This window comes from Enterococcus sp. AAFC-DPL-6103 (genome assembly GCF_058216595.1).
The window spans coordinates 405,001-462,671 of record NZ_CM177102.1; the positions used below are offsets into that span (position 1 = coordinate 405,001).

59 protein-coding genes, 1 pseudogene, 1 riboswitch and 2 other annotated features (2 of these 63 only partly in view) are annotated in these 57,671 nt (G+C 36.4%); of the genes and pseudogenes, 46 read left to right on the forward strand and 14 right to left on the reverse strand.

Annotated elements, in window-relative coordinates; translation table 11 throughout:
* From AC4BC3_RS01950 to AC4BC3_RS01965, 4 genes are all read right to left on the reverse strand, one after another.
* On the reverse strand, window positions 1-177 hold the beginning of the coding sequence (locus tag AC4BC3_RS01950) for a glutathione peroxidase (protein ID WP_490466822.1). It extends 300 nt beyond the left edge of the window; the window shows 177 of its 477 coding nt (coding positions 1-177); its start codon is at window positions 175-177; the stop codon falls past the left edge of the window.
* Between the two features lie 93 nt (window positions 178-270).
* Window positions 271-729, reverse strand: a complete 459-nt coding sequence (locus AC4BC3_RS01955; protein ID WP_490466823.1) for an S-ribosylhomocysteine lyase — start codon at window positions 727-729, stop codon at window positions 271-273.
* A 116-nt stretch (window positions 730-845) separates the two neighbouring features.
* Window positions 846-1,997, reverse strand: a complete 1,152-nt coding sequence (locus tag AC4BC3_RS01960; RefSeq protein ID WP_490466824.1) for a cystathionine gamma-synthase — start codon at window positions 1,995-1,997, stop codon at window positions 846-848.
* An 11-nt stretch (window positions 1,998-2,008) separates the two neighbouring features.
* A complete protein-coding gene (locus AC4BC3_RS01965; RefSeq protein WP_490466825.1) occupies window positions 2,009-2,926 on the reverse strand; it encodes a PLP-dependent cysteine synthase family protein in 918 nt (305 codons plus the stop codon).
* Window positions 2,927-3,354: 428 nt separating this feature from the next.
* On the opposite strand from AC4BC3_RS01965, the gene efp reads away from it, so the two are divergent.
* Window positions 3,355-3,918, forward strand: a complete 564-nt coding sequence (gene efp, locus AC4BC3_RS01970; protein ID WP_206898609.1) for an elongation factor P — start codon at window positions 3,355-3,357, stop codon at window positions 3,916-3,918.
* 81 nt (window positions 3,919-3,999) lie between these two features.
* On the opposite strand, the gene AC4BC3_RS01975 is transcribed toward efp, so the two are convergent.
* The gene (locus AC4BC3_RS01975) at window positions 4,000-4,272 is read right to left on the reverse strand and encodes a hypothetical protein (RefSeq protein WP_206910487.1); all 273 of its coding nucleotides are present in this window, start codon (window positions 4,270-4,272) and stop codon (window positions 4,000-4,002) included.
* 155 nt (window positions 4,273-4,427) lie between these two features.
* Here AC4BC3_RS01975 and AC4BC3_RS01980 point away from each other — a divergent pair, with 155 nt between their 5' ends.
* From AC4BC3_RS01980 to AC4BC3_RS01990, 3 genes are all read left to right on the forward strand, one after another.
* Window positions 4,428-5,096 carry an NAD(P)H-dependent oxidoreductase gene (locus AC4BC3_RS01980; RefSeq protein WP_490466826.1) on the forward strand — a complete coding sequence of 223 codons (669 nt, stop codon included), beginning with the start codon at window positions 4,428-4,430 and terminating at the stop codon, window positions 5,094-5,096.
* A complete protein-coding gene (locus AC4BC3_RS01985) occupies window positions 5,093-5,266 on the forward strand; it encodes a hypothetical protein (RefSeq protein WP_206910491.1) in 174 nt (57 codons plus the stop codon). Before AC4BC3_RS01980 ends, AC4BC3_RS01985 begins: the two co-directional genes overlap by 4 nt.
* A gap of 108 nt (window positions 5,267-5,374) precedes the next feature.
* The gene (locus AC4BC3_RS01990) at window positions 5,375-6,280 is read left to right on the forward strand and encodes a LysM peptidoglycan-binding domain-containing protein (RefSeq protein ID WP_490466827.1); all 906 of its coding nucleotides are present in this window, start codon (window positions 5,375-5,377) and stop codon (window positions 6,278-6,280) included.
* A gap of 76 nt (window positions 6,281-6,356) precedes the next feature.
* On the opposite strand, the gene AC4BC3_RS01995 is transcribed toward AC4BC3_RS01990, so the two are convergent.
* Window positions 6,357-7,730: an amino acid permease gene (locus AC4BC3_RS01995; RefSeq protein ID WP_490466828.1), complete on the reverse strand. Its 1,374-nt coding sequence runs from the start codon at window positions 7,728-7,730 to the stop codon at window positions 6,357-6,359.
* 250 nt (window positions 7,731-7,980) lie between these two features.
* Here AC4BC3_RS01995 and AC4BC3_RS02000 point away from each other — a divergent pair, with 250 nt between their 5' ends.
* From AC4BC3_RS02000 to AC4BC3_RS02030, 7 genes are all read left to right on the forward strand, one after another.
* Window positions 7,981-8,718 carry a metal ABC transporter ATP-binding protein gene (locus tag AC4BC3_RS02000; protein ID WP_490466829.1) on the forward strand — a complete coding sequence of 246 codons (738 nt, stop codon included), beginning with the start codon at window positions 7,981-7,983 and terminating at the stop codon, window positions 8,716-8,718.
* A 2-nt stretch (window positions 8,719-8,720) separates the two neighbouring features.
* The gene (locus AC4BC3_RS02005) at window positions 8,721-9,575 is read left to right on the forward strand and encodes a metal ABC transporter permease (protein WP_206910497.1); all 855 of its coding nucleotides are present in this window, start codon (window positions 8,721-8,723) and stop codon (window positions 9,573-9,575) included.
* The gene (gene efaA, locus AC4BC3_RS02010; RefSeq protein WP_490466830.1) at window positions 9,562-10,494 is read left to right on the forward strand and encodes an Mn/Fe ABC transporter substrate-binding lipoprotein EfaA; all 933 of its coding nucleotides are present in this window, start codon (window positions 9,562-9,564) and stop codon (window positions 10,492-10,494) included. The genes AC4BC3_RS02005 and efaA overlap by 14 nt, the downstream gene beginning before the upstream one ends.
* A gap of 250 nt (window positions 10,495-10,744) precedes the next feature.
* The gene (locus AC4BC3_RS02015; RefSeq protein ID WP_490466831.1) at window positions 10,745-11,494 is read left to right on the forward strand and encodes a hypothetical protein; all 750 of its coding nucleotides are present in this window, start codon (window positions 10,745-10,747) and stop codon (window positions 11,492-11,494) included.
* A 64-nt stretch (window positions 11,495-11,558) separates the two neighbouring features.
* A complete protein-coding gene (queG, locus tag AC4BC3_RS02020; RefSeq protein ID WP_490466832.1) occupies window positions 11,559-12,722 on the forward strand; it encodes a tRNA epoxyqueuosine(34) reductase QueG in 1,164 nt (387 codons plus the stop codon).
* 403 nt (window positions 12,723-13,125) lie between these two features.
* Window positions 13,126-13,731 carry an aggregation-promoting factor gene (apf, locus tag AC4BC3_RS02025; RefSeq protein WP_206910504.1) on the forward strand — a complete coding sequence of 202 codons (606 nt, stop codon included), beginning with the start codon at window positions 13,126-13,128 and terminating at the stop codon, window positions 13,729-13,731.
* A 207-nt stretch (window positions 13,732-13,938) separates the two neighbouring features.
* Window positions 13,939-15,585 (forward strand): phosphoenolpyruvate carboxykinase (ATP), encoded by a 1,647-nt coding sequence (locus AC4BC3_RS02030; RefSeq protein WP_490466833.1) that lies wholly within the window; start codon window positions 13,939-13,941, stop codon window positions 15,583-15,585.
* Window positions 15,586-15,754: 169 nt separating this feature from the next.
* Here the strand turns inward: AC4BC3_RS02030 and AC4BC3_RS02035 are convergent, their stop codons facing one another.
* Window positions 15,755-16,867: an NAD(P)/FAD-dependent oxidoreductase gene (locus AC4BC3_RS02035; RefSeq protein WP_490466834.1), complete on the reverse strand. Its 1,113-nt coding sequence runs from the start codon at window positions 16,865-16,867 to the stop codon at window positions 15,755-15,757.
* Window positions 16,868-16,939: 72 nt separating this feature from the next.
* Complete coding sequence (locus tag AC4BC3_RS02040) at window positions 16,940-18,313, reverse strand: MFS transporter (protein WP_490466835.1); 1,374 nt, start codon at window positions 18,311-18,313, stop codon at window positions 16,940-16,942.
* A gap of 254 nt (window positions 18,314-18,567) precedes the next feature.
* Between AC4BC3_RS02040 and AC4BC3_RS02045 the strand changes: the two genes are divergently transcribed.
* The 8 genes from AC4BC3_RS02045 to AC4BC3_RS02080 all read left to right on the forward strand — a co-directional run bounded on the left by AC4BC3_RS02045 (window position 18,568) and on the right by AC4BC3_RS02080 (window position 24,892).
* Complete coding sequence (locus tag AC4BC3_RS02045; RefSeq protein WP_206910509.1) at window positions 18,568-19,191, forward strand: GyrI-like domain-containing protein; 624 nt, start codon at window positions 18,568-18,570, stop codon at window positions 19,189-19,191.
* A gap of 81 nt (window positions 19,192-19,272) precedes the next feature.
* Window positions 19,273-19,728 carry an arginine repressor gene (locus AC4BC3_RS02050; protein ID WP_206898625.1) on the forward strand — a complete coding sequence of 152 codons (456 nt, stop codon included), beginning with the start codon at window positions 19,273-19,275 and terminating at the stop codon, window positions 19,726-19,728.
* A gap of 195 nt (window positions 19,729-19,923) precedes the next feature.
* Entirely contained in the window at window positions 19,924-20,130 is a 207-nt protein-coding gene (locus AC4BC3_RS02055; RefSeq protein WP_206898626.1) for a hypothetical protein, read from the forward strand.
* A 74-nt stretch (window positions 20,131-20,204) separates the two neighbouring features.
* A complete protein-coding gene (locus AC4BC3_RS02060; RefSeq protein ID WP_206910511.1) occupies window positions 20,205-20,606 on the forward strand; it encodes an organic hydroperoxide resistance protein in 402 nt (133 codons plus the stop codon).
* Window positions 20,607-20,783: 177 nt separating this feature from the next.
* Complete coding sequence (gene sapR, locus AC4BC3_RS02065; RefSeq protein ID WP_490466836.1) at window positions 20,784-21,458, forward strand: two-component system response regulator SapR; 675 nt, start codon at window positions 20,784-20,786, stop codon at window positions 21,456-21,458.
* A gap of 19 nt (window positions 21,459-21,477) precedes the next feature.
* Window positions 21,478-22,503 carry a two-component system sensor histidine kinase SapS gene (gene sapS / locus AC4BC3_RS02070; RefSeq protein ID WP_490466837.1) on the forward strand — a complete coding sequence of 342 codons (1,026 nt, stop codon included), beginning with the start codon at window positions 21,478-21,480 and terminating at the stop codon, window positions 22,501-22,503.
* 88 nt (window positions 22,504-22,591) lie between these two features.
* Complete coding sequence (locus tag AC4BC3_RS02075) at window positions 22,592-23,458, forward strand: GRP family sugar transporter (RefSeq protein WP_206898628.1); 867 nt, start codon at window positions 22,592-22,594, stop codon at window positions 23,456-23,458.
* A 36-nt stretch (window positions 23,459-23,494) separates the two neighbouring features.
* Window positions 23,495-24,892 (forward strand): amino acid permease, encoded by a 1,398-nt coding sequence (locus AC4BC3_RS02080; protein WP_490466838.1) that lies wholly within the window; start codon window positions 23,495-23,497, stop codon window positions 24,890-24,892.
* Between the two features lie 55 nt (window positions 24,893-24,947).
* Here AC4BC3_RS02080 and AC4BC3_RS02085 read toward each other — a convergent pair whose 3' ends face one another.
* Together AC4BC3_RS02085 and AC4BC3_RS02090 are read right to left on the reverse strand one after the other, a co-directional pair.
* Window positions 24,948-26,147, reverse strand: coding sequence for a toxic anion resistance protein (locus tag AC4BC3_RS02085; protein WP_490466839.1), 1,200 nt, complete (start codon window positions 26,145-26,147; stop codon window positions 24,948-24,950).
* A 150-nt stretch (window positions 26,148-26,297) separates the two neighbouring features.
* Window positions 26,298-26,909: a 5-bromo-4-chloroindolyl phosphate hydrolysis family protein gene (locus AC4BC3_RS02090; protein ID WP_490467277.1), complete on the reverse strand. Its 612-nt coding sequence runs from the start codon at window positions 26,907-26,909 to the stop codon at window positions 26,298-26,300.
* A 293-nt stretch (window positions 26,910-27,202) separates the two neighbouring features.
* On the opposite strand from AC4BC3_RS02090, the gene AC4BC3_RS02095 reads away from it, so the two are divergent.
* The 4 genes from AC4BC3_RS02095 to AC4BC3_RS02110 are packed head-to-tail and all read left to right on the forward strand — an operon-like array spanning window position 27,203 to window position 29,332.
* Complete coding sequence (locus AC4BC3_RS02095; RefSeq protein ID WP_490466840.1) at window positions 27,203-27,766, forward strand: NUDIX hydrolase; 564 nt, start codon at window positions 27,203-27,205, stop codon at window positions 27,764-27,766.
* Between the two features lie 12 nt (window positions 27,767-27,778).
* A complete protein-coding gene (macP, locus tag AC4BC3_RS02100) occupies window positions 27,779-28,066 on the forward strand; it encodes a cell wall synthase accessory phosphoprotein MacP (RefSeq protein WP_490466841.1) in 288 nt (95 codons plus the stop codon).
* Between the two features lie 16 nt (window positions 28,067-28,082).
* The gene (locus AC4BC3_RS02105) at window positions 28,083-28,775 is read left to right on the forward strand and encodes a 5'-methylthioadenosine/adenosylhomocysteine nucleosidase (protein ID WP_206910531.1); all 693 of its coding nucleotides are present in this window, start codon (window positions 28,083-28,085) and stop codon (window positions 28,773-28,775) included.
* An 11-nt stretch (window positions 28,776-28,786) separates the two neighbouring features.
* The gene (locus tag AC4BC3_RS02110; RefSeq protein ID WP_490466842.1) at window positions 28,787-29,332 is read left to right on the forward strand and encodes a cysteine hydrolase family protein; all 546 of its coding nucleotides are present in this window, start codon (window positions 28,787-28,789) and stop codon (window positions 29,330-29,332) included.
* 139 nt (window positions 29,333-29,471) lie between these two features.
* On the opposite strand, the gene AC4BC3_RS02115 is transcribed toward AC4BC3_RS02110, so the two are convergent.
* Window positions 29,472-31,379, reverse strand: a complete 1,908-nt coding sequence (locus AC4BC3_RS02115; RefSeq protein ID WP_490466843.1) for a M13 family metallopeptidase — start codon at window positions 31,377-31,379, stop codon at window positions 29,472-29,474.
* A 226-nt stretch (window positions 31,380-31,605) separates the two neighbouring features.
* On the opposite strand from AC4BC3_RS02115, the pseudogene AC4BC3_RS02120 reads away from it, so the two are divergent.
* From AC4BC3_RS02120 to AC4BC3_RS02180, 13 genes and pseudogenes are all read left to right on the forward strand, one after another.
* Window positions 31,606-32,130: pseudogene (locus AC4BC3_RS02120) on the forward strand (dihydrolipoamide dehydrogenase); the annotation flags it as partial.
* A gap of 77 nt (window positions 32,131-32,207) precedes the next feature.
* Window positions 32,208-33,182, forward strand: coding sequence for a ribose-phosphate diphosphokinase (locus AC4BC3_RS02125; protein ID WP_206910538.1), 975 nt, complete (start codon window positions 32,208-32,210; stop codon window positions 33,180-33,182).
* A 187-nt stretch (window positions 33,183-33,369) separates the two neighbouring features.
* A complete protein-coding gene (locus AC4BC3_RS02130; protein WP_490466844.1) occupies window positions 33,370-34,506 on the forward strand; it encodes a cysteine desulfurase family protein in 1,137 nt (378 codons plus the stop codon).
* A 140-nt stretch (window positions 34,507-34,646) separates the two neighbouring features.
* The gene (locus AC4BC3_RS02135) at window positions 34,647-34,994 is read left to right on the forward strand and encodes a DUF1831 domain-containing protein (protein ID WP_206910544.1); all 348 of its coding nucleotides are present in this window, start codon (window positions 34,647-34,649) and stop codon (window positions 34,992-34,994) included.
* A 665-nt stretch (window positions 34,995-35,659) separates the two neighbouring features.
* A complete protein-coding gene (locus AC4BC3_RS02140) occupies window positions 35,660-35,812 on the forward strand; it encodes a CAT RNA binding domain-containing protein (protein WP_490466845.1) in 153 nt (50 codons plus the stop codon).
* Between the two features lie 85 nt (window positions 35,813-35,897).
* Complete coding sequence (locus AC4BC3_RS02145) at window positions 35,898-36,359, forward strand: PTS sugar transporter subunit IIA (protein ID WP_490466846.1); 462 nt, start codon at window positions 35,898-35,900, stop codon at window positions 36,357-36,359.
* 18 nt (window positions 36,360-36,377) lie between these two features.
* Window positions 36,378-37,256, forward strand: a complete 879-nt coding sequence (locus AC4BC3_RS02150) for a ketose-bisphosphate aldolase (RefSeq protein WP_490466847.1) — start codon at window positions 36,378-36,380, stop codon at window positions 37,254-37,256.
* 16 nt (window positions 37,257-37,272) lie between these two features.
* Window positions 37,273-37,581, forward strand: a complete 309-nt coding sequence (locus AC4BC3_RS02155) for a PTS fructose transporter subunit IIB (protein ID WP_490466848.1) — start codon at window positions 37,273-37,275, stop codon at window positions 37,579-37,581.
* A 16-nt stretch (window positions 37,582-37,597) separates the two neighbouring features.
* Window positions 37,598-38,695 carry a PTS fructose transporter subunit IIC gene (locus tag AC4BC3_RS02160; RefSeq protein ID WP_490466849.1) on the forward strand — a complete coding sequence of 366 codons (1,098 nt, stop codon included), beginning with the start codon at window positions 37,598-37,600 and terminating at the stop codon, window positions 38,693-38,695.
* 11 nt (window positions 38,696-38,706) lie between these two features.
* Window positions 38,707-39,213 carry a D-lyxose/D-mannose family sugar isomerase gene (locus AC4BC3_RS02165; protein ID WP_490466850.1) on the forward strand — a complete coding sequence of 169 codons (507 nt, stop codon included), beginning with the start codon at window positions 38,707-38,709 and terminating at the stop codon, window positions 39,211-39,213.
* Between the two features lie 461 nt (window positions 39,214-39,674).
* A complete protein-coding gene (locus tag AC4BC3_RS02170; protein WP_490466851.1) occupies window positions 39,675-40,250 on the forward strand; it encodes an LOG family protein in 576 nt (191 codons plus the stop codon).
* Entirely contained in the window at window positions 40,250-40,690 is a 441-nt protein-coding gene (locus tag AC4BC3_RS02175) for a nucleoside 2-deoxyribosyltransferase (RefSeq protein WP_490466852.1), read from the forward strand. The genes AC4BC3_RS02170 and AC4BC3_RS02175 overlap by 1 nt, the downstream gene beginning before the upstream one ends.
* Before the next feature lie 15 nt (window positions 40,691-40,705).
* Complete coding sequence (locus AC4BC3_RS02180) at window positions 40,706-41,407, forward strand: deoxynucleoside kinase (protein ID WP_206910553.1); 702 nt, start codon at window positions 40,706-40,708, stop codon at window positions 41,405-41,407.
* A 43-nt stretch (window positions 41,408-41,450) separates the two neighbouring features.
* Here AC4BC3_RS02180 and AC4BC3_RS02185 read toward each other — a convergent pair whose 3' ends face one another.
* Together AC4BC3_RS02185 and AC4BC3_RS02190 are read right to left on the reverse strand one after the other, a co-directional pair.
* Window positions 41,451-41,630, reverse strand: a complete 180-nt coding sequence (locus AC4BC3_RS02185; protein WP_206910712.1) for a hypothetical protein — start codon at window positions 41,628-41,630, stop codon at window positions 41,451-41,453.
* Between the two features lie 173 nt (window positions 41,631-41,803).
* Window positions 41,804-42,226: a hypothetical protein gene (locus AC4BC3_RS02190; RefSeq protein WP_206910556.1), complete on the reverse strand. Its 423-nt coding sequence runs from the start codon at window positions 42,224-42,226 to the stop codon at window positions 41,804-41,806.
* Between the two features lie 200 nt (window positions 42,227-42,426).
* Between AC4BC3_RS02190 and AC4BC3_RS02195 the strand changes: the two genes are divergently transcribed.
* From AC4BC3_RS02195 to AC4BC3_RS02220, 6 genes are all read left to right on the forward strand, one after another.
* Window positions 42,427-43,428 carry a LacI family DNA-binding transcriptional regulator gene (locus AC4BC3_RS02195; protein WP_490466853.1) on the forward strand — a complete coding sequence of 334 codons (1,002 nt, stop codon included), beginning with the start codon at window positions 42,427-42,429 and terminating at the stop codon, window positions 43,426-43,428.
* Window positions 43,425-44,822: a glycoside hydrolase family 1 protein gene (locus tag AC4BC3_RS02200; RefSeq protein WP_206910562.1), complete on the forward strand. Its 1,398-nt coding sequence runs from the start codon at window positions 43,425-43,427 to the stop codon at window positions 44,820-44,822. Before AC4BC3_RS02195 ends, AC4BC3_RS02200 begins: the two co-directional genes overlap by 4 nt.
* Before the next feature lie 264 nt (window positions 44,823-45,086).
* Entirely contained in the window at window positions 45,087-45,674 is a 588-nt protein-coding gene (locus tag AC4BC3_RS02205; RefSeq protein WP_206910566.1) for a hypothetical protein, read from the forward strand.
* 62 nt (window positions 45,675-45,736) lie between these two features.
* Complete coding sequence (locus tag AC4BC3_RS02210) at window positions 45,737-46,144, forward strand: GNAT family N-acetyltransferase (protein WP_490466854.1); 408 nt, start codon at window positions 45,737-45,739, stop codon at window positions 46,142-46,144.
* A 96-nt stretch (window positions 46,145-46,240) separates the two neighbouring features.
* On the forward strand, window positions 46,241-48,319 hold the full coding sequence (locus AC4BC3_RS02215) for a sulfatase-like hydrolase/transferase (RefSeq protein WP_206910574.1): 2,079 nt from the start codon (window positions 46,241-46,243) through the stop codon (window positions 48,317-48,319).
* Window positions 48,320-48,511: 192 nt separating this feature from the next.
* A complete protein-coding gene (locus AC4BC3_RS02220; RefSeq protein ID WP_490466855.1) occupies window positions 48,512-49,381 on the forward strand; it encodes a helix-turn-helix domain-containing protein in 870 nt (289 codons plus the stop codon).
* Between the two features lie 464 nt (window positions 49,382-49,845).
* Here AC4BC3_RS02220 and ndk read toward each other — a convergent pair whose 3' ends face one another.
* Window positions 49,846-50,301: a nucleoside-diphosphate kinase gene (gene ndk, locus AC4BC3_RS02225; RefSeq protein WP_206910579.1), complete on the reverse strand. Its 456-nt coding sequence runs from the start codon at window positions 50,299-50,301 to the stop codon at window positions 49,846-49,848.
* A 198-nt stretch (window positions 50,302-50,499) separates the two neighbouring features.
* Window positions 50,500-50,676: riboswitch (M-box (ykoK) riboswitch) on the forward strand.
* 373 nt (window positions 50,677-51,049) lie between these two features.
* Here ndk and mgtA point away from each other — a divergent pair.
* The 4 genes from mgtA to AC4BC3_RS02245 form a co-directional block, all read left to right on the forward strand.
* Complete coding sequence (gene mgtA, locus AC4BC3_RS02230) at window positions 51,050-53,698, forward strand: magnesium-translocating P-type ATPase (RefSeq protein WP_490466856.1); 2,649 nt, start codon at window positions 51,050-51,052, stop codon at window positions 53,696-53,698.
* Window positions 53,699-53,911: 213 nt separating this feature from the next.
* On the forward strand, window positions 53,912-55,213 hold the full coding sequence (locus AC4BC3_RS02235; RefSeq protein WP_206910584.1) for a glycoside hydrolase family 73 protein: 1,302 nt from the start codon (window positions 53,912-53,914) through the stop codon (window positions 55,211-55,213).
* A 237-nt stretch (window positions 55,214-55,450) separates the two neighbouring features.
* Window positions 55,451-56,128: an HAD family hydrolase gene (locus tag AC4BC3_RS02240; RefSeq protein WP_490466857.1), complete on the forward strand. Its 678-nt coding sequence runs from the start codon at window positions 55,451-55,453 to the stop codon at window positions 56,126-56,128.
* Window positions 56,129-56,198: 70 nt separating this feature from the next.
* Window positions 56,199-56,437, forward strand: a binding site (T-box leader).
* 35 nt (window positions 56,438-56,472) lie between these two features.
* Window positions 56,473-56,710, forward strand: a binding site (T-box leader).
* A 63-nt stretch (window positions 56,711-56,773) separates the two neighbouring features.
* Window positions 56,774-57,671, forward strand: partial view of a methionine ABC transporter ATP-binding protein gene (locus AC4BC3_RS02245; protein ID WP_206910591.1) — the 5' portion only. Its footprint extends 176 nt past the window's final position; only the first 898 of its 1,074 coding nucleotides appear in the window; its start codon is at window positions 56,774-56,776; its stop codon lies beyond the right edge, outside the window.

Genomic DNA, 57,671 nt, shown 5'->3' on the forward strand with positions numbered 1-57,671 from the left:
CAAAACAACCAATCCTTTTTCTTTATAAGTAGTGTAGATTTGTTCAAGTTGTTCAAATTGTGGTGCAAGTCCGCATTTTGTTGCAGTATTAACGATGATCATTGGATGATTCTGGTAGTTGCTTAAAGAATAAGTGGTTCCATTTTCTAAAGTCGCATCAAAATCATAAACTGTCATAAAAATTCTCCTTTACGAATTGAGTAAGTACACATTTATTATAGAACAAAAAAACTGAGAAGCTTATGTAAAAGCTCTCAGTTTTTTGTTTAATTATGCAAAGACTTCAGACCATTCGTCGCGTTTTGCTAAGAATTCACGTGCTAACTCTTGTGCACCTTCTAAAGTATGGCTTGCAGCCCAACCACATTGTGTTTCATTACTTGCAGGCACTTCAGTAGCTTCAAGTACATCATTCATTGTCTTTTCTAAAACATCTAGTACATCATCATAGCTTTCATGATTTAGCACAGTTAAGTAAAATCCTGTTTGGCAACCCATTGGAGACCAGTCCACAATGTAGTCAGCATGATTACGAATTAGTTCAGCAGTTAAATGTTCAAGTGAATGTAAGCTGGGCATATCCATATGCTCTTTGTTTGGTTGCTTGAAGCGGACATCGTATTTAATGATTACATCACCATTTTCACCAGTTTTGCGATCTGCAACACGGATATAAGGTGCTTTTACTTTTGTGTGATCTAGATTGAAACTTTCAACGTTCATTTTCATGTAAATTACCTCGATTCATTTTTTGTTCAGTGGTGATAGCTAAATTCTAACATTTATTTGGACTAAGTTGTAGGTACATCCATGATTTTTAACCTTATTTCTATAAATAAGAACATTTACTTAGTGATTTTTATTTTATCAAGCGCTTGAGTTAAGTCTGCTAATAGATCCTCTACATGTTCGATACCTACAGAAAGACGAATCAATCCATCTTTGATTCCCGCTTTTTCCCGTTTATCTTTTGGAATAGAAGCATGTGTCATAATCGAAGGAACTTCAACTAAACTTTCCACGCCGCCTAAACTTTCTGCTAGAATAAATAATTTTAATGATTCAACAAAAGGTACTGCTTCTGCATCTTCTTTTAAGTCAAAAGAAACCATACCGCTGAAACCACTCATTTGTGCTTTTGCAATCTGATAGTTTGGATGGCTTGTTAGTCCAGGGTAATAAACAGTTTCAACAGCTGGATGATTTTCAAGAAAATTTGCTACTGCCAAAGCATTTTTTTGATGTGCTTCCATTCGCACACTTAGAGTTTTGATCCCTCGTTGGATAAGCCAACTATCCTGAGGGCCTAAGACTGCGCCTATCGCATTTTGTAAAAAAACAATTCTTTCTGCTAATTCTGCTTTATTAGTGGTGACTAAACCAGCAACAACATCACTGTGCCCGCCGAGATATTTTGTTCCACTGTGAACGACGATGTCTGCACCAAGTGCTAGTGGCTGTTGGAAATAAGGTGTCGCAAATGTATTGTCAACAATCGTTAAAAGATCATGTTTTTTTGCTATGGCAAGACTGGTTTTTAAATCAGTGATTTTAAGAAGTGGATTACTTGGTGTTTCAAGGTAGAGTGCCTTAGTGTTTGACTGAATCGCTTGTTCAATTTGGTTAAGATCACTTGTATCAATAATTGTGTACACTAAGCCAATTTTAGAAAATACTTTATCAACTAGTCGAAAAGTTCCGCCATAAACATCATCACCAAGTAAGACGTGATCACCGGGTTCAAATAGCGAGAAAACCGTATGGATTCCTGCCAAACCGGAGGAGAAGGCAAAACCTTGAATTCCGCCCTCAAGGTCTGCAATTAGTTCTTCCAATGCGAACCGTGTAGGGTTACCTGAACGAGAATACTCGTATTTTTTTGGTTGACCAACACCATTTTGTCGATAAGTGGATGTTTGATAAATTGGAACGCTCACGGCACCTGTAGTTTGGTCTTCACTAATACCACCATGAATTAATTTTGTTTGAATATGCATGATAATTCCTCCTATAAATAAATGTTTTTTGAAAGATAACGGTCACTTGCATCTGGGAAAATAGTTACGATTGAGCTTCCTGCTGGCAATCGTTGTGCTTCTTTGAGTGCTGCTGCAAAGGCGGCACCACTTGAACTGCCAACTAATAATCCTTGATTCTTAGCCAAAGCACGCGTGTAATAAAATCCTTCCTCATCTGAAATAGTTTCAAAACGAGTAATAGGTAAGGAGTCAAGAAATGGAGGAATGAATTCCACACCAATTCCTTCGATTTCATGAGAACCTGCTTTACCACCATTTAAAATCGAGCCCTCCGGTTCCACACCAATTAGTTGAATATCACTTAGTTGTTCCTTAAGATAACTTGCTGTGCCAGAAAAAGTACCTCCACTACCAATTCCGGCTACAAAACTATCCATTTTTCCTGCTAGTTCGTCAACTAATTCTGGCCCGAGTGTGTGATAATAAGTGGCTGGATTATCAGGATTTTCAAATTGTTTTGGTAGATAAACGTTTTCTAATTCAGCTGCTAATTCCTGGCTTTTTTTGATAGCACCGAGCATTCCGAGCGAAGTAGGTGTATGAATGATCTCTGCACCTAACGCTTTCATAAGCTGTTGTTTTTCAATACTAAACTTTTCTGGTACTACAAAAATCGTTTTTAAACGATAATTTAAAGCAGCTAAGGCTAACCCAATTCCGGTATTGCCGGCGGTTGGTTCAATGATTGTTGTATCTTGATTGATTTTTCCAGTTTTCAATCCTTGCTCAATCAAATAAAGACCTAGTCGATCTTTGACGCTACCTCCAGGATTCAAATATTCAAGTTTTGCATAGATTTTAGACCCTTTTGGTATTGCATATGCATTGTGTGTAAATTCAAATAAAGGTGTTTTGCCAATATAGTCTTGAATCCTTGTTAATATCATAGCTTCCTCCTAAAAAATTCGATAAAAAAGGAGCTGACTATTAAATCAGCTCCTAACTATCATAAATTAATCATGTATTCCAAGAGAATACACGTAAATTATGAAGGGCAGTTAATAGACACGACAAATAGTATGCTGCTTTTTTGCACCATACAACAACAAGTAGTCAATTGGACAAAGTTATATTGTTTGATCATCATGTCTGTTCCTCCAGTAATATTTTCATCAAAAATAGCATGAAAAAATATCAGAGTCAAAGTATTTGATGGTTTTTAGTGATAGGAATAATTGAATAGGGTGCATGATAAAGTGGATCACAGAAGCAAATGAAGAAGTGTTGCTAGATAAAAATGAAGATTTGCTAGTTTTATCCACTGTTGTTTGATACAATAAAAAAGATGATGATAAACAAAAAAGGAGCAATTTAAATGATTTCAGCAAGCGATTTAAAAGCCGGTATGACATTTGTACAAGATGGAAAATTAATTAAAGTTTTAGACGCAAGTCACCACAAACCCGGTAAAGGAAATACGGTTATGCGTATGAAACTAAAAGATGTTCGTTCTGGTGCAACATATGATACAACTTTCCGCCCAGAAGAAAAATTTGAAAAAGCACACATTGATACAAAAGCAGTTCAATACTTATACACAATGGATGATACAGCATTCTTCATGGATTTAGAAACATATGAACAATATGAAATTCCTGTTGAAACAGTTGAAGAAGAAATGAAATACATCTTAGAAAATATGGAAGTAAAAATCCAATTTTTCGGTAGCGAAGTAATTGGTGTACAATTACCAACAACTGTTGTTTTACGTGTTGTTGAAACACAACCTTCAATCAAAGGTGCAACAGTAACTGGTTCAGGCAAACCAGCGACAATGGAAACTGGCTTAGTTGTCAACGTTCCTGACTTTGTTGAAGTAGATGAATTATTAGAAATCAACACAGCTGAAGGTTCTTATATCAAACGTGCCTCAAAATAATGAAAGAAAAAAAGTGCCGCAAAGACCTACTCAGGTCTTTGCGGCACTTTTTTCTAAGGAGGAAATCATTTTTAAACTTCATCAGAACGTGACAGTGGTATCTTCATTGGTAATTAGTTGAATAACATGAGCCAAAAATTTTTCAGGATCTTCTCCTGTTAATTTTTCCTCACGTTTCCCATCGAGTAAATGATACATCTTTTGATCATCTTGTAAGAGATAGTAGTCATTTTCACCTTCAATATGGAATGCTTGAAGATCATCTGGAAATTCAATATGGATGTCAATTACGCTGATACCACCCAAACGACTGGTCAAATAATCTTCTACTTCTTTTGCTGTTACAGTTTTCATATTTTTCGCCTCTTTGTTTTAATAATTTTATTATATACCTATCAAAAAAGATTGGGGTAAAAAACGTCTTGCTGAAATTGAAGCATAATGATCAACGAAGTTCATCTGTTATGCTAAACTATGAAACAGTACGAAGAAGAAAGGACGTAATCGTGATGAAGACATTAGTAATTGTCAGCCATCCCAATCTTCAAGAATCATTGAATCAACAATTTTTTAAAGAGGCATCCAAATCGCTTGCGATTACATGGCATCATTTAGAATCTGTCTATTCAACCGGAGAAATCAACTTAAATGACGAATTAGCGTTGTTAGCGATGCATGATCGAATCATCTTTCAATTTCCTCTTTATTGGTATAGCGCGCCTGCACACTTAAAAATATGGCAAGACACAGTTTTGGCTAAAGCAAGTAAAGTATTGAAAGGGAAAGAATTTGGTGTCGTAGTAACGACTGGTGTGGCGGAAAAAGAATATCAAGCAGGTGGTAAAGAAGAGTTCACCTTGTCTGAATTTTTGCGCCCGTATCAGCGAATTGCTCACAAATTTCAAATGAACTATTTACCTCCATTTGTGTTAGCACAATTTATGTATCAGACTTCTGAGGTACGATTTGAACGCTTGATTGCTTATCAGCAATATCTTTCTTTAACTAGAAAACCAAGTCTTGTTCAGCGAATCAACTGGTTTCTTGAGCAGATAGAAAAAAAATCGTATTTTTCAGAACCGCAAAAGTCCTATCTCCTAGATGGCTTAAAAGAACAACAAGAAATGATCGAAGACTTGACTTTCACACTGAGGGAATTAAAGGAGGAAAATGAATGAATAGTGAGTGGTTACAACAACAAATTGATGAGCTCAATGAAAAAAATGTTCATTATGAAGATGCTGCTTTGTTATTTGAATTGAAAAAATTAGTCAAAGAAAGCGATGAGCGTATCACTCAACTTCAGGGAGAAATTGATGGGAAATCATGGAATCATCGTGAATGGTAAAAACGATTAGAAAATTTTAAGAAAAAAATGTGCATAACTATTGTTATTTGTTACAATGAAGATAAGGCATAACACTATTTTTAACATAAATTATTGGTGGTGAACTTATTGAAAAATAAAAATGAACGAGAAGAAAATGTTCGGATGTCTAGAAGACGTCAGCAAAAGCAACGAATGCAAAAAAGATTATTGATTATTGGTGCTTGCTTGGCAGCAGTCTTGGTGATTGGTGGCTCAGTTTGGGGATTGACGCAGTTCGGAAAATCAAATTCTAGTGCCGAAGAAACGCTTGAAACAACTGTTTCTTCGACGCCAAAAAATGAAAAAAAAGAGAAGAAAAAACAAACCAAACAAGCGACAAAAACAACGGATAGTTCAACAAAAGCATCAACAGGAACAAGTAGTACAGATAAAGAGTCAGCTGATGAACTACAAACGATTCTAACGACTTACTCAAAAAAATTAGCGGAACAAACACCGATCTTGATTGATGAATACCAAACAGAAATCCAATCAAATCAAAATGGGGTTGCAGGATTATCTTCGATTGCGAATCAGAAAGCATTAGCGCTGCAAGCAATTTCAAATGAAGGAATCAGCAAATTAAAAGCTGCACACCAAGCAGATACTTCTTCAACTGTCGATATCAATGCTTTAGTTGATCAATTATCAAGTAAGTACACAACTGAAGTAGCAAAAATATCAGATATTTATTTACGGACAAGTAGCGCGCTACAAGCTGAAGAAGCGAACAAGCAAGAAACAAGTAGTTCAACTTCAGAAGAAACAATGACTTCAGCAGACGAACCGACGGCTGAAACAATAAATAGTCAAACGACCGATACCTCAGAGGCTGGGACAAGTCAAGCTGCAACAACTGTTGTCTTAGCCGGTGAAGGCCCTAATCAAGTTGCACAACGTACGGGTGTACCAGTGGAAACGATCTTAGCGCTGAATGGGATGACGATGGATGATTACTTCTTAACTCCGGGCGCTGTCCTTCAACTGCAATAAGTAAAAAAAACTGCGAGATGTTACTACCTCTAGAAAATTTCTTTTCAAGAGTAGAACAGACTCGCAGTTTTTTTGTTTAAGCTTTCTTCACTCGTTTTTCACGAAGAAAGTAATGAATCGTCATGAAAAATAAAAAGGCTAAACCAATCAGCAAGGAAATTCTTGTTTCAGGATTGATGAACATAAAACAAAGAATAATGGCTAAAAACAATAAAGTTAAATAATTGGTATAAGGGGATAACGGCATTTTAAATGGATGCTCAGTCATCTGTTCCGCATGGATTTTACGGAATTTGATTTCACTGATCAAAATGACAATCCAAGGAACCATTCCTGGTAAAATACTTGAACTATAAACAAAGACAAAAATATTTTCAGAGTGAGTAACAAACATTGGTAGCAAATAATTGATGACCAAGCCAATCAAGATACCTCCTGAAATTGCAACAACTGGGTAAAAGGGGACTCCATGTCGAGACAATTTTAAGAAACGTTTAGACATTTTTCCATTAACTGCCAAGGTGTAAATCATGCGACTTGCGCTGAAAATGCCTGAGTTACAACCAGACAAGGCAGCAGTGATTACGACAAAGTTGATCAATCCAGCGGCAAAAGTGATCCCAATTTTCGCGAATGTTTGAACAAAGGGAGACCCAATCTCACTAAGTTGATTCCATGGATAGATACTTACAATAATAAAAATAGCACCGATATAAAAAATAAGAATGCGTCCAATTGTAGATTGAACAGCTTCAACGATTGTTTTTTGTGGATTTTTTGCTTCACCAGCAGTCATCCCAATTAATTCAATTCCTTGATAAGAAGCAATCACGATGGATAAAGCAAAAAAGAAACCTTTCACGCCACCGGTAAAGAAGCCACCATTTTTCCAAAGATTTGAAATACCAATAGGTTGACCGTGATTACCAAAGCCAAAGAAGATAACGCCTAAACCAGCAACAATCATTAAAATGATCGTTACGACTTTGATCATCGAAAACCAAAATTCTAATTCACCGAAGGCTTTTACTGAAAACAAGTTAGCTAACATCAAGAAAAGTATCACAGTGATACCAGGAATGATGGTTGGTAAATTCGGCCACCAATAATTCATATACTCACCAACGGCAATGACTTCACTAATTCCAACTACGACATATTGAAAAATATTGCTCCAAGCCGTTAAATAACCAGCAACTGGATGGATATAATCACTTGCGTAATTAGCAAATGAACCTGTAGAAGGGTCGACATAAAGCATCTCGCCCAGTGCACGCATGATCAAGTATAGGAACAATCCGGCAACAGCATAAGCAATCATTACAGAGGGGCCAGTCCAGCGAATGGTTGAAGAGGCACCCATAAACAATCCAACGCCGATTGTCCCTCCCAACGCAATCATTCGAATATGACGTGCGCTAAGACTTCGATTTAATTTTCCTTCTTCCATACAAAAACTCCTTTCATAATTTAGAGAATAAGCCAATACATTTGATTAGATTTATCAGTTAAAAAAATAAATTATTGATAAATAAAAACAGTTATTAAATTAATCTCTTGATGTGATTTTACAGAAAGGATTCAAAAAACGCGAGAAGAATTTTAATTTAACCACAAATTTTTTTGTTGAAAATGTTTTCTCAATAGGTTAAACTATCTTTAAATAAAAAGTTAGGTAAACCTAAAAAGGAGTGCTTGGAATGGTGAAACCAACAATCAGCGTACAAAATCTTTCTGTGGCCTATCAAGGAAAGCTTGCTTTGAAAAATATATCTTTAACAATTCAATCAGAAAAAATGACAGGAATCATTGGACCAAATGGTGCGGGAAAATCAACTTTTATGAAATCTTTATTAGAATTGATTCCCAAATCTTCTGGCACTGTGACGTTTTCAGGAAAATCAGTAAAAGAAGTACGAAAAAAAATTGCTTATGTAGAGCAACGAAGTGCAATGGATCTATCCTTTCCGATTGATGTTTTTGGGGTTGTGTTACTTGGAACATATCCTTCGTTAAGAATTGGAAAAAGACCCGGAAAACGAGAAAAAGAGCGAGCAGCACAGGCGTTAGTCAAAGTAGGTATGGAAAAATATGCTGATCGACAAATCAGCGAATTATCTGGTGGCCAATTACAACGAGTATTTATTGCACGAGCGTTAACACAAGGTGCGGAATGGATTTTTTTAGATGAGCCATTTGTGGGAATCGATGCTGTTAGCGAGAAAAAGATTTTTTCAATTTTACAAGAATTGCGTGCAGAAGGTAAAACGATTTTGATCGTTCATCATGATTTGCATAAAGTAAATGAATATTTCGATGAAGTGATTTTATTAAATCGTGAGCTAATTGCGGCTGGGACGGTCCAAGAGACCTTTACTTCAAATAATCTGCAGCTAGCTTATGGTGAAGTAATTGGTCAATTGGTAAAGGGGGAGTAAGCATGATTCAATCGTTTGTTGATGGTGTGTTAAACTATCAGTTTTTACAATATGCACTGATTACATCTATTTTAGTCGGATTAGCTTCAGGAGTGATTGGTTCATTTATTATTTTACGTGGGATGTCTCTGATGGGTGATGCGATTTCTCACGCAGTTTTACCCGGAGTGGCAATTTCTTATATGTTTGGGTTTAGTTATATTTTGGGTGCAACTGCTTTTGGGGTGCTGACTGCCGCATTGATTGGTTTCGTCACACAAAAGAGTCGCTTAAAAAATGATACGGCAATCGGAATTGTTTTTAGTTCATTTTTTGCACTAGGGATCATTCTTATCTCTTTTGCTCAAAGTGCAACTGATCTTTACCATATTCTATTTGGTAATGTTTTAGCTGTTCGCGAGAGTGATTTATACCTCACGGCAATCGTTAGTGCTGTTGTCTTATTATTTATTTTTGTTTTTTATAAGGAGTTGAAAATTACTTCCTTTGATCCAATGATGGCAAAAGCCTATGGATTAAATACAACATTTATTCATTACGCATTGATGTTCTTCTTAACGTTAGTTGCTGTAGTAAGTCTTCAGACAGTAGGAACGATTTTAGTGATTGCCATGTTGATCACACCAGCTGCAACAGCGTACTTGTTAACGAATCGTTTATCAACAATGATTGCTTTATCTGCGAGTTTTGGTGTGTTGAGTGCAATCGTTGGTGTATTTTTCAGTTACAGTTATAACTTACCTTCAGGGGCAACTATCGTGTTAGCATCAGCTGTCTTTTTTGCCCTAGCGTTTTTATTTTCACCAGCAAAAGGTATTTTGTTTCAAAGAAAGGAGCAAACAAATGAAAAAATCTAAATTACTAATCTTGTTATTCGCACTAGGGATTTTCCTGGTAGGTTGCTCAACAAAGAGCGAAAAAGCAGAACAAACAAAAGAAGGAAAATTGACGGTTGTTGCGACAAATTCCATTCTGGCAGATATGGCAAAAGAAGTTGGCAAAGACAAAGTAACGATTCATAGTATCGTACCCGTGGGAACTGACCCACATGAATATGAAGTTTTGCCAGAAGATATCAAAAAAGCCAGTGATGCAAAAGTTATCTTGTATAATGGGCTGAATTTAGAAACAGGCAATGGTTGGTTCAATAATTTGATGGAAACAGCTAAAAAAGTCGAAGAGGAAGATTATTTTGCTGTTAGCCGTGAAGTAGAGCCACTTTATTTAACAAGTACTGGTCAAGAAACACAGGCAGACCCACACGCATGGCTAGATTTGTCTAATGGAATTAAATATGTTGAAGAAATTACTCGGATTTTGAGCGAAAAAGACCCAGAGAATAAAGAAGTGTATGAAAAAAATAGTCAAGAATATTGCCAAAAACTTGAATCATTAGACCAGCAAGCAAAAGAGTCATTTGCTACGATCAGTGAAGAGAAAAAGTTATTAGTCACCAGTGAAGGCGCATTTAAATACTTTTCCAAAGCGTATCAATTACCAGCAACTTACATTTGGGAAATCAACACAGAAAGTCAAGGAACGCCTGATCAAATGACCGCAATTATTGACCAAGTCAAAGCGTCAAAAGTCCCCGGTTTGTTTGTAGAATCGAGTGTGGATCCTCGAAGCATGGAACGTGTATCGAAAGAAACTGGTGTCCCGATTGCTGAAAAATTATTTACAGACTCAGTCGCTAAAGCCGGTGAAGAAGGCGATTCGTACTATGGAATGATGAAATGGAATATTGACGCAATCCATAAAGGTTTATCAAAATAAATGGATCTCAAAGTTGGGCTGAAACATTCTTTTGTTTTGGTTCAACTTTTTTCTATTTTCTGAATTAGTTGTTAAAATAATGTGTCGATAGCAGACAACGAGTTGAAATAAAAAATGTCTTACAAAAAATGTATTTTTAATTCAATGAGATGATTATTTGAGAGCATAATTTTTCACGTTTTTTTAGGCTAATAATGTTTTTTTGTTTCGATTTCCGTTATAGTTAAAGGTAAGAAGGAGAGGTGTAGCTATGAATTTCACACGTAAAGATAAGCAACAAATAAAAGAAGAAGTCTTTCGTTTGCTTGACCAGCAAGAAGCAACTGAAAGAGACCAAGACCTTCAATTTCTTGAAACTGAGATGGCAAAATTATTCATAGCGAATGCAGCAGATGATGTAGTTGAACCAGAACGTTATGTTGGAAAGTGGATTTTTGATGAGTTTCAGCCACTAGATGAAATGACTGGAATTGGTTACTTTGTTTTCATTTCTGCAGTTGGATTCATACCGGGAGTCTTAGTTAAACAGAATCAAGAAATTCAAACTAAAGCTTGGCCAGCACTTTTTTCTGTCATTGGAACTGAAAATGTTATTCAGAAAATCCAAGCAGCTTATTACAAGAGCTCATTTATTGCCCACAGTAAATTAATGAATAGCTATTATAATCAGTTGATGTTAGTGGCACGACCAGGAAAAATCCCACAAACATTTACTTATACACAACAAAAAAATTTACATGAAGATGTTTTATACTCTCGAGATTTATCGGAACTTTCTCAAACAGAGCAAGTACGTTTGCATCAATTGTTGAATACAAAACCAGTTTCTTGGAACTTTTTTCAAGCGTTGGATGATAAGAAAAAGCTGATTTCAACGAATTATTGGGAAGTTTTTGTCACTCGTAATCGTTGGTTAAAGGAAAAGAAAGTCGCCGATCAACAAATTGAGTTTGTTCAATTGAAAAAAGATAAATTATATTATGGGTTATATAGTCGGTAATCTTGATACCAATAACCTATTACTTATTTACAATAGAAGAAAAATGAAATAAGCGAGGCAATTTATGACTTTAAAGGAAGAAATCATTCGCGAAAGTAAACGACTAGGCATTGATAAAATCGGGTTCACGACTGCGGAACCGTTTGATCATTTAAAGGAATCTCTGGAAGAACAAAAAGCCGCAGGTCATACTTCGGGCTTTGAACATCCAGTGATTGAAGAACGACTTTACCCAGAAAAAACATTTGATCACCCCCAATCAATTATTTCCATTGCCTTAGCATATCCTACAAAAATTCATGAGGAAATTCCAAAAGATGAAAAAAGAGGACAGTTTGCCCGTGCTTCTTGGGGAATCGATTATCATGATATTTTACGAGATCGTCTAAATCGTTTGATTGAATTTATTACGATCCGTGGGAAACAGTGGCAAACGGAGGAAGAGTGGCGCTTTGCTCCACAAGTGGACACGGGAGAATTGATTGATGTAGCAGTCGCACAGCGGGCAGGTTTGGGTTTTATTGGGCGCAATGGTCTATTGATTACGGAGGAGTTTGGCTCTTTTGTTTATTTAGGCGAAATTGTTACAAATATCGTTTTCGAACCGGATGAACCTGGTGTATTTGGTTGTGGCGACTGCACCCGTTGTATCGACGGGTGCCCCACGAAAGCATTGCTTGGTGATGGACGAATGAATGCCCAAAGATGCTTGTCTTATCAGACCCAGACAAAAGGGATGATGCCAGAAGAGTATCGAAAAAAAATGCGTAATGTCATTTATGGTTGCGATATTTGTCAGTTAGTTTGCCCATATAATAGAGGTAAAGATTTTCATTTCCATGAAGAAATGGAGCCGAAAGTTGATGAAGTATACCCAAAACTAAAACCAATGCTTTCCATTTCGAATAAAGAATTCAATCAGCAATTTGGACATCTAGCTGGCTCGTGGCGTGGGAAAAAGCCACTTCAAAGAAATGCACTGATTGCCTTGGCGAATCTAGGGGATCGAGAGTCATTACCAGAAATTGCTAATTGTCTAAAAGATATTCGTCCTGTGATTCGTGGGACAGCGGCTTGGGCAATTGGACGCTTAGGTGCAAGAGACCCAGAAGAATGGCTAACTATTCTGCAAGACGCATTGGTGAAAGAAATAGATGAAGAAGCGAAGCTAGAATTTGAAAAAGCAATTGAAACTTTACAAACGAAACAAAGAAAAAAACGGAGATAGCTAAAAAGTGTAAGGTTTTTCCTAATTTTTGCTAATTCACTCATTTTTAGTCAGTAATTGTTGTAACAATTGCTGACTTTTTTGCTGCTTTTGGGCTTTTTTGACTGAAATTTGTTATTTAAGCAAAAAAAAATCGTGTTTTTCTTCTAGATTTTTTGTTCTAATGTTACAAAATGTCAATTTTTTGTGAAAAAACATATTACTTGTTGAAAATGTTTTCTCCTTTGACGCCAAAGGTTTCTACGACTTTAGACTGAGATGATAGACTGGTGAAATGTTACAAATATTAAAAAAATTGTCATTTTGTCATCAAATGTCATCATTCTTTTACCTATGAAATATTTTCAAATGTTAAAGTTAATGACGTTGAAAGAAACTAAGAGGACATGAGGGAGTTTAATATATGAATTCAATGAAGAAAATCGTTTTAGGAACAACTTTTGCTGCAGGTGCTGCAATGTTTGTGGGAGCTACAGAAGCTCATGCTGACGAAACTTACACAGTTAAATCAGGTGATACTTTATCTACAATTTCACAACAATTTGCAGGTGACAATACTTTAATTGACACAATTGCAGAAAAAAATTCTATTTCTGATATTAATCGTATCTACGTTGGTGAAGAATTAACAATCCCAACATCAGGTGAAGTTTCAACTAAAGCAGAAGTAAAAACTGAAACTAAACAAGAAACAGCAACAACTGAACAAGCAACTCAACAATATACATACGTTGCACCAGTTGAAACTGTTGAACCAGTAGTTGCAACACCAGCAACTCCTGCAGCTTCAACAAGTGATGCAAAAGAATGGATCGCTCAAAGAGAATCAAGCGGTTCTTATACAGCTACTAACGGACGTTATATCGGACGTTACCAATTAGATTCATCATACTTAAATGGTGACTACTCAGCTGCCAATCAAGAACGTGTTGCTGATGAATATGTATCATCACGCTACGGTTCATGGGACGCTGCTAAAACATTCTGGTTAGCAAACGGCTGGTACTAAGCCGAGCAACCAACTGAAACCAAAATAGTTGAATCCAAGAAAATCACTTTTGAGTGATTTTCTTGGATTTTTTTTTTAAATCGTAAATTTCTCATATCAATTGCTGTAGAAGAATCGATAAGGGATGCCGTAAGACAAAAAAATAGTGCTGAGATATAATATTTATAAAGCGTTTTCTATTTTTTGACTTAAAAGGAAGGTGAGCGAATGAGTACGATATCAGGACATTCACAAGCGACAATCAACTTGAATAACAATTTATTTTCGAGTATTCGAGTAATTATTGAAACAGCATTTTATGGTAATAATGTACAATTGATTGATCATTTAGCACAGGCATATCAGTTAGCAACCAAGAGTCCTGGAACGATTGTCACAGATTTAGCTGTATCTCATACCGAAGAGTTAAAACTACCAAAGGATAGTAAAGTATTAGTTTTTAATGATGGTGAAATCGTTGGACGAACAGCGGCAGCTCGTAGAGTGATCGGTGAACCAGGAATTAGTCAAGTGAAGTATGAAAAAATTTTGCGGGAAGCAATTTATCAAAGTAGAATACGTCAGTTTTACCATGGCAAAGTCATAGTTGGATTGGACCAGGAATTTTCGGTGAAAGCACATGTGCTGGTTCCAGAAGGATTTGAGAATAATTTGTACTCTTATTTATTAAATTTTGAAGTGCTAACAGCAGAGAGTGAAACTGACTATCAGCATTCGCAAACATATAATGAGGGGGATCTGTACATTTTTGCTGATCCAGAATGGCAGCATCCAGCGTTTCCTGATGGTCTGGTGTTGATTGATGCTATGCATAATGTTGCAGCTGTTTTGGGTCTGCGTTACTTTGGCGAGTTAAAAAAAGCTACGTTGACTCTTGCTTGGGCGTTAGCCAATCGGAATGGTTTCATTGCATGTCATGGAGGATTGAAGCAATATCAATTTCCAACACATCGTTACACAATGGCAGTTTTTGGCCTATCTGGTTCTGGGAAATCAACGATCACTTTAGCGAGAAGTGCAGATGATGTAGTCACTGTATTGCATGATGATGCATTTGTCATCTCAAAAAAGAAGGGATCGACCACAGCATTAGAACCAGCATATTTTGACAAAACACAAGACTATGCTTCAAATGATCTAACAGTTTCATCATTTTTAACTTGTCAAAATGTAGGCGTTACGTTGAATGACTCTGGGGAAAAAGTATTAGTGACTGAAGATATTCGGAATGGCAACGGTCGAGCAATCAAATCAAGGTTTGTTACGCCAAATCGTGTGGATCATTTGGACGATAAAATCGATGCAGTTTTTTGGATTATGAAAGATGATGTTTTTCCACCGGTTGTTAAAATCAATGATCCTATCTTAGCTGCAATTTTTGGTGCAACTTTAGCAACAAAACGGTCAAGTGCAGAAAATATCCGGAAGGAAGAGGTCGATCAATTAGTATATGTTCCATATGCTAATCCGTTTAGAGTATATCCATTAGCTGAGGACTATCAGGCTTTTAAAGAACTATTTGAAAAACAAGATACTGATTGCTATATTTTAAATACAGGATATTTTGACCAAAAAAAAATTACGCCTGAAGTCACTTTGAAAAGTGTAGAGGCTATAGCTAAAAAACAAGCGCAATTTCTGCCACTAGGAAAGCTATCAGAGCTGTCTTATTTGCCGGTGACTGGGTTTCCTGAGCCATTCAATGAAGCAACTTATCAAGAATGTTTGTATCAGCGGTTGACTTCAAGATATCAATTCATTCTGGAACAAGAAGAATTGTTGGGTGGTTATCATGAACTTCCTGCTGAAGCAATAAAATCATTGAAAGGATTGCTAAAAAAATTGAAGAAATAAAGGATGTTGATAAGAACCAAAAAGTTATTTTTAGTGTGAAGACAGTGATTCACAGATAATGTATTCAGGCGAACTATTTCCAACAGCTTTTTTCGGTGGGAGGAAAGTTAAATAATCAATCAAATGAAAAAAGAGCGAGACAGAAGTCCGCTCTTTTTTGTGTTTACAATCAACCAACCGTCTTTGAAAGATAAGTTTTTATTTCTTTTTGATATTTTTTTTTCGACCAATTTCCTGTGTTTAGGTAATCTGCTAACAAATACCCGATGTAAGGACCAGTTGTTAAACCGGATGATCCTAGTCCGCTTGCCACTAGTAAAGTAGGATCATCTGGTACTAAGCCAAAAAATGGTGAAAAATCAGACGTATAAGCACGAGTACCCACACGGAAATGGTAACGCCAAGCGGTAAGTTGTTCCGGATTGGCTAGAAAATCTTTCGTGTGAGTAGTAAGCATTTCATAAGCAGTTTCGGTAGGGGATAAGTCCCAACCACCATCGTTTTCGTGTGTTGCACCAATCAAAATTTTACCAGACATGAATGGAATAAAATCGGCTTCGCCATCCAGCATCGCTACGGGCCATTTGCTACTATTTTGATAAGGAGAATCAAAAACTAGAAGTTGTCCTTTTTGAGGCCGAATATCAACTGTATAGCCAATAGTTTCCAGCAAAGGTTTTAATGCGGGGCCAGGTGTAAGGATGATTCGATCAACTAGTTTTTCGCCAAACGCACCTTGAACCAACCATGCATCACCTTTTGGCTGAAACGCAACACGGTCATTGATGATTGCTACTTGCTGATGTGTTAAACGTTTTGCTAGTTGTGTTAAATAAGCTTTGCCATCAAGCTTTCCACCACCACTAATGTGAAGTGAAGGTGCTGGTTTAAGTAGTTCAAGTTTAGCAGTTGTTTGAGCGGGTGTTAATAGTTCAATGTCACCGATTTCTGGTGCTTCTTTTTTACGTTCCTCCGCTAGTTCGGCAAGTGAAATCAATTCATCTTGCGGTCGTAATAAAAGTGTTCCTGAACGATCATAAATGGTTGAATCTAATTGGAAATCTTGAATCAATTTATCGAAGAAAGCAGCACCATCTTTAGCTAGTTGATACCACTGTTTGTTTCGTCTTTTTGAAAGCCAAGGAGAAATAATTCCCGCACTGGCTTTGGTTGCTTGACCAGTGGAGTCATCAAATAATGTGACTTCAAACTTGGTTGTATCTAAATAATTTGCAAGGGTCATACCGATGATGCCACCGCCAATAATGGCAATTTTTTCCATAAAAGAGCCTCCTTTTTCGTTTTCATTCTTACACAAAAAGAAGATGGATGCAAACACCCATCTTCTTTTTGTTTATTGTTGTTTTTTCTTTAAATAGTAAGGCATAAACTGGGCAAAGCTAATAATCAGTAAGATAAGTAAAACACCCAATGCTGCTTTTGAACCTAAAGTAGTAGCTGCTTCGTAGTGCAACGTGGAGTGGTCTTGCACAAGGTTGATAATGATCGCTACTAGCGAGGTGGCAATCGCACCAGAAAACTGTTGAAGCGTGTTGAATAGTGCATTTCCATCGCCTTGGAACTCTTCGCTTAATGCATTCATTCCAGTAGTCATCATATTACTGTAAGAAAGACCAATACCAATCATGTAGAAAACATGACAAGCTACTAACCAAATCAAGGATGCATGACCAATCAATAAAACGAGAGCTAGCCAACCAATCGTCGATAAGATTAAACCAGCTAAGATTGGTTTTTTAGGTCCATGTTGATCGAGTAATTTTCCGGAGAAAGGAGACAAAATCGCACCAATTGCGGCTCCCGGAAGCATGGACAAACCAGCAATAAATGCGGTATCTCCTTGAACGATTTGAATGAAGTTTGGCAAGACAAATGAAACACCGAGTAGTAAAAATTGATAAACTAAGAAACTAAATAAAAATAATCGGAAGGTTTTATTAGATAGAATCGATAAGCGAATCAAGGGTTGATCAATTGTTTTTGAACGTTGATAGAACACTAAGAAACCAATGATTGCAATAATCAAAGAAACCCAGCTAATTAGTTGACCAATCGTGCTCAGGAATGTTAAAGCACCACTGAAAAGTAAGCATAACCCTAATACGCTAAGTAAATCTAAATGACCACCCTTTGCTACATTTGTTTCAGGGATGGCAAATAGGCCAATCACTAGTGATAACAGTAAGACTGGCACAAGAAATAAGAAAATATGATTCCAAGTAAAAGCGGAGGTCAAAATCCCACCATAGGTTGGTCCAATAGCTGGCGCAATCGCTGTAGTCAATGTTCCGACACCAATCATCGCACCGCGACGATTCATAGGTGCATACGTCAAAATGATATGAAACATCAATGGAAGTGCGATACCAGTTGCAATCCCTTGTAATAGTCGTCCCATTAGAAGAAACATGAAAGTTGGTGAGAAGAAATCAACTAAGATGCCGGCAAGAAACAGAAGATTTGAAAACAAAAATAATTTTCGAATACTAAAATTGCGGTTTAGATAGGTTGATAATGGTACGATGATTGAAATCATCAATAAGTAAATCGTTGTTACCCATTGGACTTGAGCAGTTGTCAAATCAAATTGCTTGATCAACGTTGGGAAAGTTACATTCATCGCAGTTTCAATCAGAACACCTGCGAAGGACATGATCCCAGTTGCAATCACTGCGGGAACAAGTAGTAGTTCTTTTTGTTTTGTCATACATTTCACCTCTTAAAAATTTCGCAAAAAAAGAGAGAAGATTTCTATTGTCAATAGAAATCGCCTCTCTCTCGACACGCATTTACGTGTTATCTGTACGATTGTTTGCTGGAGTTATTTTAGCATAGACTCAAATTTTATGTCAATAAAATTAGTCAAGACATCTCAAAAAGGTTATGATTAAATGGAGTTTAAAAATGGAAACAAAACAAGAAAAAATCGTAAATATATAAATAGGCTAGGAGAAAAAGAAAATGGATAAAATTGAATGGCGTAAAGCTGAATCTGGCTATCGAGTAACAAAAAAACCACAGATTTTAGAATTGCCAGCACAAAATTTTTTTACGATCAAAGGTGTAGGTGATCCAAATCAAGAGGATTTCCAAAGACGCATTGGAGTGTTATACCCAGTGAGTTATGCAATCAAAATGTCACCGAAAAATAATTGGGCTATTCCTGGTTACCAACCATACACAGTTTACCCACTAGAAGGTCAATGGGGATTACAAGAAAAATATTTGCAGGAAAAAGTGATGTTGAAGGAACACTTTGCTTATCAACTGATGATTAAACAGCCTGATTTCGTGACACCGGAGATTGCCCAACTTGCAATGAAGCGTTCAGCAAAAAAGATTCCTGAAGAGTTACTTGCACAATTACAATTTGAGACAATCGAGGAAGGATTAGTTGGACAAATTTTACACATTGGTTCTTACGATGAGGAGCAGAAGAGTTTTGATAAATTAGCAGTCTTTCTCGGAGAAGAAGGATATCAGCGGATAGGAAAAGAACACAAAGAAATTTATTTAAGTGATCCTAGAAGAGTAGCGCCAGAGAAACGAAAAACAATTTTACGTGTGCGCATTGCCAAAAAGTAAAGGATCAAAAGTAATTTTCAAAGTAAACACGCCAATAATTGAGTAAATTTGTTATAATTATGGATGAGAGAGGTGTCCAGGATGAAAAAAAGTCAACGACAGGCATTGATTCGCCAAATAATTACAGAATATCCAATTAGTACACAAGAAGAATTACTTGCACGCTTAGAAGAAGCAGGTGTTAGTGCAACTCAAGCAACAATTTCTCGAGATATTCGTGAAATGAAAGTAATCAAGGTTCAAGATGAAGAGCAACGAGTTCGTTACTCTCTTTTTAGTCAACCATCTGTTTCATTGAATGAACAACGTTTGCGTTCAGCCGTTAAGCGGGAAGTTTTACGAATTGAGACCGTTCAATTTATGGTTGTGGTGTTGACTGAAAAAAATGGCGCAGACGTGGTGACAAACTGGTTAGATGAAGTTGCTTATCCAGAAGTTGCAGCGACAATTGCAGGTTTTGATACATTTATCGTTGTTTGTCGTTCAGAAAGTGAAGCTCAAGCATTCGCGGAAAAATTAGAAAGTATGCGCGAATAAATAATTAGTGAATAGCTAAGACTGTTTTTAACACAAGGATTGTGGATTTGGATTTTTGGTAGTTATTTACAGAGTCCATTTATGAAAGCGTTCTACAAAGAACCTGAGTTGCTGAAAGTTCTATCTGAGTGTTTTTTTAAGTATAAAGTCAAGAACGGGGAAGTTTCGTAGTTTTCCAGTAATGGAGGAGGAAGAATGATGACGGGAATGATTATTTTTTTGACTGTGTTGGTGTATGGAGTAAATTTTTTAGTATATATGTATCTTAAAATCAATAAGATCAAAGATTATTTAGAAAAAATAGCTATTTATTTTGGAACAAATATGACGCTGTTATTTACAAGTGGCATTTTTATGTTTTTTGGTAAATTAGTTGAAGATGGTATTTTAGTATTTGAATGAGCAGATTCTTTGAATAAACCGCTCCACTAGGCTTACACTAGAAATGTAGTAAGAAAGTCGAAAGGAGTAGTACAATGAAAAAATTATACGAAACAGCGATGATTAACCACGGCGGACGAGAAGGTTCAGTCGAAGCACCAAATGGTTCGATGCACATGAAAATTACACCACCAGGAATCCATGCGGAGGGAACTAATCCTGAACAATTATTTGCAGCAGGATATGCTTCATGTTTTAATGGTGCATTACAACATATGGTCAAAGAAGCAGGCTTAGATGCTGACTCAACAGTTAAAGCACGCGTTTCACTTTACACATTAGATGACGGTGGCTACCAGATTGGTGTCATTCTAGAAGCTCATGTTGAAGGCGTTAGTGAAGAAGAAGCACGAAAATTAGTTGATGATGCACATGAATTCTGTCCGTATTCTAAAGCAACTAAAGGAAATATCGAAGTACAAGTAGACCTTGTCTAAAAATACAATGAAGTAATACTTAAGCGTAAGAGCTGACTAGCTGTCAGTTTTTACGCTTTTTATTTTTGTTCTAGACAAACATTTATAATCAATTATAAAGAAAAGGAAACCATAGTTGTCATGGGCTGTGGGGTTTGCTATTGTAGATGCAAGAAGAAAAACTAGGAGGAGCAGTCGATGGCAAAAATCATGGTAGTAGAAGACGAAGAAGTCATTCGTCAACTAATTATGGAAGAGTTAGAAAAGTGGCAATTTGAAACATTTGGAACAACTGATTTCAATCAGGTTTTTTCAGATTTTGAAGAAGAAGCACCGCAATTAGTGTTGTTAGATATCAATCTTCCAGTTTTTGATGGGTATTATTGGTGTCAAAAAATTCGCGAAGTATCAAAAGTACCAATTATTTTTATCTCAAGCCGCAATACAAATATGGACATGATCATGGCAATGAATATGGGAGCAGATGACTTCGTAACCAAGCCCTTTCAAGTAGATGTCTTGATTGCTAAAATCAATGCCCTATTGCGTCGTTCATATAATTATACAGAACTTTCTAGTGAGATGATGAGTCATAATGGAATCACGCTAAATGTAGATAATGGAAGCATGGAGATTAATGGAGAAATCATTGATCTAAGTAAAAATGAGTACCGACTATTGTTCATTTTGATGAAGCAACATGGAAAAATTTTGAGTCGTGAAAAGCTATTACGTGCTTTGTGGGATGATGAACGTTTTGTGGATGATAATACATTAACAGTGAATATCAATCGCTTGCGAAGAAAAATCGAGCAAGCTGGGATCATGGGATACATCGAAACAAAAGTTGGACAAGGATATATCGTTCCTTAGAAAGGGCGGAAAATAGCCAATGAATTTTTTTAGGTATTTAAAAGATCAATGGTCTTTGATTTTAGGCTGGCTTTTTTTTGTAGTATTAACGGCTTTTGTTATGTGGTTAGCCCCTAATATAGAAGTAGATTGGGAAACGATTGCTTATTTAGCTGTTATCCAGAGTGTTTTTCTAGCTTTTTATTTACTGGGTGGTTATCTTGGAAAACGTCGTTGGTGGGCACACTTGGCAAATGTGAAAGAGCATTCTCCATTGCAAAGTTATTTGGAGGGTGGTCATACGGAAGAAGAAAAACTGGTTGAAGAATATATCAATCAACTGATCCGAGAACATCAGGAACTGATGCAACAAGCAATCAGTAATCAACAAGATCAAAAAGATTATATTGATTCATGGGTGCATGAAATCAAAGTGCCATTAGCAGCTTCAGAATTGTTAGTACGTTCGATTGAATTTGATATTGATGACAAAAAATATATGTTGTTAGAAAATGAACTGTCAAAAATCGATGAGTATGTCGAACAAGTTTTATATTATGCACGCTTAGATAGTTTTTCGAGAGATTATTTAATTCAAGAGTACAGTCTAAAAGGAATCATCCAACCGGTGATTCGTAGTCAAGCTAATTATTTTATTCAGAAACAAATCCATTATGAGATCGTTGGCGAAGATGCGATGGTATTAACCGACGCAAAATGGGTTGCTTTTATTTTTAAACAATTATTAAGCAATGCAATCAAATACACATCAAGTTATGGGGAAATCATCATTTTAATTGAAGCGACAAATCAAGGAGTAACTTTAGCTGTGAAAGATTCAGGTATCGGGATTCCCGCCGAAGATGTGAAGCGAATTTTTGATAAGGGCTTTACAGGAATCAATGGGCGATTGACACAGCAGCATTCAACTGGGTTAGGCTTGTACTTGGCAAAGAATCTAGCAGAAAAATTAGGACTGAAGTTAACAGCAGAATCAATCCAAAATCAAGGTACAACAATGACTATATTATTTCCAACTTTAAATTTCTACAATGAAGAACGTTAGAAAATCGTTAGAAAAGAAAAAATTTGCTTGTGTTGTTAACGTTTTCCCTGATAAGTTTCTTTACATGTGAAATAAAAGGAGAAAAGTTATGGAAATATTAATAGCATTAATCCCTATGCTTGCTTGGGGAAGTATCGGCTTAGTCAGCGGGAAAATTGGTGGCGATGCCAATCAACAAACGTTAGGAATGACAATCGGTGCATTCTTGTTTTCTTTAGTCTTGTTTTTTGTAGTAAACCCAGTAATCACCCCTTGGATTTTCTTGATTGGATTTTTATCCGGTTTAGCATGGAGTGTTGGACAAAATGGTCAGTTCCATGGAATGAAATTCATGGGTGTATCCGTAGGGCTACCATTATCAACAGGTTTTCAGTTGATTTTGAATACGATTGCGGGTGCGGTGTTCTTCCATGAATGGACACAAACAAAAGATTTTATTTACGGTTTCATTGCTTTAGCATTACTTGTAAGCGGTGCTTATTTGACTGCTCGTCAAGATGAAGACGGAAAAGTAAATACAGATAATAAAATGCTTGATTTTGGAAAGGGTTTTAGAGCGCTAATCTATTCAACACTAGGTTACGGCGTCTACACCATCATTATCACTTGGGCGCATCTTGACGCATGGTCGATCATCTTGCCACAAAGTGTAGGGATGATCTTAGGTGCAAGCTTTTTTGCCTTCAAAAAAGTTAAAGTCGATCAATTTGTTTGGAAAAACATGATTTCTGGTTTACTCTGGGGAATCGGAAATATTTGTATGTTGTTAACAGTTAAATCACTTGGTTTAGCGGTAGGATTTTCTTTATCACAAATGGGGATCATCATCTCAACTTTAGGTGGTATTTTCATTTTGGGTGAACACAAAACCAAAAAAGAAATGGTTTATGTGATTGTTGGTTGCCTTCTAGTCATTTTAGGTGGTATCCTTTTAGGGTATATGAAAACAGTTTAACCACTGTTTTCCAACCTAAAATGGGGAGGAACTTCAATGGATTTATTTCGTAAGAAAAAGATCGAGCTCAATCAAACGAGTGGTATGAAAAAAGAATTAAAAACAACGGATTTGATTATGCTAGGTATTGGTGCAATCATCGGAACCGGGATATTTGTAGTGACAGGAGTTGCGGCCAATCAAAATGCAGGCCCGGCGCTGTCACTTTCGTTCGTTCTAGCGGCAGTTGTTGTCATTTTGTCAGGATTAAGCTTTGCTGAATTCGCGTCACGTGTGCCAATTCTTGGTGGACCGTATGCATATCTATATGTTGTATTCGGCGAATTTATCGCATGGTTGACTGGTTGGTTACTGATTAGTGAATTTCTATTAGCTGTTTCATCCGTTGCATCTGGTTGGTCTGGATACGTTCAAGGATTTTTAGCTAGTCTGGGTGTAGAGTTACCTACAGCGTTGACTGGAGGATATAATCGTGAAAATGGCACCTATCTGGATTTAATTGCAGTCTTGGTTGTTGTGTTTGTAACGTATATCGTTTCACTAGAAGCAAAGAAAGCTTTGCGTTTAAATAACGTGATGGTATTTGTTAAATTTGGAATTATTGCTTTATTTATTATTGTAGGGATCTTTTTTGTGAAACCTGCAAACTGGACACCGTTTACGCCATTTGGTTTTTCAGGAGTCCTTGATGGTGCAGCATTGGTTTTCTTTGCCTTCTTAGGTTTTGATGCGGTAGCGATGGCAGCAGAAGAAGTGAAAAATCCGCAAAAAGATGTACCAAGAGGAATTATTGGTTCGATTTTGATTGCGACCGTTTTATACATTGTAGTGACGTTGATTTTGACTGGAATCGTACCATTCACAGAGTTAGGTGTAAGTGATCCGGTAGCTTTTGCAATGCGTTATGTAGGCCATGGAACTGTCGGAGCGGTTATTGCAGTTGGAGCGATTTTAACGTTATTAACAGTGACCATTTCAATGATGTATTCTTTGGCACGCTTATTGTTTGCAATTAGTAAAGACGGCTTATTGCCAAAATACATGACGAAGATTGATGAAAAACATCGGACGCCTAAAAAAGCAACTTACACAGCTGGTGTGGTAGCAGTCTTTTTTGCGGGGGCGTTTCCACTTGATGTTTTAGCTGAGCTGACAAATATCACCGCATTAACGTACTTGATTTTGGTGAGTTTAGGGTTATTGAAATTAAGAAAGCAATTTGGACAACCAAAAGCGGGTGAATTCAAAGTACCGTTTGTGCCAGTTCTACCGATTATCTCTATTTTGACTTGTGTCATATTGATGTTACGTTTACAGGCGATTACGTGGATCGTTTTTGTAATCGTTATGCTGATTGGACTGATTATTTACTTCACGTATGGTTATAAAAATAGTGTCATGAATCAAAAACAGGGTGAATCACATTTAAAATAAGTACGAAATAAAAGCTAGAACAAATAGGTTACTATTTGTTCTAGCTTTTTTGATTTTATTGAGTTAGATCAAGTAATTTTTGTTTTAAGTCTTCTTCCATATTCGACAATTCAAGTTCAGCATGACGACGTTTTTCTTTACCTTCTTGTTGGATACGCAAGGTTTCTTGAATTGTTTCAACAAGGTCATTTTGTGTTTTTTGCAATGTTTCGATGTCCACGATTCCTCGTTCGTTTTCTTTCGCTGTTTCAATAGCAGAAATTTTCAACATTTCTGAGTTTTTCTTCAATAAGTCATTGGTTGTTTCAGAAACTTGGCGTTGCGCAGTGACTCCGTCCTTTTGACGAAGCAACGTCAACGCAATAACAACTTGGTTTTTCCATAAAGGAATCGCTGTTGCAACCGAAGCTTGGATTTTTTCCGCCAGTGCTTGGTTCGTGTTTTGGATCAACCGAATTTGTGGTGCTTGCTGAATCGTAATTTGTCGGGCTAAACGTAAATCATGCGTACGTTTATCTAAACGATCTAAAAATTGGGTGTAGTCGTTCGCAATTTGAACATCCATTTGATCGCCTGTTTCTTCAGCTTTTTTCATTGCTTCAGGAATCGTCGTTTTTTGCAATTCTTCCATTTTTAGTTCGCCAGCGGCAATATAAATGTTTAAAGCATCAAAGTAGTCTTTATTTTTTTGATAAAGTTGCTCAAGCATTAAATTATCTTTTAATAATCCATCCTTTTCCTTATCTAATTTGACAGCAATTTTGTCGATCTGTGCACCTATTTTTTGATATTTTGCGGTTACTTCATAAATGGATTGTTTTACTTTACCAAAAACACGTTGGAAAATATTTCCTTCGCCAGCTCGTAGCTCGTCGGGATTTGCTTCTTGTAAACGGTACATCAACTCTGTTAACGAATCTCCAACCGGACCAATATCTTGTACTTGCACATGATTCAGCATAGATTGTGAAAATTCACTTAGCTTAGTTTGCGCAGCAGAACCATAGCTGATAACAGATTGTGCATCGGTAGCATCAATCTTTCCGGCAAGCTGTTTTGCTTGTTCTTGTCTTTCTGGGGGTAATTTGTCAATCAAACGTGCGGCTACTTGTTGTTCTTGTAAAGCATTGATTTCTGCTTGTTGTGTTTGAGTTAAAGTATCTGTCGGTGTTGAAAAAGGATTGTTTAACAGGTCGTCTAACGTACTATCTACAGGTGTAACATTTTTTAGTTCATTTGGATTGTTCTTGTCCATCTGAATTCCTCCTTAGGGCTTGTGGTGAACTTTATAAAAAATCTGAGAGACAAAAAATGTGCAGCTAATTTTGAAAATAACTCGAAGCACACCGAAAAAGCGGCAACTGCTTCGAGTCATTAGCTGACAATTTAAGTGACTCAGAAAAGATTAGTTTTCTTCACTTCTATTATCACGTTTTAAGTTTTGTTTCGCAACTGATATCTCTAAATCTAAGTCATCTAGATCATCTGCTACAAATTGTTGATAATCTTGTGTAATCAAGCTAGCAAGTTGATCGATGATTTGCGCACTTTCTTCTAGTTTGGCATAAGTCTGCTTATTTTTGATTTCATGATCATTGATCTCAATATATTTATCTGTCAAATCAATGAGGTTTGGCAGGTGTGTGTAAAGAAAGTGACTCGCATCATGTAAGCGATGTGGTTCTTTGACTAATTCTTTAAAGAGTGCCTTGGCAGCTTTAACTGTGTCATGACGAAGATCAATTGCTTTTAGTTTTGCTGTTTGATTTAAGTTTACTTGAAGTCGATTGATTTGTGTTTTTGTGTGATTCATTGTTTCTCGGAAAAAATTGATTTCGCTCGGCGTCATGCCAACTTCTGTATAGTGAACTTTTAAATCATCTGATAGTTCAGGAATTTCTTTTGAACGTTTCTTATTCTTTCCAGAACTAAATAGTTTCCATAAGACTAATAAAATTCCGGCTAAGATGATGATGCTACTAATTAGTGAAGAATCTCCACTAAATGAAACAAACATCAGGATTAGTCCGATTCCTAAAATCCATGGCCATTTTCGTTTTTTCATAATATGCCCTCCAGATCGTTCTTTCCATTGAGTATCTATCATTGTTTCTGTTGTCTCGGCTCAGTTCCCGTTTACATCTTTTATTTTAGCATATCCAACTTAAGAAAGAGTATCGGGCTAAGGATGGATTTTCATATTTTAGGAAAATTCTAAGGTTTTTCTATGGTAAACTAATAAGGAGTTTTTAGGAAAATTGAAAAAATAAAAAAAAGCGGTTATTATTACAAAAGAAAGCAGGGAGCAGAATGCTTAGTTATGACCAATTTGAAGAAAAAACAATGACGCGTAAAGAAATTTTTCATGGAAAAATTATTGACGTCGCTTTAGATGAAGTTCGTTTACCTGATGGAAAAACTGCTCAACGTGAATTAGTGTTTCATCCAGGTGGTGTAGGAATCATTGCCTTTGATGAACAAGAACGTTTATTGTTAGTCAAACAATTTAGAAAGCCACTCGAAAAAGTGATTTTAGAAATTCCTGCTGGGAAAATTGATCCGGGAGAAGGACAAAAACCTGAACTGACTGCACGCAGAGAACTCGAAGAAGAAACAGGTTATCGTGCGCAGGATATGATTCACGTCACTTCAATGTATTTATCACCAGGATTTGCTAATGAATTGTTGCATGTTTATCACGCAACAAACATCGAAAAAGTTGTAAATCCACTAGCCCAAGATGAAGATGAAGTATTAGAACTTTATGCGTTGACGATGGCAGAGGCAAAACAAGCAATGACGGATGGAATCATTTGTGATGCAAAAACCATTTTTGCGATTCAGTATTGGGCATTATTGTCTAAAGGAAAGTAGAGGGATCGGCTGATGGCCAAGGGACCGCTGATTACGCGTTCAGAATTACGAAAACGACAAAAAGAACGGATGAGAGAACCAGTTGATGAAGCCAATTATCAGATAAGCAATCAGAGTGAGCCAGAGCCGGCTCACAGCTCAAATTTTTATCGTAAAGTAAGTAAGAATAAACAAAAGACAACCAAGACTCGAACAAGTGAGCGAGAAAAAACACATAAATGGAACGTTTTTTTGATGAAAGCATTAGGGATTGTGATCTTGTTGCTTTGCGTTGTGATCTTAGCAATCATATTTATTTAAGAGAGAAGGAAATTTTATGAAAATCGGTATTATCGGAGCAATGGAAGAAGAAGTAAAAATTTTGCGAGAAAACTTAAGTGAGCCTCTATCTTGGGAACGTGCTGGGGCATTGTTTATTTCTGGATCACTAGGGAAACACGAAGTTATTGTTGTTCGTTCAGGCATTGGCAAAGTATTAGCATCTGTCACAACTAGTTTGTTGATTCAACAATATGGTGTGAATATGGTTATCAATACTGGCTCTGCTGGTGGTATTGGTGAGGGCTTAGCTGTTGGTGATATTGTCATTTCAGATAAAGTTGCCTACTTTGATGCAGATGCCACAGGATTTGGTTATAAACCGGGACAATTACCAGGAATGCCTCTTTATTATGAAGCAAGCACTTATTTACGTTCAGAAATGGTGAAGGCAGCAAATGCAACGAATCTGAATGTAAAAGAAGGTCTGATTGTGACTGGTGATACTTTCGTAGATTCTCCAACAAAAGTACAAGAAATCTTAACGAACTTTCCAGAAGCACTAGCATGTGAGATGGAAGGGGCAGCGGTAGGGCAAACTGCACGTCAATTCAATATTCCTTTCTTGATTGTACGTGCAATGAGTGATACAGCAGATCATTCAGCTACACAAACATTTGATGAATTTATTGAAGATGCAGGTAAACGCTCAGCAGAAATGGTTATCCAATTTGTTAAACATCTTGTTTAAGGAGGAAACACATGAAAGCATTAGTGTCGATTGATTATACAAATGACTTCGTTGCAACTGATGGTAAATTGACAACGGGTGCCGCTGGACAAGCGATTGAAACAGCAATTACATCACATACCCGTGAATTTATGGAAGAAAATGAGTATGTGGTATTCGCAATTGATGCCCACGATCCAAAAGATTTATTTCATCCAGAGAATCATTTGTTTCCACCTCATAATGTGATTGGAACTGATGGTCGGAAATTGTTTGGGAAATTAGCACTGCTTTATCAAAAATACCAAGAACGGGAAAATATTTACTGGATCGATAAAAGACATTATTCTGCTTTTAGTGGGACAGATCTGGACATTCGTTTGAGAGAAAGAAAGATTACAGACGTATATTTAACAGGTGTTTGTACTGATATTTGTGTTTTGCACACGGCTGTTGATGCGTATAATTTAGGCTATAACTTATTTATTTATAAGGATGCTGTGGCAAGCTTTGATGAAATTGGTCATGAATGGGCACTCAGACATTTTGAAAAGACGTTGGGGGCAACGATTATCTGAAAGCTTGTGAAAGAAGTGCTCAGCTCATTTAGGGGTTACGCAATAAATAGTCAACTTTGAATGGATAATAAAAAGTTACGCTCACCAAGAAAAACAAAAAAGAGGACTGTTCAATCAGTCCTCTTTTTTTATTCTTTCGTTACCAAATATGCACACGTTTTTCTGGGGCACGATACATAGCATCATCTGGAGTAACGTCGAACGTAGCATAAAATTCTTCCAAATTTTGTGGTTGGATATTTGCACGAAGTTTTGCTGGTGCATGAACATCTACTTGCAATAGCAGTTGTTGATATTCTTTTTTTGCTTTGGTACGCCAAATGGTTGCCCAGTTAATAAAGAAAGCTTCTAACGAAAGATCTTCTTCGCCTTTTGCGGCTTCCAAAGCACAGCTTAGCCCGCCAGCATCCGCGATATTTTCTGAAACAGTGAGTTTTCCATTCACAGCGCCATCTGCAAATTCAATTCCATCAAATTCTTCGATCATTGCTTTTGCTTTTTCTTGGAAATGAGCCAAGTCGTCGTCTGTCCACCAATTGTTCAAATTTCCATACTCATCAAAAAGTGCACCGTTATTATCAAAGGCATGCGAAATTTCGTGTGCAATGACAGCCCCGATGCCCCCAAAGTTTGCAGAACTTGATTGGTCCAAACTATAAAAAGGTGCTTGCAAAATCGCTGCTGGGAAAACAATGATATTTCTAAATGGATGATAATAAGCATTGACTGTGTCAGCACTCATTTCCCATTCTGTTCGATCAACTGGTTTGTTCCATTTGCTGAAACGGTCAATCAACACTTTTCTACTAAAATCAAAGGCATTTGAAAGCAGCGTACCGCCTTCTTCAGAGGAGACTGTTTGGAATTGATCAAAAATCGCTGGGATTTTATCAGGATAACCAACTTGAATACCTAATTTGTTTAATTTAATGATTGCTTTTTCACGCGTTTCGTCACTAAGCCAATTGTTTTCTTCTAATCGTTTTTGATAAACAGCGATCATTTTTTCTACCATTTGTTCAACATCTTTTTTGGCAGCCTCACCAAAATATTTTTTGCCGTAATAATCTCCTATGACTTGGTCGAATTGACCAGAAGCTAAATAGAAGGCTGCCTTCTTTTGTGGCATTGCTTCATCAGCGCCAGAAAGGGTACGAGAATAGATGCTACCGATTTGTCGAAAGTCTTCTGAAAGATAGCCACTTAAAGAACGTACCGTTTTAACCAATAACCAACTTTTCAATAATGAAAAATGGGTATCAGTTAGTAACTCATTCAAATGTTCAAAGTAAACGGGATCTGTTACGATTACTTTATCTGGCTGTGTGCCAAGCAAACCAATTGTCAATTTTTCTAAGTTTAATTTTTCGCTGTAACCGATAAATGTTTCAAATGATTTTGGATTATACATTTTGCTGTAATCGGCATTTTCTTCTGCACTTTTTACGTGTGGAGCAATCAGTTTATCAAATTGGATAGCTTGTTCCACGATTGCTTCGGCCTGTTGTTTTTCTTTACCAGTAAGTTCTAATAATTGAACCATCATGTCAAAAAATACCGACAAAAGTTGTGCACCGTTTGGATGTTCAGGTGTGTAATAGGTTTTATCAGGCAAAAATAATGAAGGAGAATAAGCAAAATAAGCATTTGTTTGTGCATTTTTCATATCTGCATCAACATCAACTGTGAATGGCAACGCAAAGCCTTCCAACGTCCAATCAGGAAACAACGCATTTAAATCAGAATAAGAATGGAGAGCTTCGATTTTTTCTAACAAAGGCAAGAGTGGCGTTGCGCCTAAGTCGTTTCGTTTGGCATAATCGTTTGCCAGTTGATAGTAGGCTAGAAAGTTTCTCATTTTTTCGGAAGAAACTTTTTTAGGATGTGCGAGCAAGTCGTCTACTTCCCCCATCAAAAGCTGATCGATTCCTTCGACTAAATCTTGAAATCCACCAGTAGCAGGTTTGTCAGCTGGGATTTTTGCTGTCTTGAGCCAGTCCTCATTGACTGCTTCAAAGAAATCTTGTTTCAATCGTTCTTTATTCATTCTTCAGTCACTCCTTTTTTCTCGTGAACTCATTATCTAACAAAAAGTTTTTTTAAACAAATACTATGGTATGTATCGATTTTTTTTTGTGAGAAGTGAACAATCAAAGTCATTTGTTTTTTAGTTGGCATCTATTATAATGAAAAAAAGGAGGCGAAGACGACTGAAATCAGAAATGAAAGAGTTTTCTTTAGCTGGAGCAACCAATCAAACAATGAAAGATCAGTGGGTTGGTTTGCCAGAAGAACGTTTTGAGAAGTACCAGAATTGGAAAACCCCATCAGGCTATTTATGTGGGACTTATGCGGCGGCAGTTTTGCTAGCTTATTATCAAGATTACCGACAAGACTTCACATTGCCGGAACGGATTCGTGTCAAAGAAAGCCCAGATGAAACTATACTAATTGATTTATTACGCGCCTATATCCAACCACTAGGAATGCCGACAATTCCATTACAAGTTAGTCATAGACTCTCTCTGTTTTTTAAAGCAATGGGAAAAGAGCAGCGTGCTAGAGGAACCTTGCTTGGATCATGGCAACGTGCCACCAAACGGATTCGCCAAGGAAAACCAGTACTAGTTGGCTTGTTGAAAGGACTAGGGAGTACCTACGGAAACCATTGGGTGGTTGCTTACGCATATTTTGAGTCATCAACGGGAAAACGTTATTATAAAGTGCATGATAATTGGGGAAATACGAAAAAAATCATACCAGCAAACTGGACGAATGGAACTGTTTCACTTTCGTAACAATTTGCTGAAATTACCAGAAAATATGTTGAAAGTATGTTAAACTAACGTGGAATAGAAGTTTTAGGGAGGCCTACATGAGTAAAAAGTATCAGGATGACACGCTGAAAATATTTAGCTTGAATGGAAATCGGCCATTAGCTGAAAAAATTGCAAAAGTGTTTGGGACAGAACTAGGAAAAAGTGTGGTAAAACAATTTAGTGATGGCGAGATCGCAATCAATATTGAAGAAAGTATTCGTGGGGATCATGTTTACATCGTTCAATCGACGAATGCGCCGGTAAATGATTATTACATGGAACTATTGATCATGATTGATGCAATGAAACGTGCAAGTGCTAAAACAATCAATGTTGTTTTACCTTATTATGGCTACGCACGTCAAGATCGGACAGCAAAGCCTCATGAACCAATCACAGCAAAGTTGATCGCTAATTTAATTGAGGAAGCTGGAGCAACACGTGTTTTAACATTAGATTTACACACAGTTCAAGTACAAGGATTCTTTGATATTCCTGTAGATAATTTATTTACGATGCCGCTTTTTGCACATTACTATCGCGAACTCGGCTTGACAGGTGATGATATTGTCGTTGTGTCTCCGAAAAACAGTGGCGTCCAACGCGCACGTAGTCTTTCTGAATATTTGGATAGTACTTTGGCAATTGTTGATCATGCAGACGATGCTGACTTAGATAGCGGCTATGTGATTGGTGATGTTGAAGGAAAAACATGCATCATGGTCGATGATATCTTAAACACAGGTGCGACATTTGCACGCGCTGCGAATATTTTGAAAGAAAATGGGGCGAAAGATATTTATGCTTGTGCTTCTCATGGATTACTTTCAGTACCTGCAAAATCCATTTTAGATGGCGCACCGATCAAAGATATTTGTATCACTGATTCTGTTTGGACGAAGGACGAGTTCCATCCAGAAAACTTGACGATCATTACTTGTTCGGAACTAATGGGTGAAGCCGTGAAACGAATTCACGAAAACACACCAATGAGTCCATTGTTCAAGTTAGAAGAAAAAGCTTTTGACTAAATCAATCGAAAGGTTGCTAATCAAAATGTGAGAAAAGTGAGTAGTTTCCTCAAGTTGTTTGAGGCACTACTCGCTTTTTATATTCAGAGAACTGGACGCCTTTTGCGAGAAAAAAGGATTTATTTTTGGTAAGTAAGCTATTCTGTGCTAGAATGTGCCTAGTTATAAGTGGAAGGGATGAAACAAGGTGGAAAACATTTATTTGGATCATGCGGCGACAACACCGATGCATCCTCAAGTAGTCAAAGCAATGACTGACATCATGAATGAAACATTTGGCAATCCTTCAAGTATTCATGGCTTCGGAAGAGTCGCACACGAAAAACTTGAAACAGCACGTCAAATGATTGCGGACACATTGCAAGTGAAGTCGCACGAAATTATCTTTAATAGTGGTGGAACTGAAGGCGATAATACAGCAATTCTTGAAACAGCTTTTGCAAGACAAAATGAAGGAAAACATTTGATTACCACTGCAATCGAGCATCCTGCAGTATTGAATACGATGAAATATTTAGAAACGCAAGGATTTGAAGTGACTTATTTGCCTGTTGATGAAAACGGGAATCTTTCAATCATTGACTTCCAACAAGCGTTACGTGAAGATACAATTTTAGTTTCAATTATGTATGGGAATAATGAAATTGGAAATTTAATGCCAATCAAAGAAATCGGTGAGTTGTTGGCAGATCATCCTGCTTATTTTCACACTGATGCTGTCCAAGCCTACGGAAATCAAACGATTCGTCCCGAAGCTTTGGGAGTGGATTTGTTGAGTGTTTCTGCACATAAAATCAATGGACCAAAAGGTGTCGGGTTCTTGTACAAACGTGATGGTGTAATGATTCCAGCCTTGCTTTTAGGAGGAGAACAAGAAGAAAAACGACGCGCAGGAACAGAAAATCTAGCAGGTATCTGGGGCATGGCAACTGCTGCAACGATTTTAGATGAGGAAGAACGCCAAGTTAGAAGTGAAAAATATCAAACATTCCAACAAATGATTTTAACAGCGTTAGGAGATCACGGAATCGCGTGTCAAGTGAATGGTGATTTAGCGAATAAATTACCTCATGTTTTGAATTTGAGATTACCCGGTGTGACGAATGATTTGTTGCTCATGAAGTTGGATCTTAGAGGAATCGCTATTTCAACAGGATCGGCATGTACAGCAGGAAATATTGAACCTTCTCACGTGTTAGAAGCAATGTATGGCGAAAACACACCGATTTTAAAAGAATCCATTCGAATCAGCTTTGGTTTTGGGAATACGGAAGAAGAGATTCAATGCTTTATCGAACAATTGATTTCAATTTTAGCAAAATAAAAAAAGGACGGAAAACGGGAGTTCGTTTGACCGTCCTTTTCTTCTTTGCTCTTTTGTAAATATTTTGTCAAAGAAGCTAGTAAATTAATTTAGAACCTTTTATAATTGAGATAGAAAATAATTTTATCGAGGTGAAAAACATGGCATTTGAAAAGACAGCGACAGTTCTTGGTGCAAAAACTAGTTATCGCATAGCACCAAGTGCAAAACGATATACACTGAGAGATAATGGTTTTATTGAAACAAATGGGGGAAACTACCAATTGATCCGCCCTTTAGATGCAACTCCACAAAGTAAAGAAGGATTTAAATTAAAAATAACTGTCTCAAAGGACATTCAAACGTTAAAGATGTCGATCACGACAGCTAATGGTTTAAAGGCTGTGAATATTTTCAAAGATCCGAAGCAAAAAATGAGTCAAGATAAGTTTTACTTCTTGATGGACGGAATGATTAGCCGAGGCCTATTTGAAAAAATTGAAGATTAAAAAAAGAAATAACTCACCTCTTAGATGAATGAGAGGCGAGTTATTTCTTTTTTTATAACAAACATATCTATAATTAGATTATTCTACCCTATTTACAAAGCTTGGATACTCAATATTTATCTAGAAAAATAATTTACGTATTTTTGGTAAAAAAACACCCCAATTTTTTGTGGTTTTTATGTTTTTCTTGACTACTGGATACGCTATCAGTATTATAAGTGGCAGATAGAAACAGCCAAATAAAAAAGGCACCTCAGCAAATGGTGGCAGCCAAATGCTGAGGCCTTGAATCAGTCAACCAAACGGACCAATCAAGTTTGCCATAGTCAACGCAATGCATCGACCTCGTTCATTGTAACGAATCTGGAAGTATAAATCTAGTTTTTTTAGAGAAATTTTCGAGGGAATGTATTCGTTTTATTTGCTATGTTGAAAGGTATTGGACTGATTGGTGTCCGATGCCTTTTCTTTTGTCTTAAAATACGCGTAAGAGACAAAAACGACTAAGACATAGCATGATTTTTGCTACAAAATTACAGTAGTGAAGATTTTTTTATGATTTTGTTGTCTTTTTTCATTATTTGGAATATAGTCTGCGTATTAATTTACGAAGGCGCATTTCAATGTGGCTGTTTCTGTCATAAAAAGGAGGCATGCAGGTGCAAGTGATTTTGATATTGAATCATAATGCAGTCGTTGCAAAATCGAAGAAAGGAGAGTGGGTGCTCATTAGACGAGGAATCGGATTTGGTAAGAAGATCGGTGATATCGTCGAACCGAAGAATGTGGAATGTATGTACCAAAAAATATCAACATGAAATCTAGGGGAGTTACTGTCTGGCAGGCTTGACCCATTCCAAAGTTTGGAGTGAGTCAGGTCTATTTTTTTAGGAGGATGATTGGTTGGAAGCACTTGATATTCGGGAAATTATTCATAAAGACTTACTTGTTGTAGATTCAAAAGCAACGACCAAAGGGCAGATTCTGAAAGAACTTGCTGATTTGCTAGAACGTAAAGGCTACGTAGCAAGTTCAGAAATCTTTTTAACAGATGTTTACCAGAGAGAAGCAGAGGGCACTACCGGTATTGGGCAGGGAATCGCGATACCTCATGGCAAATCAACTACTGTTAACCAAACTGTAATTATCATCGCTACTTTAGCCCAACCAATTCCTTGGGAAACACTTGATGATCAAGATGTCAAAGTTGTTCTTTTATTTGCAGTAAAAGCGGAAGATGCCAATCTTAAACATCTGCGTTTATTACAAAAAATTGCCAGTTTGCTTGCAGATAATGAATTTATCAATGAATTAAAAGAAGTAGAAACAGTTGAAGCTTTATATCAATTAATGATTAACAAATAAAAAGGAGTGTCGATCAATATGTTAGTAACAGGAAAAGAAATTTTAGCAGTGGCAAAAGAAAAAGGATTTGCAGTACCAGCATTCAATGCGGGATCTGGTCAGTTGTTGAATGCAGTGATGGAAGCTTGTGAAGAAGCAAATGCACCTGTCATGATTGCGATTCACCCAGAGGAATTACGTTTTTTAACAGATAGTTTTGTTTCACAAGTAAAATATCTAGCAGAAAAAGCAACGATTCCTGTTTGTATCCATCTGGATCACGGAGCTAGTTTTGAGCAGGTCATCCATGCAATTCAATTAGGATTCACATCTGTAATGATTGATGCCTCCCATCATTCGTTTGAGGAAAATGTAGCGATTTCTCAAAAAGTTGTGGAAGCAGCACATGCAGTGGGCGTCTCAGTTGAAGCAGAATTAGGGACGATTGGTGATACAGGGAACACTGTTGAAGGTGGTGTTAGCGAAATCATTTATACAGATCCAAAAGTTGCACAGAAATTTATTGAAGAAACAGGTGTAGATAGTTTAGCTGTGGCAATTGGAACAGCCCATGGAATTTATCCGAAAGATGTTGATCCAGAGTTACGTTTAGATATTTTAGAAGAGATTGAATATTTGACGGATGTACCATTGGTTTTACATGGTGGTTCAAGTAATCCGGATGATGAAATTGCAAAAGCTGTAGTTATGGGAGTCAATAAAATCAATATTTCTAGTGACATCAAAATTGTTTTCGCAGACAAACTACGTGAAATCTTAAATGAAGGAAATCTAGAAATTCGTGAACCAAATGTTTTGTTCCCACCATGTATGGAAGCTACAAAAAAAGTTGCATTACAAAAAATCCACTTATTTAAAGCTGACAATAAAGCTAAATACTACACTATATCTAAATAGGAGAGGAGCTTAGTCTATGAAGATTGTTGGGATTGCTGCATGTACAGCGGGAATTGCGAACACTTATATTGCCCAAGAAAAATTACTCAAAGCTGCTAAGGAACGAGGTCATGAGATCCATGTGGAAACACAAGGATTGGCTGGGACGCAAGATGCCTTGCTAGCAAGAGATATCGAAGCTGCCGACATTGTATTGATTGCTGCAGATATCAAGGTAAGCGGTCGTAGTCGTTTCACAGGAAAACGTATCGTTGATGTGCCTACAAGTTTAGTGGTCAAATCACCAAATAAACTGATAGAAAAACTAGAAGAGATGCTCAAATAAATTTCAGGAGGACAAAATGGATAAAATCAAGACTTTAGGCATCAAAAAACATTTGATGACTGCAATTTCATTCTTTTTACCAATCGTTGTTGCTTCAGGTTTTTTATTGGCAATTGGGAATATGTTAGATGGTGTTGCCATTGAAAATTTTTCCGAGGGTTTTGAATTTGCAGATACCTTGACCTCAATGGGAAATTATGGGTTAGGTTTGCTGCCAATGATTGTTGCTTGCGCAATTTCTTATTCTATTGCTGACAAACCGGGAATCGCCCCTGGTTTGATTATTGGGATGGTTGCAAAAGGAATTGGCGCTGGTTTTCTAGGAGGAATGCTTGGTGGATATGTTTCGGGAATCATCGTAGTACTTTTGACGGCGGGGATCAAAGTACCTAAATGGATGGAAGGGCTGATGCCAACGCTTGTTTTACCATTTCTTAGTTCATTGATTGCGGGTTTAGTGATGTACTATGGGATTGGCACGCCGATCAATTGGTTTACGAATTTGATTACGAACTATTTGACTGGCTTAGATACTTCTTCACTTTTCTTATATGGTGCAGTAATTGGCGTGCTTTCTGCCATTGATTATGGCGGAGCAATCAATAAGGTCGTCTTTGCTTTTGTTTTTGCTTTATTCTCAGAAGGAATCTATGAACCAGTAACCGTTCTGATTTTAGCATCAATGGTAACTCCTTTTGGTTTGACGATGGCATTTTTCCTTGGAAAGATCATTCAAAAAGAAATTTTTAACCGTCAAGAAATCGAAACGTTAAAAACCGCTTTTCCGATGGGCATTTGTCAAATTACAGAAGGTTGTTTCCCTATTGTGTTGAATGATTTAGTCCGAAATGTTATTGCTACTGGTGTTGGTGGTGGAATCGGTGGCGGATTAAGTATGTTATGGGGAGCTGATAGCCATATTCCTGCTTCTGGGATGTTCGCTGTCGCTACGATGACTAGACCTTGGGCGTTCATAGGTGCATTAGTGATAGGTTCGTTTGCTACGGCTGTGACGATTTTGGTTTTGAAGAAACGCGTGGATCCAAATGCAGAAGTTATAGTAGTCGAAAAAGCAGAAGAAGAAATTTCTTGGGATGATCTGACAATCAATTGAGGAGAATAATGATGGACTATCAAACAAAAGTAAAGCAACTTTTTTTGGATTCCGGAATGGTTTTTACAAATAAAGAGCTAGAAACAATTGAATTTGTTGACTTTGGCTTAGGTGCTATCGAAATTGAAGGACTAAACTTATTTGTATATGAAAATAATGAGCGGTATTGTGGGAAAGAATTAGCTTTGTTACCTTATCAAACGTGTCCAGAGCATCGACATCCGCCGAGAAAAAATGATCTTGGTAAAAGAGAAACTTTTCGGTGTCGGAAAGGAATCGTTTATTTATATGTCGAAGGAGACGGACCAGAAGTTCTATCATGCAAATTGCCTGAAAAAAGTCAAGCAACTTATACAGTAAGAAAAGAAATTGTTTTATACCCTGGTGATCAGTATACGATTGAGCCCAATATCAAACATTGGTTTCAAGCAGGTGAGACCGGGGCTGTAGTAACGGAATTTTCTTCTAGTAGCGATGATGCGAGTGATATTTTCACTAATCCGCTGATTCAACGGTAGTAAAAGGGAAAACCAAAATACTTGAAGAATGAAAAGATAGTTAGTTCCTTTTGTCAAAAAAAGATGAAAGAGGTCTAGAATTTTTCTGGCCTCTTTTTTTTGCGTTTTGCGAAACATATTTATTTGGTGAAACATAACAAATAAAAAAATTTTTAGAGAAAAATTTGAACATAGGTTAATCAAGTGGAATAGACGAAACAACCTGTGTTTTAAAAAAATGTGTTATTCTTTCACACAAGATAATAAATAAGCGAATGGGAAAGAAAGTCATTTCAATTATCTGTAAATATGTTATTTTTTTATCTTTTTCATGAAAAAGATAAAATAAAAGTTTTATAAACGAAGCACTATATATAGTGTGTTTTTTACTACATACCACTAAAAATGCACAAAATCTAGTCTTTTATTTTAAAAAAACAAGAGTAGAATGAAGATAGATTTTAAAGCGAGGAAGTGTTTTTTTGAAACTGACTGTTTTTTGCGGTTCCCGTTTTGGCGAAAAAGAAAGTTACAAATTTATTGCCCAAACGTTAGGAAAATATATGGCACAAGAAGAAATAGAGCTGGTTTATGGTGGTTCAAATGCGGGAATTATGGGAATCATTAGCCAAACTGTGCTGGAAAATGATGGAAAAGTTACTGGAATCTATCCAACTGGTTTATTCAAAGCAGAAACGCCAGCCGAAGAAGTAACAACATTCATCTCAACAGAAACAATTGATGAACGAAAAGAGTTATTGTTTAGTGAGGGTGACGCTGTTTTAGTGTTTCCAGGAGGATTAGGCACACTAGAAGAATTTTCTCAACTGCTTTCTTGGATCGCTATCGGATTAGTGCCAGAAAAACCAATCGGTATTTTGGATATTGGTGGGTATTATGCAGGATTAGAGCAGCTATTGAAGAATTTTGCCAAAGAAGGATTTATGGAAGAAAAATGGCTGGATCAAGTCGTTTTTTCAAATAACCCATTAAAGTTAGTTGATTTATTAAGAGGGACGCATCATGAGAAACGTCTTTTAGTGAAGGAGATTTATTAATGAGCCAGATTTATTTAGCAGGACCATTTTTTTCAGAGGATCAAGTTGAACGTATTCAACGGATCGAACAAGCACTAGAAAACAATACAACCATTTCAACCTTTTATTCGCCACGACATCATCAAGAAAGCAATTATGAAATGTTTAGTGCAGGATGGGCACAGGAAGTGTATCAACGAGATATGACGGAAGTAACCGATGCTCAAATCGTAGTGGCTATTTTGGATTTTGAATATCAAACGATTGATCCTGGTACTGCTTATGAGCTAGGCGTTGCGACAATGTTAAACAAACCCATAATTATTTTTCAAGAAGAAACAGTACCAGTGAATTTGATGGTTACAGAAAGCCTTCATGCTTATTTAAAAACTGTCGAAGAAATTCAGCAATATGATTTTGAAAAAATGCCGAAACAAGCATATATTGGTGAGTATTTATAGAAAAGGAAGGGTTGTATGTCAGTGATTTTAATTTCAGGAACGATTGGTGCAGGAAAAAGTAGTTTAACAGATATGCTTGCAACTGAAATCCGCTCAAAACCATTTTATGAAAGTGTAGAAGATAACGAGGTGTTACCACTTTTTTATTCCAATCCAGAGCAGTACGCATTTTTATTGCAAATATTCTTTTTGAATAAACGATTTTTGGCGATGAAAAACGCGTTGATCAATGATGATAATGTTCTTGATCGTTCAATTTATGAAGATAGTTTATTGTTTCATCTAAATGCAGATCTTGGTCGTGTGACGGATATCGAAGTACAGCAGTATGATAACTTATTGGATACGATGTTGAATGAGTTAGATGACGTAGCACCTAAAAAGCGTCCTGATCTAATGGTTCATATCAAAGTTTCTTTGGACACGATGTTAAGTCGAATCAAAAAACGTGGTCGTGATTATGAACAATTAGAAAGTGATGAAACATTATACGATTATTATCAACAATTGAATGAACGTTATAACCAATGGTACGAAAACTTCGATGTGTGTCCTAAGATCCAAATTGATGGGGATCAATTTGATTTTGTTGAAAAACCAGAGCATGCGAAAGAAGTCATTGAACAAATCAAACAAAAATTGATTGATTTAGAGGGAGCGCCTGCTGGAAGTTATTACACAGATAATCATTTAGCAAAAGGACAAGAATTAGGATAAATAAAAGAGACATCGTGATTTTCTCACGATGTCTCTTAATCAATTATTGTGGCTTATTGCTCACTTTTTGAATGTTATCTGTAACATACGCATCAAAAGATTTGAACGAGTCTTGAATCAGTTTATGGCAGTTATCACAAATGCTTAAACTTCCTTGATCGCTAAATTCTGTATGGATATTTTTATTACTGGTGCATGTACAATAGTCATGACTATCAAATATATTCATTTTTTTCTCCTTAGTAACCAATCTAACTTTCCCAATATAACAGAAAAAAAGAAAATAAGGAGAAAAATTAAGATAATTTAACGTGTTATAGCTTTTTATTTTTTTATAAAAAAAGCAATGACGAATTATGGATTGTCATTGCAAATCATATGCTGGAACATTATTGTTCAAATACTATAAACGTTTCCATCTTCATCTTTTATCTGATAGTTACCAATTTTAGTAAAGACAATGGAAACTTCTTTTTTGTCTGCCATCCCAGTAATTGTGTAAGTGTCCCCTTTTGTGTCAATCTTAATGGATGTTAATATAATGTTTTCGCTGGACTCAGAAGAAGTTGTACTGTCTTCATTGTAGGTGCGTAACCATTCCATCTTATCCTCGGTAAACGTGATTTTCCCACTAACTAAATTCATGTTTTTACGCACTTTCAAAGAATAAACACTATTTGAAATATCAGTTTTTTCTGCTTTAAGCGTAGAAGATTCGGTGGTTTCGTTCGTTGATTGGTTTGATCCACCCAGCATATTACAGCCAGTTAAGGTAAAAAGTACCAGTCCTAGAGTAAATATAGCCAATAGTTTCTTCAAAATACTGCCTCCGTCTAATAGGATAAAGAAATTATACCATTTGAATGAAAAACAGGAAACTAAGGATTGCAAAAATGTTTTTAAAGAAAACGCTTAGAAAATAGTTGCAACTTAGAAAAGTGTTTGTTATATTGTTTTTGAACCGGTTCAAAAATCGGTAAACAAATGAATATACTTCACTAAAAAAAGAGGTGAACAAGTTGAGTTCAATTCGTGAAGTAGCCAAATTAGCAGGCGTTTCTACAGGTAGCGTCTCACGTTACCTGAATGGTCAGACACTAAAAGTAGCCAATATGGAAAAGATTGCTGCAGCAATCGATCAATTGAATTACAAAGAGAATATTATTGCTAAGGGGTTAAAAAACAATCGAAGTTTTTCAGTCGGATTGTTAATGAATAATTTATCAAGTCGGCTAAGTGCGGATATCGTAGCAAGTATTGAAGCATTGATGGAAGCCAATGGCTACAGTTTATTTTTAAGTTGTTTCAATGGTGAAGCACAATTAGTTTCACAAAAAATCGACTATCTACTTTCACATGCTATTGATGGACTGATTCTTTTTGAAGCAGACGAAACTTGGCCGGGAATGGAAAAACTAGCAGAGCTGACGATTCCAATCATTTCATTAAATACACCTAATCAGTTGGAAAATGTGGATTCGATTTTGGTCAATGATCGCAAAAGTGTACGCGAAACAATTGAACAAATGATTGTGATGGGACATCAGTCAATTGGTATTATCGCAGCACCACAAACAGAATATGTAGCCAGAGAGCGATTAGCTGGAGCTTTGGAAGCCAAAAAATATAGCGCAAAAGAAATAACTATTAACGTATACACTGGCGATTATTCACGATTGAGTGGTTTTGATGGTGCAAAAGAATTGCTAGCAAAAAACATAACAGCCTTATTTGTTTGTAACTATAATATGTCTATTGGAGCACTGGAATATTTTAACAAAAGTGATCAACAAATTGACCAAGAAATTTGTTTTGCACACTACGACTACCTAGATGAACTGCAAACAGTATTACCAGAACGAATGATCATTCAACAGCCCGCTGCAACGATTGGCGAATTATGTGGGAAGCGTTTGATTGAAAGAATGGAATACCCGCGTACAAGTGGTAAAACGATTCTTTTAGAAAATAAAATTTATGGAATGACCAAAAATAATAAAAAAAAGAGGACGAGCAAATGACAAACTATCAATTTCCTGAAAACTTCTGGTGGGGTTCAGCTGCAAGTGGACCACAAACAGAAGGACGCGTAGCAAACGATGGTAAAGGTGATAATATTTTTGATTATTGGTATGCACAAGAGCCAGAAAAATTTTTTGATGAAGTAGGACCAGGTACAACATCACAAGTTTATACCAAGTACAAAGAAGATGTTCAATTAATGAAGCAGACAGGACACAATTCTTTCCGAACATCGATTCAATGGAGTCGCTTGTTACCAGATGAATCTGGCGAAATAAACCAAAAAGCGGTTGATTTTTATAATAGTTACTTTGACGAGTTAATTGCAAATGGTATCGAACCGTTTGTAAATCTGTATCACTTTGATATGCCGATGTACCTTCAAGAAAAAGGTGGCTGGTTAAATCGTGAAACTGTTGAGGCTTATGAACGATATGCAACGATTTGTTTTGAGTTATTTGGACAAAAAATCAAGAAATGGTTTACTCACAACGAACCAATCGTTCCTGTTGAAGCCGGCTACTTGTATCGTTGGCACTACCCTGAAGAAGCAAACATGAAACATGCGGTGCAAGTTGGTTATCACGAAGCTTTATCGTCTGCGCTTGCAATCAAAGCATATCATTCGTTAGCTTTACCTGGAAAAATCGGGATTATTTTGAATCTGACACCTAGTTATCCACGTGATGAGAATAATCAGGAAGATGTCAAGGCAGCAAAATTAGCCGATGCATTCTTTAATCGATCATTCCTTGATCCAGCTGTTAAAGGTGAGTTTCCACAAGAACTGATTGACGTATTAAAACAATTAGATTTGTTACCTGAAGTCAAAGAAGGTGACAAAGAAATTATCAAAGAAAATACAGTTGATATTTTAGGAATCAATTATTATCAACCACGTCGAATCAAAGCAAAAGAAACACCAATTGATGAAGCTCTCTCTCCGATGCCAGAAGATTTCTTTGATAACTATGAAATGCCTGGTAGAAAGATGAATCCTTATCGTGGATGGGAAATCTATGAAAAAGGAATCTATGATATCTTGATCAACGTTCGTGACAATTATGGAAACATTGACTGCTTCATTTCTGAAAATGGCATGGGTGTTGAAGATGAAGCAAGATTCATTCAAGAAGATGGTATGATTCATGATGACTATCGAATTGAATTTGTAACCGATCACTTGAAGTATGTGCACCAAGCAATTCAAGAAGGAGCCAATTGTTTAGGATATCATATGTGGACATGTATGGATAACTGGTCTTGGACGAATGCTTACAAAAATCGTTACGGGTTTATTTCCGTTGATTTAGCTAAGGATGGCGAGCGTACGATTAAAAAATCAGGTCATTGGTTCAAACAAGTTTCTGACCAAAATGGATTTGATGCGTAAGAGATATGAATAAAATTTGTTTACATTGTTAAAAATAAAATAAAAACAGTGTTTAAATCACATAAAGATTTAAACACTGTTTTTTTATTAGGGGAAGTGTTATTGATTACAATGAAATTTTACAGGCACGTTGCCTTGTTAATGATAGTTTGCTTATTAAAAAAATAACTTGTTATTTTTTGTTTTTTTACAGCTTTTTTACCTTTAGGTTTCATTTTTTGTATATAATAGAACAGGTAAATTCAAATAGGAGTGGAAGAAGGTATGAGAAAGAAACGTCCCGTTCTTCTCTTTTGGTTAATTGGTTTTTTCCTTTTACTTACTTTATCTGTAACAATTTCTGGACGAATGACAACAGAAATCGTTCATACAAAAACGGAAAAAATCGTTGCAAGTAAAGAATCAGTAGATAAATTTAGAAAAGAATTCTCAACGTATTGGTGGGAAGACTATAAATTTGAAGCCGACTATGATCAAGGCGAGTTAATGATTTATTTACCAAAAGGAAAAGAAGAAAACCAGTTTACAAATATCGATGATGTTTTAAGTGCAATCTCTTTGAGACAATATCAGTTTAAAGATGAGCGACTCACAGTGTTACTATTGTCAAATTCGGGAGATCAACTAGCCCGATTAAAAAATGGAAAAGTGATAGAAGAATATTCTGACAAGGTAGATAAAACAGTAGTAGCCAGTCGTTTAGCAGAATGGAAAAAAACAAACACGCCAACGAAAACCAGTGATTCAAGTCATCAAAAAACAAAGACAACTGACTCAACAAATACACTAGTATCAACAAATTCATCTGAAAGCGCAGCTACAAGTAATCATCTTTCTGGAACAAGTCAGTAATCAAAAATAGCGAAAAAAGTTGTGACAGCTGTCGCAACTTTTTTTTAGAAAAGAGGGATAAAATGATTTCGTATCTGAAAACTAAAGAGTTAACACAACAACAATTATTTGAGTTATATGAAGACGTTGGCTGGACAGCTTATACGAAAGATATTGAGCAATTGCAGCAAGCAGTTCAACAATCCTTATCTGTTATTACTGCGTGGAAAAAGAACGAACTAGTTGGTTTGATTCGAGTCATTGGCGATGGGTTAACGATTATTTATATCCAAGACCTTCTAGTCAAAAAAGAAGTTCAAAACCAAGGAATCGGTTTTGAATTGATGCAGCAAATATTATTAGAATATCAAACAGTTCGCCAAATAGTCTTGTTGACAGAAGAGGCGCCAGCTATACGTCATTTTTATGAAAAATGTGGGTTTACTTCGGCAGATAAAGGCGATACAGTCGCTTTTATCAATCTATCTTAAACTATAAAAATTTATTAAAAAAAATCATCTTTTAGCTTATTCTCATTTTTGAAGTTCAAAATGTACGAAAAAAGTGAATAGAGAGAAGTGATGGTCGTGACTCCAATCAAAAAGTGGTGTCAAAATCGTTTGTTTATTGTTATTTTAGCAGGTGTATTTTTTTGGTTAAAAACTCTTTTAGCCTACTATGTTGATTTTTCTTTAGGTGTTGAAGGAATTGTCCAAACATTTATTCTATGGATTAATCCAGTTGCAACAACGTTGTTATTATTTGGGCTATCTTTGTATGTGAAGAAAGCGAAAACAGCACTATTTTTGCTATTTTTTGTAGATGTATTGAATACAACTTTATTATATTGCAATATTATTTTTTATCGAGAATTTACTGACTTCATCACAGTTAAATCAGTTCTAGGTTTTTCAAAAGTATCACAAGGACTGTCAGGAAGTTCCTTTTCTTTAATGAAACCTCACGACATTTTGTATTGGTTGGACATTCTGATCTTTCTTGGCTTGCTAATTTGGATAATTGTCAAAAATGTCCCCGTTAAAAGCCAGCCAGTGAGGAAACCAATGGCAATTGCAATAAGCTGTCTTGCTGCGTTTATTTTTTCTGGAAACTTAGCATTGAGTGAAGCGAATCGTCCGCAATTATTACAGAGAACCTTCGATCGCTCTTACATTGTTAAGTATTTAGGTATTGACGCGTACACGATTTACGATGGAATCAAAACCGGAATGACAAGCAGTGTTCGTGCGCATGCAAGTAGTAACGGAATCACTGAGGTCTTAGATTACACGAAAGACCATTATGCGGAACCTGATACAAGTATGTTTGGAATAGCAAAAGGAAAAAATATTATTGTGCTCCATTTGGAAAGCTTTCAACAATTTTTGATCAACATGAAGGTTGATGGAGAAGAAGTGACACCCTTTCTTAATAGTATTTTTGATAATCAAGCAACCATTAGTTTTGATAATTTCTTCCATGAAGTGGGACAAGGAAAAACAAGTGATGCGGAAAATATGCTAGAAACTGGTACATTTGGTCTGCCTCAAGGATCATTGTTTACTGAACTAGGTTCTGATAATGTTTTTCAAGCAGCGCCAGCTATTCTAAAGCAAAGCCAAGGCTACACAAGCGCTGTGTTCCACGGAAATGTTGCTAGTTTTTGGAATCGAGATCATGTGTACAAAAATTTAGGTTATGACAATTTCTTTGACCGTTCTTACTTCGAAGATACAGATGAAACTTTGGGCTATGGTATTTTAGATAAAAATCTATTCAGCGAGTCGGTCGGCTATCTTGAACATTTGCAACAGCCATTTTATACAAAATTCTTATCTGTAACAAACCACACGCCGTATTATACTGATGATAAGAACTTTGATTTTCCAGGATTAAATACTGGTAACAGTACAGTAGATAATTACGTACGCACAGCTCATTATCTTGATCAATCATTGGAACAATTTTTCACTTATTTGAAAGCTTCGGGTATTTATCAAAATTCAATGTTTGTTATTTATGGTGATCATTTTGGAATTTCAAATTCTGATAACAAAGATCTAGCGGCAGCACTGGGCAAAGATGCGAATACTTGGAATGAATTTGATGATGCTCAAATGCAACGTGTTCCACTGATGATTCATATTCCAGGGTATACAAACGGAAAAGTTAGTCACACATATGGTGGAGAGATTGATGTTTTACCAACATTACTTCATTTAGTTGGTGTAGACGATAAAAATTACGTTCATTTTGGGACAGATTTATTGTCTGCTAAACATGATCAGGTCGTTGCGTTTAGAAATGGTAATTTTGTTACTCCAAATTACACTGTTTTGGGGAATAAAACATATGATAATAAATCAGGAGAGATTCTAGATACTGAGGCTCTGGGCATTCAAAAAGAAATCACGAAAGATCAAGAGAAAGTGAAAAAAGCGTTAAGTTTATCGGATAAATTGAATCAAGAAAACTTATTACGTTTTTATGTACCAAATGGATTTACGACGGTGGATCCACAAAAAATCGATTATCAAAAAGAAGCAGAAAAAAACGAAACAATTGAACAGCGAAAAGGAAAAGAATCAACTAGTGTCTATTCCAAAAATGGAAATAAAACGACTAAAAATCTATATCCTAAAATTACAGACTCTACTGTGAATTAAATGGCCAATTTGAACTTCTGAAAAACAAATTTTTGTTTTTCAGAAGTTTTTTTTATGTTTTAATATTTTTCTCCTTTTTTACGTATGTAAATAGTGAACCCAGTACTTTTTTTATTACACGTATCAGAAAAATTGATAAATTTGGTAGCCATTTTTTACCGACAGTACATTAATTTAAGGAGGAACACAGCAATGCATGACGGGAGATTGATTAGAAGCCTACGAATCAGTAAAAAATTAACTCAAGCCGAATTGGCAGAGGGGATTTGTTCGAAAACATCATTAGTAGGACTGGAAAAAGGAACGGTAAGGAAAATTGCATTTACGACTTTACAAGCAATCTTAGCTCGCTTAAATGTGTCTTTAGCAGAGTACGAAGTTTTGCGCCATCGATTAGAAGAGCCAAAGAAAAGTAGAAGAGCGAGACGTTTATTAAGCAAGGTGCAAGAAGAAAATTTTGATCCATATAAGGAAGTGGGAAACAATCGAAAACGATTCAAGCAAACGGGAGATTTGTATTACTTAGTGTTGAATATTCACATGTTTTTAAAAACTGATAGCCAATTGCAAAAAGAATTACAATTTGAATTTTTACGTTACGAATGTAAAAAAATTGAAGACTATTTTATGCGAATACAAGAATACAGTCAGTTTGAGATGACAATTCTAGCTGAGCTACCTTTTTTATTTAGTGAGTCCTTCATCGAAAATAACTACGTGAAAATCAAAAAAAAATTGCGGAATTTTTCTTTAACAAATAATCCTGATCAGTATATGGATTTATTTTTATTAAACTTAACTAATCATTATATTAAGAAAAAACGATTTAAAAAAGCGCGGAATGTCAATGATGATTTATCAAGGAGTCTTGCGGCAAAAGCAAAAAATTTAATTATTTATGAAACATTAATGATGAATTATCAAAAACAGATGATCCTTGTTGGATTGGGCGAGTTAATTGATGAGGACGAGTGCGACCAACTGTTTTCTGTTTTGGAATATAGTTTGGGCAAACAGCAGCGTAAGCAGTTGGAAGAACAGTTTCGCGTACTTTTACCCTGAGAAAAAGGCCGTGTAAGAAATGTCTCGTTCAATAAATAAAAATATAATTTCAGAAATTACTTCTCAGATTCTTGAATAATTTAGATGAGTTTGGAAGGGCTTTTTTTGAAGCACAGTGGATAAAGGTTGTGGCGCAAAGCGCCTAGCTTAAAGTAATAAGGATGTTTTTCTAAAAATAGTTTTTCATGTTTTTATGAAAAGAGGATTTATTGCTAAAGAAGTTGCTTTGGGAATACCGTAGATAAGGTTGAGGCTCTAAGAGCTATCTTTTGAAGTAAGGTAAATGATCAGTAGAAAGAATATTTGGATAACCAGAAAAGGATGGTAATGATTCAAAAAAGATACTTAATAGATTATTTTGACAGATTTTCTTTGAAAAAAGTGGGTTGTTGAATTGCGATGTTCGGGAACTAGTTGGGACAAAAAAGCTAGGAGTGGAATATCCTAGCTTTTGGTAGTGTGTTTTAAGATGGAGAACTGCTACTTTCTAGCAAATCCTTCTGTTCGTATTGATAAGGTGTTGATGGGAAAAATCGAGCAATCTCATTTTTTGAAGCATCACGAGAGTCTGAAGCATGAATGATGTTTGCTGTTCCAGGAAGTGCAAAATCTCCACGAATCGTGCCGGGCATTGCATCTACAGCCTTCGTAGCGCCAACCATTTTTCGGACAATATCAATAACGTCATCACCCTCTAGTACAAGATAAACGACAGGACCAGAGATCATGTAGTCAATCAATTCTTGGAAAAAACTACGACCAGCTAAGTGTTGATAGTGTTCTTTTGCAAGCTCAGGAGTCATTGTTGCTAGTTTCATGTCAACGATTGTTAACCCTTTTTCTTCGAATCGTTGAATAATACGACCAATTAGATGTCGGCGGACACCATCTGGCTTGATAATCACAAGCGTGTGTTCCATAAGATCACTCCTTTTATCCATTACTATAGTTTCATTATAGTAATGAAAAGCTTTTATGACAAATGAAATTCAAAAAAACATAGTTTTTTGTTAAATGATCCAGGAAAATAAATGTGCTTCATTTGTGAAAAAGCAAAAAATTTGAAAATAAATTTGACATTTCTGTCAATCGTTGTTACAGTAACCACTGGAAAACTAAATAAGATTTGTTAGGTGAGGCTCCTATACAAACACAGGCTACTGCCCAAAAATGTCGAGAGACGCCAATGGGTAGAACAGGAATTGTCGATCTAAGGCTTTTCATAAGGTAGCTAAAGGCAAAGGTATTTGCTTTTTACGTTGTATAGTGTCAAAACTCAACGATGAGATCGAAATAGCTTCTTTTTGCTGTGCTTATTTCAACCTTTCGCTGAGTTTTTGGCGAAAGGTTTTTTGTTGTCAACCTAACAGCTTAAATGTTAGTAATCCAAAAATTAAGGGAGCTGATTTTTGTTGGGACATTGATGTGGCAAGTACGAGCAGATTTTTGTAAAGAAAAAGAACAGATTTATGAAAGCGTAAGGGAGATGAGAACAAATGGATGACAGTTTACCGAAACCAAAGGGACAAGAGAAAAGTAACAGTTTGCTGAAACTATTATCTATCTGTTTTCAGCTCACTTATGTAAAAATGCTTCTCTCTTGACCCGAAAAATAGGAAAAACAGTACAGTAAATGTCTGTTTTTCTGATACAAGGGAGAGATTGACAATGGAAAAAAAGAAAGATACGCAAAAATTATATGCAAGTTTTGCACAAAAAAGCGAACGTGCATTATTCGACTTATTCCATAGCAGCGAAAAAGGAATGGGTACAGAACAAATTGAACAATCAAAAGAACTCTACGGAGATAATACGATTTCATATGGAAAGAAAACACCTTTTTTAATTGAAGTATTGAAAGCTTATATTACACCATTTACTTTAGTACTAATTGCTTTAGGGATTATTTCGTTTATTACAGAATATTTATTACCAGCTCCAGGTGAGAAGGATTTATTCGGCGTAATTATTATTTTTAGTATGGTAATTGTGAGTGGGACAATGACCTTGATTCAGTCAGTTCGTTCAAATCAAGCAGCTGAGAAATTAAAATCATTAGTAAAAGTGACAGCCGCTGTCAAGCGACAAGGTAAATACCAAGAGATTCCAATGGAAGAAATCGTTTGTGGTGACTTGGTACGATTATCTGCGGGTGATATGATTCCTGCAGACATGCGATTACTCTCTGCAAAAGATTTATTTATTTCTCAAGCAGCTTTGACAGGCGAAAGTTATCCTGTCGAAAAAAATGCGTTAGTTGCAACGGACGGGAGTAAAAATGAAACAAGTTATGAAAATCTAGCGTTTATGGGAAGTAATGTAATTAGTGGAAGTGCCACAGGAATTATCGTAGCCGTGGGAAACCAAACGTTGTTTGGTCATGTAGCACAAACGTTATTTGAAAAACCAATCAAATCAAATTTTGAATTGGGTATCCACAAAACATCAATGCTATTGATTAAGTTTATGGCATTGATGGCCCCAACTGTGATTGTCATCAATGGATTGACTAAAGGAGATTGGCTAGAAGCGTTCTTATTTGGACTATCTGTTGCAGTTGGTTTAACACCAGAGATGTTGCCAATGATCGTGACAACCAATTTGGTTAAGGGCGCTAGCGTGATGGCAAAAAAAGGAACAGTTATCAAAAATTTGAGTGCAATTCAAAACTTTGGCGCGATCGATATTTTATGTACAGATAAAACAGGAACATTAACTCAAGATAAAATTATCTTAGAATATCACATGAATTGTGAAGGTGCTGAAGACGACCGAGTGTTGCGTCATGCATATTTAAATAGTTATTATCAAACGGGTTTGAAAAATTTGCTTGATGTCGCAATTATTGATGAAGCTGAAGAAACACTTGATACAACCAATACTCGTTACAGAAAAATAGATGAAATCCCATTCGATTTTGAACGTCGTCGAATGAGTGTTGTTGTAGAAGATATAACAGGCAAGACACAGATGATTACCAAAGGCGCGATTGAAGAAATGTTGAGTATTTCTAAATTTATCGATTTAGAAGGAGACGTTACACCTTTAACGAAGGAAAGAAAACAGGAAGTTTTGGAAAAGGTAACAGCTCTTAATGAAGATGGATTACGCGTAATTGGTGTGGCACAAAAAACAAATCCAAGTGTAGTTGGAGAATTCTCGGTTAAAGATGAATCAGATATGGTGTTGATTGGTTACTTAGCATTCCTTGACCCACCAAAAGAAACAACGAAACAAGCACTACAAGCATTGAAGGATCACGGAGTAGCTGTTAAAGTGTTAACTGGAGATAACGAACTAGTAACACGCTCTGTTTGTCGCCAAGTTGGTTTAGAAATCGATGAGCTAATTACCGGTGAAAAAATTGCTTCTATGGATGATCACCAACTTTCACAAGTCGTTGATGAAAATGATGTTTTTGTAAAACTAAACCCACAACAAAAAGCACGCTTAACTACAGCGCTTAGAAATAATGGACACACAGTTGGGTTCTTGGGAGATGGCATCAATGACGCCCCTGCGATGAAAGTAGCAGATATTGGTATTTCAGTTGATACAGCTGTTGATATTGCAAAAGAATCAGCAGATGTCATCTTATTAGAAAAAGACTTGATGATTTTAGAACGTGGACTTTTAGCTGGTCGCGAAACATTTGGTAATATTATGAAGTATATCAAAGCGACGGCTAGCTCAAATTTTGGAAATATGTTTTCTGTTTTGATTGCTAGCACCTTTTTGCCATTCTTACCAATGTTACCTTTACAAATTTTATTCTTGAATTTAATCTATGATGTTTCTTGTATTTCATTACCATGGGATAAAATGGATCCTGAGTATTTAGTAAAACCTAAAAAATGGGAAGCTTCAAGTATTGGCAAGTTCATGGTGTATTTTGGTCCAACAAGTTCTGTCTTTGATATCACAACGTATTTATTGATGTATTTTGTTATTTGTCCAGCAGTTGTTGGAGGAGATTTCCATACATTGAATGGCGCACAACAAGTAGTATTCATCGCCTTGTTCCATGCAGGTTGGTTTGTGGAGTCACTTTGGTCACAAACTTTAGTATTACATGCGTTACGTACACCAAAATTACCGTTTATCCAAAGCAACGCAACTTTTGCTATGACAGCAATCACTACGTTAGGAATTGTCGTGGGTTCAGTTTTGCCATTCACAAGTTTTGGCGCAGAATTAGGTTTGATGCCATTACCAGGTAGTTATTGGATTTGGTTAATCGTAACTGTCTTAGCTTACTTAACACTGGTTACGGTAGTTAAGAAATATTATATCCATAAATTTGGCGAATTGTTGTAATTCAAAAATTAAGAAAAGCACAAGCATGTGGAACAGTTTTTCTCAAGAAAAATTTCTACAACTGCTTGTGTTTTTTTAATTTCAATCAAGTTACAAAACGTTACTGGAATGTATCATTTTTAAAATTCCCTTAAGACGAGTATATTTTTTTGTTAAAATAAAAGTTAGTTGATACATACATCAAATAAAAATACGCGGGAAAAAGGAGAAAAAATGAAAAAAACAAATTTTTTACTTAGTGTAATAGTACTAGGCGGAATCGTTTCAACTGCTACTCCTGTGAGTTTTGCAGATGAAACTGGAGTGAGCAATGAAACAGTCGTTCAATCAACAATTAACACATATGAGGATGCGATTGCTACAACTGAGACACAAAACAGCACAGCCACAACTCAAACAAGTCCTATCACAGGTACCACTGAATCAACTACTGTGGAATCAAGTGAAGTAGTTGATTCCACAGTGGAAGAAACAACACCCGAATCAGAAGAACCATCTACTGAAACACCAGAAGCTACGGAAACGGTGGAGAATCAGTTGGATGATGGAGAGGTACTTGTTCACACCACCCAAACAGATCTTTCGCAATTTGAAGTTTCTGTTGCTTCACGCTTTGCACGTTCATCATCAACTACACAACAGCAATTCATTGATAGCATAGCACCTTCTGCAAGAACGCTAGCAAGCCAAAATGATTTGTATGCTTCTGTTATGATTGCTCAAGCGATTGTGGAAAGTGGTTGGGGAAAGAGTCAATTAGCTTCGGCACCAAATTATAATTTATTTGGAATCAAAGGTAGTTATAATGGGCAATCTGTTACCTTTCCAACAGCGGAGTTTGTGAACGGTCAGTGGATTACAGTAAATGCTGCATTTAGAAAATATCCATCCTACAAACAATCATTAGAAGATAATGTTCATATTTTAAAAACAACTTCTTTCCAAGCAGGAACTTATTATTATTCTGGTGCGTGGAAAAGCAATACAAAATCTTACAAAGATGCGACTGCTTGGTTAACAGGACGTTACGCGACAGCACCAAATTATGCGTCCACTTTGAACAACGTGATTGAAACATACAATTTAACGCAATATGATGAAAACCAAGCACAAGTTACTACCTCACCAATGTATCGTTTATATAACCCAAATACCGGTGAACACTTGTATTCATTAAACGAAGGTGAAAAAAATAATTTGCCAAAATATGGCTGGAAATATGAAGGTGTAGCTTGGTTGGCACCAAATAGCGGCACAAAAGTTTATCGTATGTACAATCCATACAGTGGCGATCATCACTACACGGCAGCTCAATCAGAAATCAATTTCTTGAAGAAACTAGGCTGGCGCTATGAAGGGCTAAGTTTTTATTCTGGTGGTTCAAAGGCTATCTTGCGTTTGTTCAATCCAAATGAAAAAACAGGAACGCATCATTACACCATGAGCACGAAAGAAAGAGATTACTTAGTGAAATTAGGTTGGCGCTATGAAGGAATTGGATTTTACGGTAATTAATAATTAGGTAATCAGGCAGAGAATTTCATGAACAAAGAAATGGCTTTGCACGTCTTGGACAAATAAAAAGTAATAAGAAATCATTGCTTAGAGATAGAGTGCGTAAGTGCTCTGTCTTTTTTTGATTTGAAATGAAAAAAATAGAATAATTTTCGTGAAACTTACAAGCGTTCGATGATTTTATCAATAAATCATGCTAAACTAAGGTTATTGTTTTTTGAAAGGAAACGTGGGGAAATGAAAGGCGCAATATTTGATTTAGATGGATTATTAGTTGATAGTGAAAGAGCTTATCGTGATGGTTGGGTTTGGGGCTTTGCACAATTTGGGATAGAGGTTCCACGAGAAATCGTTAATGCTTGGGGTGGAAAAAACTGGAAACAAAGTTTTGATATCTTAGTTCAATTAGCTGGTAGCCCAGAAAAAGTGCAAGAAGTACGAGCAAAACGAGAAGAATTTTTTTATGAAAAACTAACGACTGGAGAAATCCAGCTTAAACCATATGCCAAAGAAGCATTGAGTTATTTAAAAGAACAGAATTTTAAACTTGGTTTAGCAACGACAACTGTTACTAAAAGAGCGACAGCTATTTTAAATCAATTTGAACTAATGGATTATTTTGATACTTTTACTTTTGGAGATGAAGTATCAGAAAATAAACCTTCACCAGTACCTTATTTAACCGCATTGGAACGAACTGCATTAGCAGCAGATGAAGCTTTTGCAGTTGAAGATTCATTAGTGGGTGCCACTTCAGCATCGCGTGCGGGCATGGGGGTGTTTCTGATACCTGATTCAAGTTTTGAGCGGAATTATTCGGAAAAAGACAAAGAAAACTTACGAATTATCGAGCAAGGAACAGATTTGAAAGTTGTTATTGATTTTGTGGAAAAAAAAGCAGCAGAAAACTCTTAGAAAAAAAGAATGAATTTTATGCTTGACTTTCATTTATTCATCCTGTAAATTAGTCGTCAACAACCAAATATTTTTTTCGATGAAAAGGAAAGTAAACTTGAAGACTGCGTAGAGAGACTCTGGCTGGTGAAAAGAGTTCAGTATAAGAAAAGTTGAAAATGGCCTTGGAGAAAAATTTGTCGACAAGTAGGCAAATTCGGATTCGTTCGACCGTTAAAACGAACACCAATCTCTCATTACAGATGAGACGTTGGGCTGAGGGAAGGAAACTTCCGAATAAAGGTGGTAACACGATACGTCGTCCTTTTACTAGCATTTGCTAGTAAAAGGACTTTTTTTATATATTTTTCGCGATGAAATGGTAAGTACATTTGTAAAATCTTTAACAGAGAGCTTCAGCATGCTGAGAAGAAGCAAGATTAAACTTTTGGAAAATGGCCATTGAGCGATTCACCCCGAGCAAGTTGTAAGGCGGTGACGGCTGCGTCCGATAGCACGCTAGAGTATGTTTGTACTTGAAGAGGAACTGTGTGTGAATGCAGTTCGAACATGAGGTGGTAACACGCAAAAAGCGTCCTCAAGTAAGCGACACTAGTCGTTTGCTTGAGGATGCTTTTTTTTAGTATCGATAAGGGAGGAGAAAGAATGATTGATTTACGAAATATCTCTGTCACTTTTCAACAAAAGGGGCAGGAGATCCATGCAGTAGATTCCGTTAATCTAACGATTGATGAGGGGGATGTTTTTGGTATTGTTGGCTATTCTGGGGCTGGGAAAAGTACGTTGGTTCGGGTAATTAATTTACTTCAATCACCAAGTAATGGCGAAGTTTGGATGAACGATGTGGAGCTAACCAAGCTCTCACCCAAAAAATTACGTGAAAAAAGAAGAAAAATCGGGATGATTTTTCAACATTTTAATTTGATGAATAGTCGGACAATTTTTGATAACGTTGATTTTTCGTTGAAATACACAGGAAAATCCAAACAGGAACGTCAACAAAAAGTGACCGAATTATTAGATTTGGTAGGACTTTCAGACAAAGTCAACGCGTATCCAAATCAATTATCAGGAGGTCAAAAACAACGTGTGGCAATTGCCAGAGCACTAGCCAATGATCCTGAAATTTTATTATGTGATGAGGCAACTAGTGCTTTGGATCCAAAGACGACGCTTCAAATTTTAGCTTTATTGAAACAACTAAATCAAAAATTGGGTTTGACCATTGTCTTGATTACTCACGAAATGCAAGTAGTCAAAGAAGTTTGTAACAAAGTAGCAGTGATGGAAGAGGGGAAAATCATTGAACAAGGAAGTAGCATCCAGATATTTAGTCGTCCGAAACAAGCGTTAACAAAAGATTTTATTCGAACAGCCACACATATCGATCAGGCATTGGAAACAATTACTGCATATCCTGATTTTGCTGAGCAAATAAATGACAAATGGCTAGTGGAATTGTCTTATGTGGGAGAGCAAACTAATGAGCCATTAATTGCACAACTTTACAGTAAGTATCAAGTAACGACCAATATTCTTTATG

Excerpts from the sequence above, each read along its gene's own strand:
- AC4BC3_RS02165 (WP_490466850.1), top strand. The coding sequence starts at position 38,707 with ATGGACTATCAAACAAAAGTAAAGCAACTTTTTTTGGATTCCGGAATG.
- apf (WP_206910504.1), top strand. The coding sequence starts at position 13,126 with ATGAATTCAATGAAGAAAATCGTTTTAGGAACAACTTTTGCTGCAGGT.
- AC4BC3_RS02235 (WP_206910584.1), top strand. The coding sequence starts at position 53,912 with ATGAAAAAAACAAATTTTTTACTTAGTGTAATAGTACTAGGCGGAATC.
- AC4BC3_RS02155 (WP_490466848.1), top strand. The coding sequence starts at position 37,273 with ATGAAGATTGTTGGGATTGCTGCATGTACAGCGGGAATTGCGAACACT.
- AC4BC3_RS02115 (WP_490466843.1), bottom strand. The coding sequence starts at position 31,379 with ATGAATAAAGAACGATTGAAACAAGATTTCTTTGAAGCAGTCAATGAG.
- AC4BC3_RS01975 (WP_206910487.1), bottom strand. The coding sequence starts at position 4,272 with ATGAAAACTGTAACAGCAAAAGAAGTAGAAGATTATTTGACCAGTCGT.
- AC4BC3_RS02220 (WP_490466855.1), top strand. The coding sequence starts at position 48,512 with ATGCATGACGGGAGATTGATTAGAAGCCTACGAATCAGTAAAAAATTA.
- AC4BC3_RS02060 (WP_206910511.1), top strand. The coding sequence starts at position 20,205 with ATGAAAAAATTATACGAAACAGCGATGATTAACCACGGCGGACGAGAA.
- AC4BC3_RS02040 (WP_490466835.1), bottom strand. The coding sequence starts at position 18,313 with ATGACAAAACAAAAAGAACTACTACTTGTTCCCGCAGTGATTGCAACT.
- AC4BC3_RS02135 (WP_206910544.1), top strand. The coding sequence starts at position 34,647 with ATGGCATTTGAAAAGACAGCGACAGTTCTTGGTGCAAAAACTAGTTAT.
- AC4BC3_RS02055 (WP_206898626.1), top strand. The coding sequence starts at position 19,924 with ATGATGACGGGAATGATTATTTTTTTGACTGTGTTGGTGTATGGAGTA.
- AC4BC3_RS02075 (WP_206898628.1), top strand. The coding sequence starts at position 22,592 with ATGGAAATATTAATAGCATTAATCCCTATGCTTGCTTGGGGAAGTATC.
- AC4BC3_RS02030 (WP_490466833.1), top strand. The coding sequence starts at position 13,939 with ATGAGTACGATATCAGGACATTCACAAGCGACAATCAACTTGAATAAC.
- ndk (WP_206910579.1), bottom strand. The coding sequence starts at position 50,301 with ATGGAACACACGCTTGTGATTATCAAGCCAGATGGTGTCCGCCGACAT.
- sapS (WP_490466837.1), top strand. The coding sequence starts at position 21,478 with ATGAATTTTTTTAGGTATTTAAAAGATCAATGGTCTTTGATTTTAGGC.
- AC4BC3_RS01985 (WP_206910491.1), top strand. The coding sequence starts at position 5,093 with ATGAATAGTGAGTGGTTACAACAACAAATTGATGAGCTCAATGAAAAA.
- queG (WP_490466832.1), top strand. The coding sequence starts at position 11,559 with ATGACTTTAAAGGAAGAAATCATTCGCGAAAGTAAACGACTAGGCATT.
- mgtA (WP_490466856.1), top strand. The coding sequence starts at position 51,050 with ATGGAAAAAAAGAAAGATACGCAAAAATTATATGCAAGTTTTGCACAA.
- AC4BC3_RS01965 (WP_490466825.1), bottom strand. The coding sequence starts at position 2,926 with ATGATATTAACAAGGATTCAAGACTATATTGGCAAAACACCTTTATTT.
- AC4BC3_RS02090 (WP_490467277.1), bottom strand. The coding sequence starts at position 26,909 with ATGTTTGTTTCATTTAGTGGAGATTCTTCACTAATTAGTAGCATCATC.
- AC4BC3_RS02005 (WP_206910497.1), top strand. The coding sequence starts at position 8,721 with ATGATTCAATCGTTTGTTGATGGTGTGTTAAACTATCAGTTTTTACAA.
- sapR (WP_490466836.1), top strand. The coding sequence starts at position 20,784 with ATGGCAAAAATCATGGTAGTAGAAGACGAAGAAGTCATTCGTCAACTA.
- AC4BC3_RS02080 (WP_490466838.1), top strand. The coding sequence starts at position 23,495 with ATGGATTTATTTCGTAAGAAAAAGATCGAGCTCAATCAAACGAGTGGT.
- AC4BC3_RS02150 (WP_490466847.1), top strand. The coding sequence starts at position 36,378 with ATGTTAGTAACAGGAAAAGAAATTTTAGCAGTGGCAAAAGAAAAAGGA.
- AC4BC3_RS02210 (WP_490466854.1), top strand. The coding sequence starts at position 45,737 with ATGATTTCGTATCTGAAAACTAAAGAGTTAACACAACAACAATTATTT.
- AC4BC3_RS02205 (WP_206910566.1), top strand. The coding sequence starts at position 45,087 with ATGAGAAAGAAACGTCCCGTTCTTCTCTTTTGGTTAATTGGTTTTTTC.
- AC4BC3_RS01995 (WP_490466828.1), bottom strand. The coding sequence starts at position 7,730 with ATGGAAGAAGGAAAATTAAATCGAAGTCTTAGCGCACGTCATATTCGA.
- AC4BC3_RS02045 (WP_206910509.1), top strand. The coding sequence starts at position 18,568 with ATGGATAAAATTGAATGGCGTAAAGCTGAATCTGGCTATCGAGTAACA.
- AC4BC3_RS02050 (WP_206898625.1), top strand. The coding sequence starts at position 19,273 with ATGAAAAAAAGTCAACGACAGGCATTGATTCGCCAAATAATTACAGAA.
- AC4BC3_RS01955 (WP_490466823.1), bottom strand. The coding sequence starts at position 729 with ATGAAAATGAACGTTGAAAGTTTCAATCTAGATCACACAAAAGTAAAA.
- AC4BC3_RS02125 (WP_206910538.1), top strand. The coding sequence starts at position 32,208 with ATGAGTAAAAAGTATCAGGATGACACGCTGAAAATATTTAGCTTGAAT.
- AC4BC3_RS02015 (WP_490466831.1), top strand. The coding sequence starts at position 10,745 with ATGAATTTCACACGTAAAGATAAGCAACAAATAAAAGAAGAAGTCTTT.
- AC4BC3_RS02110 (WP_490466842.1), top strand. The coding sequence starts at position 28,787 with ATGAAAGCATTAGTGTCGATTGATTATACAAATGACTTCGTTGCAACT.
- AC4BC3_RS02175 (WP_490466852.1), top strand. The coding sequence starts at position 40,250 with ATGAGCCAGATTTATTTAGCAGGACCATTTTTTTCAGAGGATCAAGTT.
- AC4BC3_RS02240 (WP_490466857.1), top strand. The coding sequence starts at position 55,451 with ATGAAAGGCGCAATATTTGATTTAGATGGATTATTAGTTGATAGTGAA.
- efaA (WP_490466830.1), top strand. The coding sequence starts at position 9,562 with ATGAAAAAATCTAAATTACTAATCTTGTTATTCGCACTAGGGATTTTC.
- AC4BC3_RS02105 (WP_206910531.1), top strand. The coding sequence starts at position 28,083 with ATGAAAATCGGTATTATCGGAGCAATGGAAGAAGAAGTAAAAATTTTG.
- AC4BC3_RS01960 (WP_490466824.1), bottom strand. The coding sequence starts at position 1,997 with ATGCATATTCAAACAAAATTAATTCATGGTGGTATTAGTGAAGACCAA.
- AC4BC3_RS02000 (WP_490466829.1), top strand. The coding sequence starts at position 7,981 with ATGGTGAAACCAACAATCAGCGTACAAAATCTTTCTGTGGCCTATCAA.
- macP (WP_490466841.1), top strand. The coding sequence starts at position 27,779 with ATGGCCAAGGGACCGCTGATTACGCGTTCAGAATTACGAAAACGACAA.
- AC4BC3_RS02200 (WP_206910562.1), top strand. The coding sequence starts at position 43,425 with ATGACAAACTATCAATTTCCTGAAAACTTCTGGTGGGGTTCAGCTGCA.
- AC4BC3_RS02180 (WP_206910553.1), top strand. The coding sequence starts at position 40,706 with ATGTCAGTGATTTTAATTTCAGGAACGATTGGTGCAGGAAAAAGTAGT.
- AC4BC3_RS02095 (WP_490466840.1), top strand. The coding sequence starts at position 27,203 with ATGCTTAGTTATGACCAATTTGAAGAAAAAACAATGACGCGTAAAGAA.
- AC4BC3_RS02160 (WP_490466849.1), top strand. The coding sequence starts at position 37,598 with ATGGATAAAATCAAGACTTTAGGCATCAAAAAACATTTGATGACTGCA.
- efp (WP_206898609.1), top strand. The coding sequence starts at position 3,355 with ATGATTTCAGCAAGCGATTTAAAAGCCGGTATGACATTTGTACAAGAT.
- AC4BC3_RS01980 (WP_490466826.1), top strand. The coding sequence starts at position 4,428 with ATGAAGACATTAGTAATTGTCAGCCATCCCAATCTTCAAGAATCATTG.
- AC4BC3_RS02035 (WP_490466834.1), bottom strand. The coding sequence starts at position 16,867 with ATGGAAAAAATTGCCATTATTGGCGGTGGCATCATCGGTATGACCCTT.
- AC4BC3_RS02085 (WP_490466839.1), bottom strand. The coding sequence starts at position 26,147 with ATGGACAAGAACAATCCAAATGAACTAAAAAATGTTACACCTGTAGAT.